This window comes from Anaerocolumna jejuensis DSM 15929, from assembly GCF_900142215.1.
Lineage (GTDB): Bacteria > Bacillota > Clostridia > Lachnospirales > Lachnospiraceae > Anaerocolumna > Anaerocolumna jejuensis.
This window is the reverse complement of the sequence record NZ_FRAC01000024.1, coordinates 57,672-102,582: the sequence shown is the minus strand read 5'-3', so window position 1 is coordinate 102,582 and position 44,911 is coordinate 57,672. Positions and strand designations below refer to the sequence as shown.

Sequence of the window (44,911 nt, the reverse complement as noted above, 5' to 3'; positions counted from 1 at the left end):
TCACGCATATGACTTTCGATATCTGTAGTGGTCATGCCTTTGGCATACATAGATATAATCTTTTCCTCCATGTCCTGGGTAACCGTATTTTGATACTTCTTAATAACCTGGGGTTCAAAATCCCCATTTCGGTCACGTGGAATTGCCACCTCCATATCACTATAAGAGGTATGTATGGTTTTGGAAGAATGTCCGTTTCTGCTATTATCGGTATCCTTATTCCGATAATCATACTTTGAATAGCCTAATTCTTCATCCAGTTCCTCGTCCAGAACACCTTCCAGCAGTACAGACATCATATCCCGCATAACGGAGTTGACATCAGTACCATTCTTGACTTGAACATCATTGTTTTTTAGATATTCCTTCATCAATTCTCTCATAGCCTGTTTCTGTGGTGATTCGTCTCGCGTTCTCTTTGACATTATAAAACCTCCAAACTGTTGTAATCATCTTACATCAGTTTGAAGGTTTACACAATCTTTAGGATACTCCCGATCGCGATTCCCCTACACGCATCAAAGCTCCCAGACAAAAGTTTAATAATGCTCCGGACCATCCCAGGCATCCCTCACTCAAGCTTAAACTTGATACAATTCATCGTTGCTTTATATTTCACTTACAAAAAGCCGTTACACAACTTAAGTCATGTTACGGCTATTTTCATTTCTCATTTCAATTGTGTACAAATCGTTTACTACGACCTTCCACAGCCTCTAACCCCTTGTATATATCAACTAATACTTACTTTTTATAGAAAAGATATCCCAGCCATTTCCTCGTCCTAATTCATAACTTTCAAAACAAATATATACTTTACCCTTGCTTAAATAAAATTTATAATCCTTTAATTTGCAAGACCTAATATAATCATAGGCTTTCTTGTCAAAATCGCTATTAGAAGTAAGATATTTTTTTGCGGCAGCTAATATATTATTTTTAATCGTTGTTGGATTTCCCGAGGCTACATCTTTTAATTCGAGCTTATCTCCACTTTTTAAATCAAAAGTATATCCAAAATCAGTTTGATTATAAACTCCGCCTGCATACCAGCCATTTTTCATATGCAAGCTAATAATCGAATTATCGTTATATGTCACGTTACAGTTTGTCTTATAATAATATTGTTCATCTTCGCTGTAAAAACCATTATTATCAATTGCTGCTTCTGCATATTCCTTTAGAGTTTCAGCATTTTCATTCTGCATATATGCTTTACTTTCTTTTTTTAATACATCGTTAATTTTCTTTGCAGCACCTGTTTCTCCCTTAATAACAGGGTATTGAAAAAAGACAATTCCTCTTACCTTGCCATTATTATCTTTATAAGTTACCTTGTCTTTTTTCATCGTATACTCTGCTTTTGTTACTGATGCGGCAAAAGCATTCAGACTTGTATCTACTAACAGGATTGATATAATAATTAAAAAGCATGTTAAAAGTTTGAATTTATTATTTCTCATATGAAAGCCCTCTCTACTAAATAGGTAAGCACTGCAATGATTACTAATACAAAACAAATTAATCACTATATATAACATAATTCATTGACATCGTCCAGTACACGATTACTCTAATAATAATTTTATCATATTCTCCTACTATACACAACCCAAAAATGGCATCATCCTTCGTGGGAGCACAAGCAAAACGGATGACCTGCAGGATCTAAAAGTGTAATCCACTGGGGACCAAAGTCTGGCTGCCAATATTGAGTCTGTGGCTTCGTCGCTCCTAATGACACCGCAAATTGTACAGCAGCCTCTATATCCTGCACAGCAAAATCGAGATGCACCATTTTCATTTGTTCTTCACTTGTACCCGGCCATATAGGCGGCGTATAGTCTTCGTCAAACTGACATGAAATACTGATTACACTACCTGGAATAGAGACTGCTACAAAATATTCTATTTCATATACAATTTTTCCGCCTAATAGTGACATATAAAATTTAGCAAGTTCAGCTGGGCTCTTGCAATCTAATACTACGCTTTGTAACTTTATTAATGGTGACATTGTTTTTACTCCTTTATGTATAATAAATATTTCACTTCTTTGATTGATGAAAGAATCATCTAATCAAATTAGTAAAGTGATGCTTATAAATAAGCTTAACATTCTAATACTTATGCGTCACCCTTAAACATTTTTATGAACTAAAAATGCTCCAACCAGCCTTCCCTTTATATGTGGATATTAAAATTTTCGAAGAAAAACATTCCATTACCTTGATTAAGTTTACCTGCTTCATATAATTCAGTAAATCCTTTATCTATTTCAAGGATTAAGTCAGTACTTATATTGAGCTTATGATGTGCTGGTAATGCCCTTTTTATTGCTAATTCTTTAATTTTCTTTACAGAATTCATGAATTCATAAGGATTTGTGGATGGGTAAAACGCATCTAAAGTACCTTCATATATTAAATCACCCGTAAATAAATAGCCTCTGCTTTCTTCATATAAACATATATGGCCAGGTGAGTGCCCAGGTGTATGTATCACCCTGACATTTCTATCTCCTAAATTTATAATATCGTTTTCATGTAGTAAAAAAGCTGCTTCACCTTGAAAAATGCGATACTCTTCCATGTCAAAATACTCTGGAAATTCACACGGTTCTTTTAGTAAATTCATTTTTACGCTGCTTAATGGAATGGGAAACTTTATTTTTAACCAGTCTTTTTCAGCTTCAAAAACACCTATATCATTGAAATACTTATGACCACCTATATGATCCCAATGAACATGTGTCGTTATTACTTTTACTGGTAAATCTGTAAGCTTATCAACCACCTTTTTGATATTCCCAACACCAAGTCCTGTATCTATCAGCAAACTATTTTTTGTTCCATTGAGTAGGTAACAATGAGTTTCTTCCCAGTGCTTATATTCACTGATTGCATATGTATCATCATCTATTTTTTCAATAGTAAACCAGTCATTCATTTTTTCACGCTTTCTGCAGATAATATTTCTTATATTACTTTACAATGCTCTAATGCTATTGTCCAACCTGTGTCGCCTTTACATTATAAGTTAAGATTTATATATTTCTGATTTCTTAATAAACTATAGGGATGTGTTATATTTCGTGTTATCTAAATTATTTGAATATTTATGTGCAGAGATAAGATATTGAGCTCCTGATGGAACTAATAGTAATCTACCCTATCAAGGAAAATATATCTTAACCATGTCACTGACCTGATTCAGCCACATTTGTCTCTCATCCATTGTGCTATCCGCTATTATCCGGAACATTTTCCTGTCAAATACGGTAACCCCGCAAAAAGCAAAGATACAATCTTTCCAGATTCGCTGCAAAGGATCTCCGAAGACTTCATTTTCACGTTCTTCCTGCGTATTGGATGTGTTGAATACCAATCCTGCTTTTGCTTTTAAAAGTCCTATCGGCAGTCCGCCGCCGCTATCGCCCACCGGGAATGTATAAGCTATATTTTCTCTCATCACACGGTCAACCCATCCTTTTAAAATAGCGGGTGGCTGCCCCCACCAATCAGGGTGAATAACAATAATTCCGTCTGCTTCTTTTATTTCCTGCTGATGCTGGAGAACCAAGGCATCTTTGGAAATGCCGCTGACAAGTTCCTCATCCGACAATATGGGATCAAATCTTTCCTGGCACAAATCATGGAACATAATGGTATGCCCATTGCTTTTTAGTGTACTGACTACCGTTTCAGAAATGGCGCTATTAAAGCTTTTCTCATATGGATGTCCTAAAATAACCGATATTTTCATTGTCCTTCTCCTTTACTTATGCTGTATAGCTGCTAAAATAAATTTTGACCTTGGGGTAAACTCCATCATTTCCTTTTGTATCCCAATAGGAGCTGTTTGTTCTATTAACAGAATTCTTGTCCATGCCGGTAACCTCTTCAAATATTTTTGAAATTATGCCTCTCACAAGTTGGCCTCAAAGTATTCAATTAAATCTAATACTAATTTGCTTTTTATTTCTTTACTTTTCAAATCCTTAAGGATTCCCCTGACATCAATATTTGAAAAATCTATACTAATGCACGATCCATATGTATCCATATTACTAAAAAGCATTTCACCAAAAGTTTCGATATACTTTACTCCAGTTTCTTTCAGAAGTTGTTCTGATAATAAAAATAAATATTCCGGTGCCCCCCAGGAACTCCGAGATTCTTTTCCAATTTCCTGAATCAAGTCCTTTAATAGCATATGAGGTACTCTAATGTTATTATTAAGACATATAAATATTGAAACTTTATCCCTGAATTCATGATTGCAATCTTTTATTTCTGCACCTTTACAGCCACTCTCTGAAAAACATATTCTTGAAAAGTCATTCACAGAGCTATATCCTTCGATAAATCTTATTAAGGATGCGGCTTCTTCGGGGATATAATAGGTATCTTTAACTTCATCTAAGATCATTAAAAAATTATCTCTATAATTCTCATTATTAAATTCTTCAGACAATGACTCACCTCTTCCAGAAAAGTGAAAAACCAATAAACCAGCAGTTAAGAATCGGATTAACTCTGCCTGTGCTCAACAAATTGGTGTTTATAATTTTTCTGTTTTCTCCTTTAATCTGTTCAGAAAAGACATTTCCAAATCAAGAAATTTCCATTCTTTATCATCTTTATATAATAGAATATAGTTATCTATTACAAATAGCAATTCTCTTTTATCCCCTCCCGCTAATATGTATTTTCTGGCTATTTCGAGACATTCCCCTTCATATTTATCACCACCCAATTTTCCCTTTCCAAATGAGCCGCCTGTTTCTATTAACATTCCATCATATAATGATATGTGTCTTTCAAAATCTTCCAGATAATTCATAACTTCACTCCATTATTATTAAATATTGCAATCGGATTCCATCCTTTATTTAAGCTTCTTTCCTAAGTACCATTTTAAAAATAAATTAATATCATTAATGGAATCAATTATTCTCCATTCATATTCTTTATTTTCTCTTAACTCCTTTAATATAATAGGATTCACAATATGCTTTTCCAACCTGCCATGTATTCGTGCAATATATGAAAATCCAAGAATAGCATTTACCCTGACGTTAACATTTTCGTATTTAGATCACTATTACACTTAATCCATTATCGTTTATATAGAAGTTTTATATCACCATCGACAAAACCTACACCTACACCTTGGTAAGTTTTTAATTTTTCTGCATATTGACCTTTTTCTAAATATTCCTTAATTATACTGCTGATATTCACAAGAATATCTTCCCAGTCCGCTTTCTGTTCCCATCTCAAGGGCGTTTCCCGTGTATCAAACGTTTCATCACATGCCCAATCATCATCCTCTGTATCAAAGCTGGCTGTACCTACCAATTCTAAAGACCAAACATCATTTTCTTCTTCGTAGAGGTTAAAATTAATCGCCATTATATTCGATGGTAATTCTTGACTTAATATATTTCCAATCCATCTTTCAAACTTATTATACATGCTAATATTCCTCTCCCAATTTCAATTACGTTACATTTTGCATATCTAAGAATTCTATTTGCGTAAAATTCCAGATTATTCAATAACTACTCATTCTATGCGTTTTATGGACTTTAGGCTGGATAGTGCGATTTCTTCAAAAGTTTGCTTATCCTTTTGGGCTGCAAACGCTCTTTTAGGGATTAGCGTATACATACGTGGGACTTGAATTAAATAATAAAAATCGTTGCTTTCCCATAGCTCAGAGTAAATATCCCATTTTAATTCCGATTCAATACTTGGAGTTATCCACTTAATGCTGTCTTTTGAAAATACCATTATGTATTCTTCGTGATATTTTTCTGTATACTTAAACTTAAAAACAGGCATAAGAAAATATAAATAACTGCCGATTGCCGTAGCAATCAGTACGATTCCCAATATTATAATGCTAAATACGCTGAAAGAAGAAAGAAAAATGCAGCTTATTGAGAACAGCAAAAACAGCGTGGCTAAAATGGGATCATATTTACGTATCGTTTTATTTAAAATCAAATATTGCCTTTCCGCTTTTACATATTCGCTTTGTGTATATTTAAATACCAATTGTAATGTTTTCAAATTACGTCTCCGTCCAATCTCTTTATGTACCTTTACTATACTTCCAATTTCTTATTTGAACTAACTGTGATATATGCATATTTATAAAGTGGCATCTTAAAATCACTTGTATTCCAAAGCTTTTTAAATTCAGAGATTGATACTCTGCGGTTATAGCTCATATCCTTTACATTAATCAGCTCTTTAAGAGATTCTGCAATATAAAAATATTCGTCATCGAATCCAACAACAGGTACATAATGTAAATAACTTTTATCTTTATATACTTTAATAAATACTATAACAGGGGTATCCTTACTAACCTCTCTTTTTAACTCTGTTATATTTCCAATACGGATGGTGGCTTTAAAGCCTTGTTGTTTCAATAATCTTACAACACCTTTTGGATAAACATATCCATTATTCATTTTATTTGGCATTATTTTGTAAATGTCTTCCCCATTAGCTTGAATTCCATAATGTCGCATGAGATATGCAGTTGAATATGCAGAACATTCAAAGTTTTTTTGAATATCGATATAATTTTTGCTTGTGATAATATGCGTTAATGGATAATTCGTTTTTGAAATGGTGGGAATTGGCACTCCCATAAGAATACAATTTATCATAGTTGCTATTACCAGCCAATTTATAATGGAACAAGTAATCGAGCCTATTATAATCATATTTACCTCTCAACTCTTACTATTGTTGTTCATATACCTTATTAACCGCAATTGACAGCAACTAAGAGACAGTCCTATTTAATGAAGCAATTTTGTATTAAGATAAACTTCCTGCCTTTTTTAAGAGCATGAATATATTTTTCTGAAATGGAAGTTTCGTTTTCATTTACTTCCTGCTAACATTTCCAGCATATCCTTTATCTGAGAAAGAGTTCCTTCCATTAAATTCATACATACACTTCTGCCTTTTTCACCCGTCATCGCACTAACATGACATTCATGAACTAACCCGTCTATCAACAACATCTTTTCACTTGCGGATTTACATAATATCCAGTTGTCCGTAAAAGCGTTAAATATTTCTGTAGCGCGTCCTCCAGGTACATTATTCGCGTTACAACTGCGCCGGTATTCACGATAGGTGTAATAATATCCGCATGGGCAGGCTATCAACGCAGTGTAACTGACGGCTTTATGCACCGCACCGCAGTAATGGCAGATTATTTCGCCTCTATCTAAACCTTCGCGGGTATCTCTTGCCTGCTTGCACCGAGCATAAAACGTATAACCGATTTCATTAAGCAAATGTTCATCAAGAAGGCCTTTCGCCTCGTCTTGATATAGTCTGACCAACTTATTTCGCGATACTTTTTCAGCCCATTTACATTTGTTAAATTTTGAAGAATCAATATTTTCAGTTAGCTCCGTAAGTTCCTTTTTCTCACGAGCCAAACGAGATTTTGTCCTGTCAATTTGATTTGCTTTTTTGGCAGCTGTTAGTAAGGCATATCTTTCTTCATATCCATCTTCATATTTTGTTTTGCATTTTTCAAGCAGGACATTGAAAGATTCCTCATCTTTTACAGTTACGCCTAAAGCATTGAAAGAATCGTCGCCGATTGTAACAGATAGCAATTCAACACGGTAATTTCGGCAATAACCGTATGTCCAACCGAAAGTTTTATCAAAACGCGGGCAGTTATTATACACTTTATAGCTGGACGCCATTTCGTTGTCGAAAAGAAAAAAAAGTTCTCGGATTCTTTCTGGTAAAAACTCGATTAATTCCTCATAAGCAGGCTTTACATTCTTTGGAAATTTTTCTGTCCATTTCATAAAGGCGTCATCCTTCCACATCACAAGATATTACATAGACGAAGTAAAATCTTATTTTACCACTCATTTATATTCGGTCTGGGGATTCTCCACCATTGTTCGAAATCTGTTGTATATTGTGATAATACAATGCCTATATCTTCGGGAAATTTGTAATCTATCAGCTTAAAAAAACAATCTACAAATTCATCCCCATCCTTCAAATTCTGGGAAGCTGCAAATGTTCTTCCGAGATTTACAAGATGTTCTGTATCCATCGAAATGGCTTTTACAAATTCTTCAAGTCTTCGGTTGCTTGGAAATAATATATTCTTTTGCTGTAATACCATACGATATATACTGTAGATTACTTCATTAGTGGAATGAAGCTGCATATAACCATCTACGGGACAACTTTTCAAAAAGTAATAATAATTCAACCAGAAATCAGAATAGAAAGACAGCATTTTCTCTTCTTTTTCATTCTCTTGAAATACAGGGATTTTAGCAACAATATCTGGAATTTCCGAGTCCTTTGTAAACAGTACCTGTGCTTTCACAAATGCATTTCTGGCAGGCTCACTTCCTTTTTCGGCTGCATCCTTTAAAAACTGCTTCGTCATATATTTTACGTCGATATAACCGCTGTCATATGTACACAGATCATCGATTGTTTCCGCCGTAGCATTACGAGCTTTTCTTTCCGCATATTTATCGTCAGAAATAACAACCATTGCATCTAAGTCGGAATCTTCCCTTTCACATCCTTTTGCTACGGAGCCTCCAAAGATAAGTGCAATCACTTCTTCTTTCGCTGCAAAATAATCCTTCATATTTTCTATTGATTTTATATGATGCTGATACATTTGTTTCCTCCATTTCGTCATGAAAAATTTTCATACACAAATTCAATTCAAGGAGTATTTATGCCTTTTTCATTAGTGGCATTCCATACTCATCCATACCGTTATCCACAAATCCAATATCTGACCAAAACTTATGTCCACGTTCATTTGCCACGTTCAATTCAAAGTACAAGGCTTCATCTGCCTGCGCATACTGTGATAACTTTTTAAAGCAATCATGCCCTGTACCTTTTCCTCTGTATTCTGGGAATACCCAAAAGTCCAAAATAAAACATTTTCCATCTTCGCTTTTATATATGATATATTGTGCACAGCCAATACGTATGCCTTCCCGAATAAAATATAGAAGATGAGCTTTATCCGGAAACCTATCCATATACTTCTCAATAGTCCCTCTGTAATCGTTACTGCGAAAATGTTCCCTGAGTTCATCCGTATCATGTTCATCAAAAATATCTCTGTTTAGATACGCCCAATGCAGTTCCCAAAAAGTGTTAATGTCTGCATGTCCAATTTCAGTAATGCTTATCATCTAATTTCACCTCTTCTAACCATTTTTCCAGCCAAAGATATTGATCATCAAGAAACTGATAGTTTATGTATTAAGCCTTATAACTCAATTCAATTAACTTTTGAAGTTTCAAACTTAATTGACTTTTTAGTTCTCCGTATTTATCTTCATTAAACTGGTATTTGTCATCACTCCAATATTTTTCTGGATATAACCACATCGGATGCTTTCTTCTCTCTTCTTCCCATTCATAACGGGGGTAAACATGTGCATGTAGAAATTGGTCGCTATTTCCCAATATATCATAATTAATCCTTATAGGTTTGCATACGTCAGTAATAGCATCTCCTATTAAACTCATATCTAATAAAAATGCTTTTCTTTGTTCAATGTTTAAATCGTTTAAACTGAATACTTTTGGATAAGCTAACAAAATACAATATCCAGGAAGAAACTGTGGATCAGCTATAACTGCAAATCCACTTTTCATTTTAGCTATAACTGTCGGATTCTCTCCTTTTAAAGCCGAACCGATTCGATCCTTTTTCCAATCCTCCATACTAATTTACCTCCTAATCCATTAAATCCTTATCCAAAAATCCCAAACTTCTTTTTCTTATAAAATGGTTCTACGTTCTCGACAGCTCCTTTTCCAAAACTGCTTGATAAGGGAACAAAATCAAGATATTTGCCATTCGAAAAAGGAACTCCAGCATTGGCTATGCCACTGAAAACTTCATTTTTATCACCAGAAAAATCAACAACAATAAGATAACTTTGCTCATTATCTTTAACCATTAATCTCAGGTATGCGGCATTAACATTCTTGTTGGTTTTAAGATATTTACAGATTTCATCAACCATCTTTTGAGGATACTCTGCCGGCTCTCCAAGCATAACCTTTGTATCCTTCTCTGCTGCCTGTTCTTTTATCACTGTATTTTGGGGTGAGCCTTTTGCTACACTTTCAATAACATTACACATATCTTTCGTCAAAGTAATATTTACTCCATAGGGATTAATAGATATGCCATCAGACTTATCAACAAAATATTTGATGTCATCAAAGGTCACAATATTACCACTAAACTTTTGCTCTTTGTCAAATCTTCTGAATTCATTCCAGTCAGTAAAAAAAGGATAGAAGCTTTTATCTTCTGAATTCGTTATTAATGGGAATTGCATCATGCTATTTTCCTTTATAATACATTCTCCGTTATCTGCATTTGTTTTTTCCATATTCATTTTACTTGCATCTAAAGGCATAAGATATTTCACATGATATATTTCCTTGAACATATTTGCTTCCATATCACGTGTAACTCTTTTTGTATTCAGCCCCTGAAAGAAATGGTTAGCGGCGCAGACTAATGCCGGATTCATTATTGGCCTGTTTATTTCAGGAACATCTGAAAAATCAGGTTTATCAATAATATCAAACAAGCTTATAACCAAATGAGTCTGACCGTTGTCAATCACAATCATTTCAAAACCACTTCGATACAAATCACCAAACATTAACATTCTTTGTTCTTCATTGTTTTCGACAGGCTTAACAATTATTTGTTGCTGCATCATATAATCCTGATATTCATCGTAGTATTTTTTCTCAGTAAATAGGTAGCATGCTGGCTTACCATTTTCAAAGTCAAGATAGTAATTATTTGTAAACGGAATATAGGAAACCCACAATAATTCTTCCGTTTTAATACGTTCAATTATTTCACTATATACCTGTTTATCCTTAGTTGCTTCAAACTTTTTAATGATCTGTTGTATTGTTTCCATAATCACAATTCCTTTTCCTTATTATATTGAGTTCCATAGACAATAATTCAAATAAACACAATGGGAAGCTGCTTTAACGCCTCAGTTTGATCATAATTTTATGTTAAATGCATGAAAATTGTTTCCAGCGTTTCCGGATTCCAAGGTGCTGGTTTTTCATCAATTTTTATAAAGCCATATTTTTCATATAGGTTAACATGATCACTTACAAGATAGACCTTGTCAAATCCTACTCCTTTAGCATATGCTAACGCGAAATTAATCAATTTTTCACTGAAACGATGTCCACGATACGGTTCTCCTACAAACATATAGCCTATATATGGCGTATAGGGCACTTTGGGAATGCAGTCCGTCTTAGCAAGCGTACAATAGCCGGCAATCTGATTGTCAACTAAAGCAATAAAAACTCGTTCCCAATCTCTAAAATCACTGGTTCTCATTTGCCTTGCAAGATTTTTTCCTGCACCCCAAGAACAATTATCAGCGTAATTTATAACAGCTTCCCACATATCATCTTCATTTACTAATGGTTTTATTGTCATTCAGTCACCTATTATTATATAATAAATCAAAACTACAAATTCCCGTTAAATGCTTTGTATTACATTTTTCAATTTTTATAGGGGTATCTAAAATAACCCAAGGAAGCCATAGAACCGGTTCTTTACCTTCAATTTGTTCATTGGTATAGTCGGATAAAGTTTTTGCTTCTTTCTTTTTCTTTCTACTATTTTTGCAAAAATCACTGTTAGCGTCAGAACAAACTTCCCGTTTTTATGATACATGCAAAAACTCCTTTTGCTCGCAATGATAGCTTTTAAATTATAATCAGTTTGTCCTCAGTTTTAAGAATTTCTGTCAAGCCCTCGTCCCAATTAGCAGATGATCTGCCCGATTTGTATCAGATTTTTCGTTCCATACAGATTGAATCCGGCATATCCGCATACTGTCCATAATTTGGTATAATTTTATATCCTGCCTTTTGGTACATATAACAGGCGGCTTCTAACGGCTTCCCGGTTTCTAAAATACACCACCGGTATCCTTTAATTTTTGCCTTTGCCTCTAATCTCCGTACCAATTCTGCACCCAATCCCATCTTTCGCTGGGATGCATCTACATAGATTCGTTTTAATTCTGCATGTTCTTCGTCATACATTTTAAAGGCACCACAAGCAATCGGTTCGCCTTCCCGATATGCCAAAATCACGTCATGGATGCTATCTCTTTTATTATATTGTTCATACTGATTTCTCTGAAATCTGCCCCCAACGATTTCATCAAGAGCATTATCCAGTCTGCTGCAAAGCATTGCAAAATCCGGATCTTCCCCATCCGTAGCCTTAAACTTCAATTCAGATAGATTAAGTAACTCTGTTTTTACTTTTTTGCTGAATTTATGAATAACAGTATCATATGCCTCATCAATCATTTGGAATAACATGTCCATATCGAAGAAAGCATCCAGATTAATGGTATTCCAATATGGCTGCTGAACCGGTGGACAATGATATCCGCGTACTATAATTTCCGGATAAAGCTGCCGATAAAGATTTGCTTTATCCGGCTCGCATTTTAACGTTATCTTATAGAACTTTTCTTCCGGATTGAATTGTGCAAATATTTTTCCCATGACCTTATAACAGATTGGATATTCTCCAAATGGTCTTGCCTCGTATGAGCCGGAGTGCTTTAAGCAGTATTTTTTTATGGCTGAAATTACTTTAGAATTATTCTCCATGGTTTTTCTCCTATGCCAAAGTGAAATTCGAGATAATGAATGCTTTCGTTTATATAATACTTTTTCATATGATGGATGACAATTGTAAATTGACTGCTAAATAAACATAATGATCTCAAAGAGCATTATAATATAATGGGAAGTTGCATTAACATCTCCGTTTTCTCATTTAGTGTACTGTCTATTTTATAAGTCCCATACATCTTTTGATTTCTTCGGTTGTTTCGATATAAGGAATTTCCTTAAGAAGGTTTTTTTCATCAATATTTTCATAATATTTCTTAATAACTGTTTTAACCAGTTCAAGAGAAATTACATCTCGCTCTCTTGGCGTAAACTGACCAAAAGGTGTAGTAAATTGAACTTTTTCTACAAGATGCTCCTTATCCTTGTTTATAATCGAGTATGTGCGAAAGTCATTATTTTGAAGATTTATGCGCATCTCCATAATAAATTGATTATCTACTCCATAAAACTGCAAAAAACCATCATGTGATTTTAATATAAGATAATCTTCCCTACCTTCTTCAATTAATACTATGAAAGTACTGATGTCTTTATATAATATATTTTTGATGCTTTCCCCAGAGGATATTTCCATATTTATAACACGATGAACTTTTTCTGTTGGAAAACTACCATTAGCAGCCCAAAATACATTTTCCGGCTCTCCCTTTTCATGCACAGCAGAATTGCCTCGCTGCGCTTCAATCATTCCAAATACCTTATCTCGAATTGCTTCACTAAAGAAACCCATACCGTTATCACCATCCCGATTAGAACCTTTATAATAAAACGTGATATGCAGATTGAAGCGGTGGATGGTATCACTTCTTGCGCCACGGGTCACCGCTGTTTTGCATCCCTCCTCAGTGCGGACATCCGCAATATCAGAAAGGCGCACCAAAAAACTCCCCCATTGTTTTAATTCGTCTACAGGAGCGAATTATCATCTCTCAATATATACTCACAATAATACCTTTGTGCTTGTCTGCCATTGTACGGTAAAATTGTCTTAATTCCTGAAATGCTATTGACAATTCCTCCCTCAAAGAATCTTTTTCACCCTTCATCCAAATCGTAGGATAAATTCCACTCTTGGCAAAAACTTCTGGAGAAAATGTGGTAAGTGTGTTATCTATATCAAATTTATCTAAAGCAGATAATATTTCATGCACCCGTATAGGATAGATATATGAAATAAAGTCAGAATTCTTATCATCTGAGAACATAGAGGTTCCGACAATCGCCTCGCTTAGCAAACCATTCTCAATGGGGGTACTTGCTGAGACACCTGTTAGAAGAAAATGGAGTCCATCCCACATCTTATCCATATCATAAATTTCAATATTTTCTTCTTCCGCTAAGATTTCAACTTCTTCAAACAACTCTTCATCGGTTTTTGTCTTTAATTTATCTATCAATTCCTTATCCGCTTCCATATAGCAAGCTATCATTCCCATCTGTTATCTTCCTTTCACCAAACATAAATAATATGTATTTCTTATTTTCTTGACAATGACTGCTTAATAAATATAATAGGAAGTTCATTTGGTAATTTTACTATCCCAATGTGATAAACGACGTGTCCATAACTATCTTATAATCTTGCTTCCGTCAGTATCAGATGGTCGTTTGCTTTTCAGCAAATAACAGTATGTACGATCATGAGAAATCGCAATATATTTAGAATCACAATTAAATATCAACTTTTCCTCTTTTATTAGTCTATATTGCCAATTTTCCATATTATCTGGCTTAACAAAACCAGAGATTATTTCATCATAACTTTTAGAAATGAGTTGGAAAACTAACTCTTTAAAATATGGCTTAAACTCATCAATATTAATAAAATATTCAACTTCCCTAAATAACGGAAATAACTTTCTCTTTTCAGCTTCACCAGCATTCCAATAAGACCACCAATAATTGTAAAATTGATATTTTCCATTTACTTCTATCGTTAGCATTGTACGTCTGAATTTATCAAATTCTAAATTGTGGTTATCCAATTCTCTGTCGAAATGTTTCTTAAAGACATTTTGAACTTTTTCAAGCAACTCGAAATCAATTTCATTAATATATTGTTTGTAATTCGCACATTCCAATGCAAATCTGATTTTCCCTCTTAAAAGCTCATTATCTTCGGTTCTGAATAGTAATATTTTTTGTTCTGGATTTCTATTTATTATTTTAGCCTTAATAATTTCCTCTCTAACTTGTTCACGAGCAAAAGAAGAGGATATTGCATTTTCATCCAAATATTTATAAATATCATTACAACCTGTGGCAAGTTCACTTATCAAATTAATAGCGCCATAAAAAGTTTCAGGGCTTCTTACGATATCGTTTCTTTTGCCATCTGCAGTTATATCTGCACGAGATACTATATTTCTTACGACTCGCATCCATTCTTCGTATTTTTCCTGAATTATTGTTTTATTTTCCAATAAATATTCTGTTTGCGCATAAAACAATACTTTATGAGTGTATGAAGTGTTGTACCCGAGCAAAATTTGATAAAGCAAATTAGATTCAGGATTATGCCTCCACATTTCAATATTTAAAGGTGGTAAACTTCTAGATTCAAATAATTCACAATACAATTCATATGAATCATAAATATACTTAAAAGTCTCTTGGTCGATATAGTTAATCAGTTCTCTATCAGTATTATTATCATTTAGCTTTCTTATAACATCAATACGTTCCAAACCTCTTAATAACTGACCTGTTGATAATTTCGCCATAACAATAGCTGTCATAAAATTCATATGTGCATTGTCTACAGAATTGTTTTTCTTGAAATTGTTCCACAAGAATTGTGTCCATGCTCCATCTATTTTATAGGAAAATTTTTTAATTTCTTCTCGAGTTTCTTCCCACTTTTCTTTTAAGGCTTTATCTTGAATTTCCGCTTTTAAATTTTCAAAAGGTGTTAATAATCTACCACGAGCATTCATTTTTATATACAAGTCGTCTGACAATCCAAAATTCTCAAGAACCAAAAGATGAAAAATAACATTTTTCCTATTTACCAAGGCATCCCAAATATTATCCATATCTCTAAAAACTGAATGAATAATATCTATGGTCCTCATCATTGCCCTTATTGTGGTATCATATTTCCAAGATATAAAAAACCATTTTGAGTCCAGAATTTGTTTGCTTATGGAAGTATTTAAATCATCTACAGAAATGCAATTATCTAACAATGCTTCGCAAAAACGTCTAGAAGATAATCTAGTTTCATAAGAAAACTTTTTTAGAATATCTCGAGTTTGATCGTCATTGACATCTTTTACAAAAGCATACCAATGAAGAAGAAACAAGGTAGTTAGCCTTTGTTGACCATCTAAAGGCAAAAATACATCTCCTTCTACATTTCCATATATGAAGTCCAGATTGATGGGTCTACTGCTTATAATATTCACTTTTAATGCCTTAAGGAAATTTTCACATATTATTACATTTTTCTCTCTCCCTTGGGCATAATCCCTTTGAATAATTGGTACTTTTACGTTATATTTTTCTATTAGTTCGTAAAACGAATATATGTCATTATTCATTATTTATTCACCTCTAAATAGTTTGTTAAAACACGCACTAAATCTAATTCATATTTTTCACGATCATCCTGTGTCCAAAATGAGATTTTTGGAGGGTAATCGCTAAAGTATTTTAGAAAAACATTTTTTGTACATATAGGAACGAATCCACCGGTCTTATCAAGTTCAATAATACATTTACGTTTTAAAGGAAACACTGCATTTTTATAGCCTTTATTTGTCTTTTCATCCAATAAAGCTAAGTTTGAGATTCCATCAACGTTCTCAAATTCACTCATATATTGATTAAAATGAACTGTAACTTTGTCAAATAAAGATGTAAATTCATCTTCGTTTGCATATGTTTCGTTAACGAGCATACCATCCAATTGTTTTATTAGTTTTATACTTTCTTTTTGCTCTTTATCAATGTAACTCTTCACATCTGAAAGCCACTCCTTCCTGTTTATCATTGGAATGGTGCTTGAATCTTTAAGCGAAGCGATATGTTCAATATTCCATTTATTCAATTTAAAATCATCAAATGGGAAATAAGAAGAATCGTGTTCATTTTGTAACATTGTTAGGATATTGTATAATAACAAAACACTCCGTGTACTTTTATTTTCATAATCCAAGTCGAACAAGTTTTCATTTTTGTAATGATTTCTTATCATTGCATCAATATATGAAACAAATTCGCTTTTTCTTAATGCAGATGACTTATTATATAATTCCTTTACTTTTGCAATTTTAGCCGTCAAAATAAAACCAATTTTATGATATAACTCTCGTTCACTGAACCATTCATTAAATCTTTGATAATATGACTGAATTTCCTCCCAATACTTTTTCATGTCATCTTCTGTTTTTCCAGCTAATTTAGCATTAAAAAACCTAAATGTTGAATAAGGGTCTGTATCATTGGAGTCATTCATTAAATCAAAAATGTATTCTATTCTGTTGTCATCTTTTTGCGCATCGCTCAAAAAATACCACAATTTATTGTTTTGTAGGGATATTTCAATGCTATCCCATTCGTTTGCAATTTCTATTTGACGGAGCCTCATACTATCCGCATTACTAGAACCAAAATTCGAACTATTCAAAAATAACGCTTTAATAAGTTCAGCATTGGTAAGACTGATTTTACCAATATTAAGTCTTGTAAATACCGTGATCGGATTATCCTCTGTTGTTTCATACCAAATAACTTTTGTGTGGAATTTTAATTTTGACCGATAGTTATTTTTATCGAATGAAGAATCTTCTTCCTTTTCATAGAACCACTTTTCGATAGTTGTATAGGCTTCGTGCATGTAAAAGAAATCAATGCAACTATCATTTTCATTTTCAGGATTTTGCAAAAAGATTTTAGAATCCTGTCTTGTCTGATAGTCAATATAGAATAATTTGTCACGCTTTTTCTCAATAAAATCTTGATTCAGATAATATAACACTAAATATACCGTTGTTAATCTTTGCTGTCCATCAATAACTTCATATTCATTTTCGCTTCTGTTTTTAACAACAATCGGTTGCAGGCAATACCATGTTTTATCTTCGGTATCATTGATTTCTCTGGGTATAAATTCATGGATATCATTTAATAAATCTCTAACTTCCTGCACTGTCCATCTATAACCACGTTGATATGCAGGTATATAAAAGGAGTGTAATGACAACTCATTAAGAGTTTTTAATCTTATGCCGTTCATATTATTATTCCTTCCTTATATTAAAATGCTATATTTATTATAATTTTTAACTTCCCATTATTGCTATTACTTAATGGCTTGTCAGTTTAAATATAATGGGAAGTAAGCTATTGTTAACAATTGCGAAGTAAGCTAACTATAACATTGGAATTTAGTAAAACGAGTATACACATTCTTCCTGTCCTATTTCATACTTAAATTCTATAATTTCAGCTGGTTTCATTTCTTCAATATAAGCCAAAGCTCTTAATGCCATCCCATGTCCGACAAATATTACTTTCTCGTACTCTGCATATTTATCAGCAACTCTTCTCATTCTTTTTCTCATATCCTCAACTGTTTCCCATAGTTTGCATGTTCCTATTGGGTAAACACCTTTGTAGATTACAAATTCATCATTCAGACGAAAAGCTTCTTCTGATGTAGTATATTTATTAGACAAATCTGGAATCCATTCGTGTAAATCAAGTTCTACCCTGACATCAATTCCTGTATTCTTAGAAATAATCTGAGCTGTTTGTAAAGCCCTTGTGTAAGGGGACGAAATAATAACTTCAGCAGTTTTCAATCTATTATCCTTTGCAGTTTCTTCTGCTTGTATTATGCCTTTCTCAGATAATGGCGCTAAATCTCTCCCAAAACCCCAAAAATGATGTTCCATTAATTCACTATAGTCAGCTTCGCCATGTCTTATTAAGTAATAAGTTGCCATTATAGTACCTCCGTAAATTCTTATTTATCATTCGTTCACTATCTAAACCAACAGCGAATCACTTTTAATTAAACTATCATCTGCCAATAAATATAATGCGCAGATAAAACTACACGAGAAAATTGTAATTTGTCGATTTCTACATAATAAGAGTTATCTTTTGATTTCTCTAATCATTGAATACTCTTTAAGTAAAGTCCCGTCTTTTAATTGAATTGCATTGGGTTTCATTCCCGTTTTTCTAAATCCCATTTTCTCATACAATGCTCGTGCACGACTATTACCTTCTACAAATTCGATTTCTATTTGTATTAAATTTTTGTGTTCCTCTGCAATATGTATTAACTGTTGGAAAAATTTTGTTCCAATACCTTGATTCCAAAATTTACTTAATAGTGCAATTGCAACACTGGCTCGGTGTCTTGTTTTTATTCCAGTACTCCATGAAATCTGACAGTTACCAGCAACTTCTCCATCGACCAAACATACAAGCATAGCCTCGTTATCGGATTCGTTCATTCTATCAAACAAAGCTTTTTCATATTCTGCAGTATATTTACTATACTCCTCAGGATAGCGCAAAATAAAGTCCGTTTCACCTGCTGAAATATAAAGATAATCTAGCATTCCTTGAATATCCTCATCTTTCGGACTACGAATCAACGCATTTCTGCCATCTTTTAGTTTGAATTCAATTTCTTTAATAATCATAGTTTGTCCACCTCATTTTCTGTTGCTCTCTTCTGTTACTTCATAAATATAATGAGAAGTTCACTAGCTTCTCATTTTGCTTATTTTAAACACCCAGTATTTTGTTCGATACTTTTCTGAGAGCAGAACATATAGCGTTACCCATTTATTGGGTTGACCCACCATACCCACATTGAAATAAGTCTCAGCGAAAGATTCACTAAGAATATATTTACTCTCGATGTCTTTTTTGCTGTCTAATAATGCCCATGCTTTTTCGCAATTAGGATGATTCGCCGCACCAAGAACCGAAAGCCCATACATAATCATCTGTAAACCTATGTGTACATGATCAATCGGATAAAACGTCCCCGCCATATCTTCGATAATTACCTTTCCGGGAGCGTCAGAATGGAACGCAACATAGTGGTTTATATAAAATTTTATTAATAGCTCAAATTGCGGCAGAATAATTCCTACCTTTTTCAGCTCTGCCGCGAGTAAAAGATATGTGGTAGTTTGTCTATAGCAACCCATATCCAGCAACTTAGAGTCGTTTGTTTTTTTTGTTTTGTCCAGACATCGAACTGTGCCATCTTGCCGTATAGTAGAAAAAACCAATGGTATTTGTTCTTGCACCCACGGATGCTCGTAATATCCAAGCGATACCAAATTTCTCAACAATAATATTTTCGCACACTTCATACTCAAATTCATATTTTTGATGATACGTTCCATATATTCATCAATAGGTACATCAACGTGTGTTAAACCAAATTCCGCGAGTGCCAAGAAAGCGTTGATATCCTCCCACTTTTTATTACATTTGAATTTATCCATGACTAAATTAAGCCTTTTTGAGCTTAATAAATTTTCATAAGCCTTTTTCACTTCAAGATCATCTTTTGACATACCAAGAAGCTCGGTCATTACACGGTATTTTATTTCTGGGGTATCATCTTAAAGAAGCCAATTGATTACATTAATCATTGATTTTTCCTTTATAAGCTATTGCGTCTATTTGTATTTGAAGACCGTCTACACCGCCTTTGTTCGCAAATTCGGTGGAAATGGTTTTCCTTGCCGGATATTTGCCAATAAAGCGTTGTTTGAACACCTTCTCCATGATTGGTATATTCCACGGGTCTTTCATCAACACATCCACTTTTACAACCGATTCCAAGGATAAGCCGACTATTTCTAAACGGCGGCACATATCGTCGAGTGCGCCGTTCACCTGTGCCTCAATGGATTGCCCTACATTTCCCTCACAGAAAGACAGGAAAATAAAATCACCTGCTTCAACAATACCGGAGTACGCCCATTCCTCATTTACCTCATACCTCATAATTTCTGACATAGCAAAACCTCTCCTTATTATAAAATAATCTGTTTTCACTTTATTAAATATAGTTATAACACTCTGTAGAACCAACTTCGTATAATTGCTATAACATGAATATCAGTCATATACATAATGGGAATTAAATAAGAAAGTCCAATCTACCTTTTAGACAATGCCTTCATCTCTATAAAATCATCAGCAAATTGATTACCGCATCTGGTTAATTCGCCCATAACCCGTTGAATGCCATAATCACTTTCATACCAATTATCTTTCGTAATGCCATATCCAGGGATAGGAGAAATAAGAAAGTTGGTATCAGGAAACGCTAGCTGATAAAACATGAGGCTCCGTCTGGCATGAAAAGCTTTGCAAATAAGAATCGCTTTATTAATGCAAAGTTTATTTTCTTCTGCAACCTGCCGGGCAAAGAGTGCGTTTTCCTTTGTATATGATGACCTGTTTTCTCCATAGATGGCAGAGGAAGGTACATCATTTTTAAGAAGTACATCCGTAAAAAAATCAAACTCTGTTTCATATGATTTATTGTAAATCTCTGCTTTTGATCTTGGACCTGGAAACTTCCCGGTTTTTATACTTACACCACCGGAAATTAAAACTACAGGAGCATATTTCTGTTTCCATAATTCTGCTGCCTTTTCCCCTAATTCCGGATGTGAACCACCCACAATCATAATAGCATCTGATTTTTCTAATTTATTCTCAACAAAAATGAAATTCCCTATATCATCAAACATACTTTTAAACATGTATTTACCTCAAAGTATCAAATATACCCCAAGCTCATAATATCCATCCGGCATTTAGTCGTTATGTTCTGAAATAATGAGATGGGGTGTTTCTTAACTTTCTGATTACCTTTAACCTTTCATTAAATAGCATCAATATGCCTGAAAGTTCCAATCAGCTTTTTAGGCAATATATTTCTTCAATATCATCTTCATCCCCGCAGGTTTCGCCCGTTGAAACCAATCCAAACTTCTCATATATATGCTTACCCCTGCTATTATTCGGAGCGGTGCTAAGATATATTTCTTTACACTTAAAATGACTAAACATAAAATCTACAATAACTTTTAGTGCTTCCGCACCATACCCCAATCCCTGGTAACGTTGAGCAATCATAAAACGGCAAAGTTCATAAGCTTCCATTTCTTTACTATATCCAAACATAGTAAAGCCGATAAGCGTATCATCCTTTGCAATTCCTTTTATTATCCATCCCTTTTCATAGACGGACTGGGCTATAGAAAATGCATTTGGCGCCACAAACTCTGCGCCTTCTTTTCCAGGGTGTAAACAACATATTTCCTCCCAGTTATCCGCTGTTATATCAATCAGCTTTATATTATCCATATTGCATACATCCCTTCTGCAGATTAAAAATAATTAATTCGTTCATTTAAATCTTCCAGAATCTTTTTATGAAACAGTTTCTCGTTTCCCGCTATTACGATAATTATTACTTTTTGCACTCTATCCAAACCCAGTAACTAATATCATTTCGTTATTCAACAAATTCCCCGTTAGCTAAAGCAACCTTTAAAGAGTAAGCAGCACTTCAAGGGGTTCCTGTCTCGTAGTGAACAAATAAGAAAGTTTGGCACATCTTATGCTATTTATTTTTCAGCCTAATTGGAATAAACGTTTCCATTTGAGCCCAGCCCTGAGCCTTAATGATTTCAGCAGGTGTAATTATATGCCCCATGGCATAATGATTCGGACGGATATCCAATTCCAGGATTTCCGAGTCTTCAATATATTTCAGAGCTTCGTTATACAATCTTCCGTTGGTTTCTTCATCCCCATCCTTGTAGGCATAGGTTAAGTAATAACCTCCATCAAAATCAATCACTTCGTTTCCGCCGTCATCCATGTCATCACTTAAAGCCCACATCCAGACCATTCCCTGCTGTTCTTCATCATAATACAAAAAATCCCGTGGCAGAAAACTGTCTCTGTCCGATGGCCGGATTGCTGAAAAATACCTGTCGAATCTCCCCAAGGTACCTTCCGGAGAAAAGTCAAAATTTTTATCTGCGCCGGATGACGCCGCTTTAAATGAAGGTAAAGATGTTATTCTAAATTCCATTGTAAATCCTCCTTAATTAAAATAATCTGATTCCAAACCTCTTACTCTGCCGTCATACCCTTAACATAATAGGAAGTCACTCAACTTCCCGGATTCCTTAATCTTTAAAGTTAAATTCCCCATCAAATTTCTAATCTAAGCAACAGTTAACTAATTTCAATTATTAGTTCCCTAATTTAAATGGCTTGCAATTTAATCTGTTTACTTTTTAATCTGTCTACTTAATTGATTTAGCTCGTCTACTTCTCTTCAAAATAGAACGGGTTTTTTATTATTTCCTTGTCAAATGCTTTTATTGCCATTCTATACATTGCCTTTGCATGTATCCGGTCATGCCAAAGAAAGCGCCTTAGAACTTTTCTCAAGGACCACATTTCATTATAGCTTCCTTCAATCACCTTATTATCCAGATAACCCGGCAGCCTTTCAACTTCCTTCAGTGCATGTATTCTATTTTGTAAAATATCTTCTTTGTTTTCTATCAGGGCACCTATTTCACCAACATAGTAGCTGGTTACGTTATTCGTATGTACATACATTTCAGCGGCAGTCCTTGGAACAGAACCATAAAAAGTTTTTCTCGCACTTAATACGCTATAATTCTTATTTGGTATTGAATTATAAAGTTCATTAAAATCTTTTGCTGACTTTATAACAAGCTGTTTCAAATTTTCATATTCTTCCCTTGTAAGCGGCACTTTCTCTGTTTCGAATATGATATCGGAATCGGCATCACAGATATTTAAATCACTTACCTTTTCCTGCACGAGGAAAGGCTCATATTTTTCTTCTAAGCTTGCCTTACTATCTGTTCTCCACTTTAGATATTGCTTTATTTCCATTTCAAATTTACTCATTGCTTCTTCTTTTGATTTCCCGCGGGTAAATGCTCCGCAAAAATTTTCCGCATACAGCAAGAAACCATCTTGATTATATTCCATTACTACCCTTATCTGCTCTGCCAATGGTACCTCCAGCTTACTTTCTCTGTATTCCCTAATGTTACTTTTTTCTGTTAGTATACTCCAATTATAACCATATTTCCAGAAAATTCTGCTAAAACAAAGAACCAGCTTAAAGCTGGTTCTCCTGGGGGATGTTTTCTTCGAGATTTTCACAGATTTTTGTAAGTATCCGCCGGAATATTTCCATATCTTCCTCTGAAATATCCTTTCTTAAGATACTTTCAAATTGATTGAACATTTCGTGAATTGCTGACGCTTTTTCTCTGCCCTTTTCCGTCAGGCAAATGATGACGGAACGCCTGCTTTCCGGGTTCATTTCCCGTTTCAGCAGACCCATTTTTTCCAGATTATCGATGTTTCGTGACATCGTGGTGGTATCCATGTGGCAGCGGCTGGAAAGCTCTTTCTGGTTTAAGCGGTCTTCTTTTAAAAGAGTATTTAAGATTCCGGCCTGCCCCTGTCCGGGTGTCAGCCCATTGGACGAGAGCACTGGTGAAAGCAGCTGTTTTCTTGCCCTTTCCCCACGGATAAAAAGTTCCCTTATATTACTTTTCATTGTGTTTACTCCTTTTCTGATAATACCTGTTTAATCCAGTTCAAATTGTCCTGTGTAAAGTTTATAGTAACGGCCCTTTTGTGTCAACAGTTCTTCGTGGTCGCCCCGCTCAATTACCTTTCCCTTTTCCAGAACCAGAATTGCCTTGGAGTTGCGGACGGTGGAAAGTCTGTGGGCAATGACAAATACCGTACGGTTTTCCATTAAGGTATCCATGCCCTTTTCAATTAATTTCTCCGTCCGGGTGTCAATGGAGCTTGTGGCTTCATCCATTACCAATACGGGTGGCTGGGAAATGGCTGCTCTGGCAATGGCCAATAGCTGCCTTTGCCCCTGGGATAAATTAGCCCCGTCACTTTCCAAAAGAGTGTCATAGCCATTTGGCAGCCTTTTAATAAAGGAGTGGGCATTGGCCAGCTTGGCAGCCTTCACGATATCTTCCTCACTTGCCTGAAGCCTTCCGTAACGGATATTGTCGGCTATGGTTCCCGTAAACAAATGGGTATCCTGAATGATAAGGGAAATAGAGCGCCTTAAGTCCGCCTTTTTGATATCCCTGATATCCAGTCCGTCATAGGTAATCTGTCCTTCCGAAATTTCATAAAAGCGGTTGATCAGATTGATAATAGTGGTCTTTCCTGCACCGGTGGAGCCTACGAATGCAATCTTCTGACCGGGTTTTGCAAAGAGATTGATACCATTTAAGATAGTATGTTCTTTTGTGTAACCAAATACGACATTCTGGAAACGTACATCTCCTTTTAAGGGCACATAGGTAAAGCCGTCCATTTCCCCCGGAACCTTCCAGGCAAAATCCCCTGTATAGGTATCGCTTTCATGAAGATTGCCATCGGCATCTTTCCTGACTTTTCTTAAAGTAATTACCCCTTCGTCTATTTCATGCTCTTCCTCCATCATGGTAAATATCTTCTCCGCACTGGCCAAAGCTACCATCAGGAAATTTATCTGTATGGTAAACTGGTTCATGGGCATTGCACTTTGTCTGACATAGACCAGGTAAGAAGCCAGCGTACCGATATCTGTCAGTCCTGCCAGGGCAAATAAACCTCCGACACAGGCAGAAAGCGCATAATTAATATAGGACAGGGATACAATGGTGGGAATGGTCTTCGCCGTATAGGTAAAGGCTTTGGTGGAAGCTTCTCTCAGCTTTTCATTCAGCTCATTGAATTTCCGAAAGTCCTGTGCTTCATGATTAAAGATTTTCTCCACCTTCTGCCCTGCCACCATCTCCTCCACATAACCATTAATGGCTCCCAGATTTTTTTGCTGGGCTGTAAAGTACTTTTTGCTCAATTTCCCGTTATGCCGGATGTACAAAAGCATAAGCGCCAGGAATATAATTACGATAATGGACAGCTGCCAGCTTAAAATAAGGAGCATGATAACTGTGCCCACCGAGGTTATAAAGCTTTGAATCAACAGGGTAAAGCTGTTATTCAGGGCTTCTGAAATGGTATCCACATCATTTGTAAAATGACTCATCAAATCCCCATGGGTATGGGTATCAAAATAGTTCAGCGGAAGCTGCTCCGTATGCTCGAACAAATCGCTTCTGATTTCCGATACTACCTTCTGAGAAATATGAACCATAATCTTATTATAGAAAAAGCATGCCAAGACTCCGGCTCCGTAAATAATCCCCATAATAACGATCATTTTTATCAATCCCGGTATATCTCCCGGAATGATATAATCATTTACCACTGCTTTTAATAAATAGGTACCTGCAATGCCGGAAGCGGAACTGATGCATACAAATACTGTAATAAAAAACAGGGACAGCTTATGGCGCCCTAAATAGCGAAGCAATTGCAGCAGAGTCTTTTTCGCATTTTTCGGTTTTGCATGGGACATTGTTTTGGCCATTATAAATTACCTCCTTGCTGTTGGGAATAATAAATATCCTGGTAAATTTCATTTTCCTCCAGCAGGGTCTTATGGATGCCGATGGCATTTATTTTGCCGTCATCCAGAATCAGTATCTGGTCCGCATCCATAATGGAGGTAATCCGCTGGGCAACTATGATTTTTGTCATGCCCGGCAGTTCCTTTGCCAGCCCTTCCTTAATCTTAGCTTCCGTTGCCGTATCCACGGCACTGGTGGAATCATCCAGAATCAGTACTTTGGGCGCTTTCAGAATGGCTCTGGCAATACACAGGCGCTGCTTCTGTCCGCCGGATACGTTAACACCACCCTGCCCCAGCTCCGTATCATATCCCTTATCCAGCCGGTCAATGAATTCATCCACACAGGCAATATGGCAGGCACTCTCTATTTCTTCCATGGTGGCATCTTCTTTGCCCCATAAGAGATTTTCCTTTACCGTACCGGAAAACAGGGTGTTCTTCTGCAGCACCATGGCGATGGAGTCCCTTAAATGCCTTTGGGTGTATTCATAAATCGGATGTCCGTCAATGGAGATATTTCCGGAGGTCACATCGTAGAGCCTTGGAATCAGCTGGACCAGCGTGCTCTTGGAAGAGCCGGTGGGCCCGAGAATCCCGATGGTCTGCCCGGATTCTATAGAAAAGGATATATCCGAGAGCACATACTCTCTGGCAGCTTCCTTATATTTAAAATACACATGGTCAAAGGAGATGCTGCCGCTTTTCATTTCAAGCTCCTTTGCAGGATTATTACTAATGCTCGAACCATTAGTAATAGCCACGTCATCAGCGACAGCCAGACCGTCAGTAACACTCCTGTCACCGGTTATGGCCCTGTCATCGGTTATGTCCGGCTCCTCCTCCAGTACTTCCGAGATTCTCTTCCAGGAGGTCAGGGAACGCGTAAAGAGCAGGAACACATTGGAAAACATCATCAGGGAATTCAGCACCTGCAGAACATAGCTTAAAAAACTGGTAAGGCTTCCCACCTTCATATCCCCAATTGCCACAAGATTTCCGCCAAACCAGAGAATGCTTAAAATCGTACCATACATAACGAATTGGAAAGCCGGCATGTTGAGCACCGCCAGGGAGAATGCTTTTTCAGAAGTGTTTTTCAGATTCTGGTTTACTTCTTCAAATTTGGTTATTTCATAATCTTCTCTGACATAGGCCTTTACCACCCGGATTGCCGCCAGATTTTCCTGAATAATACGGTTTACATAGTCAACGGCACTTTGCATCCTGGCATACAGCGGACGGACATTTTTTACAATGAAAAATAATACGATGCCAAGAATCGGCGCCGCAATTAAAAAGACCACTGCAAGAGCCCCATTGATCCGAAAGGACAGGAAAATAGCAATAAACATCATCACCGGTGAGCGGAATCCCGGCCTCATACCGTTAGTGATGGAATTCTGAATGGTCGTAACATCGCTGGTAAGTCTTGTAACAAGGGATGGAGTACTGAATTTATCCGTATTGGAAAAAGAAAAGGTCTGCATTTTCTGAAATTCTGCCGCCCTGATCGATGCTCCGATGCCATTTCCGCAGGCCGCGGTAAACCTGGCATATAAATTTCCCAGAAATAATGAGATAACAGCACAGACTACCATTTGAAGACCCTTCAGCAAAATATAGGATCTATCCCGATTTGCTATACCCACATCAATGATGTCAGCCATAATCATGGGAATAATCAGTTCAAATACCGTCTCCGCTTCAATACAAATAATGGCCAGAATCAGCTCTTTTTTATAGCCTCTGGCATAGACTAAAAATTTCTTCATATTTACCCCCGTGCATATCGCAAGCCTGCCTGCGATACTGCTTAAATAGAAATTTAATAAATACATATTTCGCACTAACAGTCATGTCTTCCCAACGCGCCGCTAGATTGGGCCGAGGATTTCGCAGGCACAATCTTGTGAGTGAATTATGTCTTTCAATAATTCTTATTAAGCATTTCTAATAGTTGTCTTTGCAATTGTTGCATATGCATTTATTGTAATCGCAACTATTTTAATCCTATCACTTCGGGAAGTCAAGTGTAAAAACAGAGAAAATCTTCCTTTTGCCATCCAGGTAAATAGAAAAGACCACAGCACAACCTAAGTCATGCTATGGCCATTTTTAAATTTCTATACCAAACTTACTCTTCAGACAGCTACAAGGCAATCTCTAAATAATATACCTACCCACGGCATTCTCAACGAAATACTGCGCTCAAAAATACTGCGTCTCAATGCCAGCCGTAAAACCGGATTAAAAGGTTTCCCTGATGCTGTTAATGGTCCTGTAAATATAATCAAAGCAATCCTTGTCAAAGGGAGAACGAAGTCCGCATTGCTTTATTATCTCAGGGAATGTCAAGGTCCCTGCTTTCTGTAAAAAGGAGATATAACGGGTCCAGGCGCTGTCCATATCCTCCAGAGATTCCGCAAAGAACTGGAATGCAAGAGTCTGGGCCAGGGAATAGATTACCATGGTATTCTGCCACATACATCCCCAGCTCTCAAAGGGAACATCCGAATAATCAATATAAGGATTGTATTTCCTGTACATTTCTTCATACACCTTGTTCCGCTCTTCTGCCGTCATATCCGGATTATCATAGACCAGATGCTGGAATAATTCGAATCCTATTTCACTTCAACTCCCAAAAAATGTGCCAGGGCTGCTGCCTGATAGGTATCTACAATAGCTCCTGCCAGCTCTTTGTAACTATCGGACAGGATTATCCCATCAATGCGGCTTTCCCTGAAATCCATTCCCTTTAGCGGAGTCTTAAAAAAATCACAATTATTTAAGGTCACATCACGAAGCTCCAACTCCTTTAGAATGCATTCAGCAAAGGAAGCGCTGCTGAAATCAGAGGAAGTTATGATTACCTTCTGTAATTTAGAATGCTCCAGATTGGAATAGCTGAAATTCACATCATTAAAAAGCACATGCTTGATGGTCGAATTCTGAAATTTACTCCCAACACCCTTACAGGAGAGAAACTCCACCTGGTTAAAATAACCGTTTTCAAAGGTGCAGTTGGATATATCACAATACTTAAAATATACATTTGTAAAACCAGATTTGTTAAAGTTGCAATTCAACAGCTTGCAGTTATTGAATTCAACACAGCTGTAATCGATTCCTGACAGGTCTTCGCCGGATATGTAATCCGAGGAAAACAACAGCCTTTCTGCTGCCAGTTCCTGGGCCTGCAGCTCTATTATTTGATTAACGATTGGTCCTGCTTCTCTTAGATTAGCTGTTTGGGGTTGATTTATCTTCATTTTCTTTTTCTCCTAATCCTTTAATTAAAAACTATGATTTAAAATTTTCTTCCAAATCAAGTCTATAAGTGTACTGCTCATATACAATATCCGTCAGGCGCTTCTGAAAGGTGCCCTCTTTTTCAATATAAAAGCCAAGCTTTTTTAGAACTGCATTGGAACCCGCATTTTCCCTGGCAACATCCGCTGTAAATTTTCGCCCGCCATTCTTATATCCAAAATCAATTAATGCTTTAATCATTTCTGCTGCATAGCCCTGGCGCCAGTATTTTTTATGTACGCAATAGCCTAAATCCCAATGCTTTTGGTCATCGCCGGGAACTGCACTGCAGGTACCGATATAATCCCCGTTTTCTTTCGAGACAGCAATAAACGGATACCACCCCTCCTGCTTTTCAATTCCCTTTGCAAAATTCAGTTCCGCTTCATCTGCTTTTTCACGGGGAGGGTCGGATAAATATTTTCCCATCTCATCATCCAGCCAGATGCTGAGGCAGAACGGTCCGTCTTCCTCCTGTGTACTTCTGATAATTAAACGCTCTGTTACGATATCCTTTGTTGTCATTGCAAAAACCTCTTATACATAATATTTTATAATGCCGTAATTACAAACGCTTTGAAACCAAAGATTATAGTTGGTTTTGTATTCAGCTCTCTCTATATGGTTTTATAATAAAATCGGAATGTGTTTTATTATACACTACAATATTTACTATAATACCCTTAATAACATTATAAATTATATTATAAAATTTTCAATTAAAAATCAGGAACACATATCACAGACGATACAGAACCGAACTTATTTTGTTTAAATCCACCGGGCGGTATCTGAAAAATATGCTAGACACAGGTGGCACTATCAAGCTGAAAGCATGGAAAGCGAAAACCGCCGTCCTTGTTCAAAAAAAGACCGTCTATATTCTGAAATGCACCTGCTGAAACAAGAAGTACAGGAAGCAGAGGTGGTCAGAAAGTACATGGAACAGGCAATAAGCCGGAGCCTACAAAAGCACAGACCAAGCAGCAAGATATGAAGTTGTGATTGCGACGGATAAATGGTACAATGGCGGTACAGTAGAAAATAGAAAAACCGGAAGTTATAGTGACGAAAGAAAGGGCATAATAATGGCAAAAATTGAAGATTTATTAAAGGCTGAAATTGGTGCAGTTTGTATAGGCTGGCAAAGGATTGAAGAAACATTAGGATTTAGTATACATAAGGATTTAAAGGATTTCTACTCAAGAATCTTATGCAGAAAAATAAATGGTGAGGTTGATTTTGTAGAGGCGGAATTTCTCGAAAAAACAGGCAACGAAAGAAACGATACTTGGATTTCATTCAATGAGTGTGAAGGAAAAGTAGAATATAGCCTTTCCCCAGTAAAATCTTTAGAAACTGCTAATGAAGAGATAGAGTATGCTTTTAAAGAATGGACTGGCGGTAATGATTTTGGACATAGAGCAATGATTGGACAATTCTATTTTAACATAGGAGAAATTTTGATTTTATTTAACAATGATACGGGAAAAATAGAATGGATTGATTGTGAATATGGGTACTTTGATGTTTATGAGGAAAATCCTAATGGCATATTAGCGAACTGTATACAGGACTTTTTGGAAAAGTTATGTTAGCAAAAAACCATATTCCCATTTGATACTCAAAAGCTCATTAAAATAAAAATTCTCGAAAGTAAAGTCTGTTGCAAAGCTGCATCAGACTTTATTTTTCTGTCTTGGCAAATACTCAGTACTATAATAATCATAGTCAGTACTGAGTATTTTAGAAAGGAAAATTATTATACAACAGCTGAACTGATACGGGTATTGGCTACTCCGGACAGGGACATTCCACCGAGAACCACTACAACAAGCACATCCATTTCCAGTCCGCTTCCGTTTGATGATTGAACAATCACAACTTATTATCCAATCCGGATTATTTTATCTGCAATATCAGCAATATTTTGATCATGTGTAATCAGAAGAATGATTTTACCTGGTTTTATTTCCATCAGGCATTCCTTTAAAATAGTTACACTTTCTTTGTCAAAAGCTGCTGTTGGTTCATCCAAAATAAGGACTGGTGCATCCTTTACGAGTGCTCTTATAAAAGAAATTTTTGCTTTTTCTCCACCGGACAATGTAATATAATCAGCTGCTATATCACTTTCAAAACCAGCTGGCAAGCTTACTATCTTGTTATACAGGTTAAACCGTTTACACCAATAAATAACTGTATCTCTTAAGTCTTCCTGATTATTTAATCCATATGTCAAATTCTCATATATACTCCCTGTAACCATTGTAACCGCCTGATTGGAATATGCCATATGCCATTCTCTCAGATAATACATATCCAATTCATTAATATTATAAGAATTAATAAAGATTTCTCCCTGATAGCCACTATAAAGATTGGCTATCATATTAAGAAAAGTCGACTTTCCACTCCCGTTACTTCCATAAATACAGTAAATATTCCCTTTATTCATTGTACAGGACAGGTTTTTTATCAGGGTTTTCTGATGTTCAAATTTGAAGTCCAGATTTCGAATATCGATAGACTCAATTCCGTCTATCCTGATGGTACCATTATGTTCCGCAGCAACTTCATTCATTTGTTCCATACGTGTAACGGATACTAATGTCTGCTGATATGATTTACTAAATTCGATAAAATAATGAACCGCAGTTAGTACCAGATTAAAATAGGTACTTAATATAGTAAAATTCCCTATGGTCATTTCTTTGTTTATTACTTTTATGCCGCCAAAAAAGATGATAATAATATTTGCTAATACCAGTATTCCTGCTGCCAGATTGGAAAACAAATAATTTAAACGAAAATTGTTCATTACGGTATTAAATACATCTTTAAATCTCTTTATAAGGTTCTCATCAAACGTATGGAACAATGAATTTAATTTAATATACTTTATAAGTTTAAATTGTTCTGTCATTACTGAAAAATACTGATTTCTTTTTTCAACTAAAATAAAATTAGATTGGTATAAGGGCTGACGGAAGGCCTTATAGATAATAATATAGGCTATCATGATTCCAATAAATAATAAAGTTATAACAGGACTGATTTGAAAGATCATGATAAAGCCAAATAAAACAGTCAGGATATTGGTTATGAAGTTAACACAATTTCGAACAAAGAAATTAATAATACAATTACTGTCTTCATTAATTCTTGTACTTAAATAAACGGAATCTGCATTTTCAAAAAAAGAAAGAGGTGCTTTCTTTATATTTTTATAAATGCGAAAGCTTAAATCAAAAGCAATTTTACCGTTTAGTTTTGTATTTGATAAATCAACAAAGTATTGAACTGCCAAATTGACTATATTCATAACAGCTATTATAGCCACATATTGATAAACTCTGCTTCTATGGCTGTCAGATACCAATACATCGATTAATCTTCCGGTTACAAAAGGCATCAGAATGGAAATACCCCATACCACAATGCTTGTACTAATAAATATTGTAAATAAGGATGCATATTTTTTCAAATAGCATCCTATTAGTCTTACTATTCTATCCAATTTGAATTGCACAGCCCCCATTAGGATCCTTTTCAGTGCAGTCACCATTTATATCTATGGCACATACACCCGGATTAGGAACATTAATCAAGCAGTTTATAAGTTTGGGATCTAAATTTTTCTTAATCATCACATTATTCCAACTATTAAAAAGTACCAGAAATTCCATTAGTTATCTCATCCTTTCTTCAATTATACTATGTGCGCAAGCTTGCAGATATTCTTCCAGGACATATTTTGTATGATTACAATTTTCTACTCCAAGCAATCTTCTGTTGGGGCAGCCACCCATACAAACAGGCAGCAGTTTACACTCAATACAACGTTCATCCTTGGTAGGATCATATAATAAATAATCCGAATAAAGTTTAAAGTTATCAACAATGCCTACCATTGGAAGCTTCCCGATTTGTTTTTCCTGTATTCCTATATCATTCCAGCATTTATACAGGTTTCCATCAGCACCCACCACAAAGGAATTCATGGCATCCGCACCGCAGTAGTTTGTGAATCTCTTCGGATACAGCTTTTTGATATCCAATTTATTTTCTTTCATAAAATCATAATATGCCTGTGAAAATCCCTCCGGTGTCAGACATTTACAGGCGACATACCCATCATTCAATGCTTCAACATGCCCCAGATAAACATTAACTTTGTCAGCCAGAGCATTATCCTTTAATACCTGAAAAACTTCACTGATTCTATCCTGATTATCAATATCTGTGTTAATACGTATTGATACAGACGGAAGGACCTCTATATTTTCTTTTAAATTATTTAGAATCTTTTGAAAGGTACCCTGTCCTCCCACTAAAGGTCTTCGCTTGTTATGTACATCTTCAGGCCCGTCCAATGTTATCTGCATGCCCTGGATATTTAACTTATCCTTTAATTCCAATGCTATGGCGGGGGTTAACAGGTATCCGTTCGTAACCATATACGCAAAATAGGTGATTTGATTTTCTTCACAGATTTTTTGGATTCGTTCTGATAAGCTCCGTATCACATCAATCATTAATAAAGGTTCACCGCCATACCAGGTAACTGATAAAACCTTTAAACCCTGTGCCTGATCTTTAATCAACTGAATAATATTATCCTGTACATCCTGATTCATTTTCGTATTTTCAATACTATTTTTTTCATAGCAATAAGTACACCGAAAATTACAGTCCGCTGTTACAGCAATGGTTAATCCAAGTACTGAACGATTAAAACGGTTTTGGAAAAGCTGCAGTTCTAATAATTTCAATTCATCCATTTCATCCTCTATGATATACCCTCCCATTTTTAGGTCATCAATGAACTTCTCATCCTTGATAGGTATATTATCGCTGATAAAATCATTATATTGTTTATAATGTTCATGATCCATTAATGCCAAGGAATTGGTCAACGCATTATATGCCAATTTCTTCTCTTCCTGTTCCGGAAAATCATAAAAGAAATTGTATTTTGATTGCTTCATTTACAGTAATCTCCCATCATTTAATATCCGTTTACACCGCAAGCATTCATTGGATATAACAGATTAGCACCGCAACTTAATTTGGGACATGCAAAGTCATAAGGTCATGAGCTTAAAGCAGCTGTTACAAATAACTGATTGCTTTTAATTAAGAAATCCATCTGTCCCCCTTTCTAATAAATTTTATATAATGGCACTATTAATTTAGTACCTTTATAAATTCATGATAAAATTCAAGTCTTTTACAAAGATTACCACATCAAAACCTGAAAGACCATTACTTTTTGATTCTGATCCATATAGCCTTGCATTTACTTATATAATACATTAAATTACAAAATTTTTCTATATTTTTAATAAAACTGCTTCAGAAAACTGTTTTAGTACTATCAAACTTTATTTCCACTTTATTTCGCCTAAGAGGAAATTCCCTTCTCACATCCTTCTCGTAAGTTCTTTTCCTACATCCCCTTGACAAATACTCAGTACTGAGTATAATAATTATAGTCAGCACTGAGTATTTTAGAAAGGAAAATTATTATGATCCCACTTTATATTCTTGGACTTCTATTGCGCTTTGGCCCCCAGCATGGATATCAGATCAAAAAGCTTATGGAGGAGCAGCTGGAGGATTTTACTCAAATCAAGCTGCCTACAGTCTATTATCACCTTGAAAAAATGGAGAATGAGGGCCTGATTACCGCTTATCGTGACAAGCAGGGAGCCCGTCCCGAAAAAACGGTGTATCAAATAACTGACTCCGGCGGAGATAAATTCAAGGTGCTGCTTATGCAGACCCTGGATATTAAATACCGCCCTCATTTTGAGATGGATGCAGCATTTTATTTTTCCGACCATCTGGATAACAAAGAATTGTCAGAGGGCCTTAAAGGGCATATTGGGAATTTGAAAAAATCCCTGTCCATCATTACGCAGCACCGTGACGAAACAATGAAATATATTCCCGATGAGTACAAAACTTCTGCCTGTATTATCTTTGACCACCATATCTTACATTACCAGGCTGAGCTTGCCTGGGCAGAACAATCCATGAACAGAATAAAGGAGGCCGATTATGGTGAAAACAAGAGTAATTGAGACTAATGAAGGAATTCAAAGCGAAGTAACCGTAGAAATGTTTGATGTCTTTGCCCGCTGTATGCGTGACAAAGGCTGGAATGGTGTGGACGGCATGATTGCCTCCGGAATTAAAGGCGGTGATGTACTGGAGATTGGCCCCGGTCCAGGCTATGTGGGGCTGGAGCTGGCAAGGAAGCTTCACCCAGACTCTCTGACGGGATGCGAAATCAGCCCTGCCATGCTCCGTTTCGCAAGGAAAAATGCTGCCGATTATGGTATAGCAGCCCGGTACGTGCAGGGAAACTGCATGGAGATGCCCTTTGAAGACGAAAGCTTTGACAGTGTAATCTCCAATGGTTCCCTGCACGAATGGGAAAATCCAATCCGTGCCTTTAACGAGATTTTCCGTGTTCTCCGTACCGGAGGACGGTATTGCATCACCGATTTGCGCAGGGATGTTCATCCCATCAAAAAGACTATGGTCTATTATTCCACCTCTCCAAAGGAAATGCGCCCCGGCTTTCTCACCTCCCTGAACGCTGCCTATACCCTGTCTGAAATGACTGAGCTGCTGCGTAATTCCGCACTATGCAATGCTTCCGTAACGAGAGATTTTTTTGGCCTTTGTATTGCCGGAGAAAAATAATCAGATAATATATCCATATCCCCAGTCCGGATTAGGATATTCCATACCGGCATCCCTTCTGGCAAGATAGGTAAGAACAAATCTTAGCAGCTGGGTGTTAATATCCGGCATTATGCTAAGAATAACCCCGCCTTCCATTATAGCTGCCAGAATACCCGCCGTAAAAGCCACTGCCAATCCGCTGCCGGATAAGGGATAGAAACCACCCTCAAGGGTCGGTACGATAATATTTTCACCGGGTGCCGCAATATCGGGCTTTGGCAGGTTATTGGACGTGAAGCCTCTGCCGGCACTTGCTGCCAGAGTATTGGTAACCGCATTGTAAGAAGTAACGGTGATTACCTGCGCTGCATTGCCCGGAATCGATATGGTGGTGTTTGGATTAGAATTCAGAAAATAGGTATTGCCTGTAAGGAAATTTCGAATGGGTAGCCAGATATGGAAATTGGAAATTAATCCCACTCCTTCTTCCATCCGAAAACGCCAAACACCTTCTTCCGTATTCCTGAACCGGAACAGTAGCAGTTTTTTGACCGAATAAGTCTCATTCATAAACAAATCAACATACAGTGTTGTTTCTTTGTATGTAACCACTGTATTATGGCTTGGAGGCAGGGATGCGTCAATGTGAAGGACGGTTTCTCCAGACGGTGACAGAAGGAAAACATTCATAGTACTATGGATATTCGTCCATAATTCCATTGAAAAATCAGGATTATCTCCGCCAACATTTAATTCTGCCGTGGTATAATTTTCATCCGAGGCTTTTATGCCATAATAATGGAGCTCCTGATCCCCTTCATTCCCCACTGCTGCCGCAATACCCACGCCGGTGTTTTTTCCGCAATCCTCCAAATACCTGCTCATGATATCCTGCCCGTCATGGGCTCCCTGGGAGGAGCTCAGTCCAATACAGATAGCAATAGGTATATTAAACCGTTCTGCAACCTGCAGCAAATACTTTACTCCCAGCATAATATCGTTCTGCTGATAGCAAATAGCTGTCTCTGGAATACCATAGAATTCCGTTAAATATGTTTTAGCCGGCTTCAGCTTCACAACAGCCAGTTCCGCATTAATGGCAATGCCGGAAAAGGCGGAAGCTTCCGGGTTACCTCCGGCTGCTATGGCAGCCATAGCTGTTCCTTCTCCTACCTCATCCTTACTTGGCAGCACTTCCAGAGGATTTTCTTCTTTCAGGGCCTCATCAATATCCTCGCTGGTATATTCTGTTCCGTATAAAAATCCAACGGGTGCCTTTTCCCGGATGTCGATTGTCTGGTCCCAGATAGCTCTTATTTTTGTAGTATTATTGGCTTTTAAAAAGATTGGATTTGTATAATCAATGCCAGTATCCACGATACCGATTAATATGCCGTTTCCTTTAATATCCTCCAATCCGAACTTCTGGACAGTATAAGCATAATCAATTATTTCATGACGGTAGGTAGTGATCCCATAACATTTCGGCATGGCTGAGTAACCATAAATCTGCATTGTCTCAGGTGTAATATCCTCTGTTGGTATATGAATCACCGAAAACTGCTCGTTTATTTTCTGCACAGGAAATCCAAGATTTTTCTTTTCTTCCTCACTCATTCTGGTAAAATCCACAATCAGATCTGCATAAGCTTCACTTGTTATAACATTCTGTGTTCCATTATCCATCAATATTTGCTGTCCTCGCAGGGTTAGTAATATCTATGCTATACTCAAATTGTTTATTCTTCCTACCGGCAGGACCTCTGTGAAGAAAAATAAAAAAGGGGCTTCATTTTTGCAACAACCCCTTTTTATTCCCTTATTATTTCTATCCAACAAAATTCATTAATTCACAATTGAACTTATCCTTCTCATCGTAAAAAAGCCCATGCCCGCTGTTTTCAAAGGTTATAAGCTTAGAGCCCTTAATTCCCTTATGCTGAGCAACTCCCAAAGGATATTTGCATACCTCGTCATGGATACCATGCATGATAAGTGTCGGTACGTTTACATACTGCATATCGTCAAATAAAGTCTCATAAAGCCAGGCACATGCCACATAAACGGTAGCCCAGCTTGCTGCCTCCAAGCCCAGAGAAAGGAACCAGTGGGAGAAAGGCATTGTAATAGGCTTGTAGAAGAACATTTTTCCAAAATCCTCAAGCATTTTAGGGCGGTCCTTGTACGTATTGTTAATAATCTGAAGCACATCCTCTTCCTTTAATCCATAAGGAAAATTCGGCCTTTCTATAAGACTGGGAGCAGCTGCCGCACAGAGGACTAATTTGGACACACCGCAGCCTCTGTGCCTTGCCATATAGCGAATTGCCACAGCCCCGGCAGTTGAATGTCCAAGTAATGTGAGGTTCTTTAAATTCATGGTTTCAATAACACAGCGGATATCATCCGCCGAGGTATCATAATCGTAGCCGTACACCGGTTTATCCGACTTTCCGAAGCCTCTGACATCCATGCCGATACAGCGGTATCCTTTTTGTATCAGTTCGTTATACTGGTATTCAAACAAATGGTGATTTGCAGGCCATCCATGCATAAATAAAATAGGTTTCTCCCCCTGGGGATTTATATCATTGATATAAATTCTAACACCGGGTTCTACGGTAATGTAATATTCCATATGTGCACCATTATTACTATTTTACTATCAGAATATTCCAGTATTAGGAATTTGCCACAAATTATTATTCAGGTGCCATAAATTAATCTCAGTTATCGTCCATGTATAATTTTATACTCCAGGTATACATTTTATAAATTGATATTTACTTATGACACCCGAATCATTATCAGTATTAGCCCGACAAATGCCCTGCTTCCAATACCTAAGGCAGTTTGCACAAAATAGAAAGCTTCCTGCGCCTATGGAAATGTATTAGAAGTCCTTTTCTCTGAAGCTTTTGTGCTATATCATCAAACAGATTGTCTGAGTTCACTAAGTGCACTCAAGCTTTGCGAGTTATCTGTTTGATGATATGTCCAGCACAAAAGCTTCAGAGAATTAGGACTTCTTATACATTGGAATGAAGCAGGAAGCTTTCTATTTTGTGCAAACTGCCGTCCCCTTGCGAAAAACTTCCATTTGCCAGTTTAATCCATTATCAGAATTCAGAAGGACATAAAATCTCTCATAGTACTCATAATCCCCTTGGGATTTAATATCCCATAGCCCCAGTCTTCATTGGGATAATCCCTGTCCTTTTCCCTTATTGCGCTTAGCTGGTAAATATGCCTTACATGTGGAGTATTTAAAAAAGCTGCCCTGCCTTCTACAACTCCCCATTGGAGCATATGGGCCGTTATACCCGCCGTATAAGCAGCCGCAATACTGCTGCCGCTGGCGGCTGCATAGGTGTAATCCGGGAAGGGAGCGAGCACGTTAATCCCCGGCGCTGTAATGTCCGGCTTTAGGAACTGGTCGACATTTAAGCCTCTGCTGCTGTAAAAATCCAGTTTCCCGGTATTTATGTCATAGCTCGTGACCGTCAGCAGACCTGTAGAATTAGCCGGCCCCACTATGGTAGTGTAAATATTGGGGTTTAAAAAATAAGTGCCTTCCTCTAAAAAGTTATGAAGAGTGAGCCAAAAGTGAAATTCTCTCGGCAAATCCCCCATGGAACCAAATACCATGAATGTCCAGTTTCCTTCTGCGGGATTACGGAACCGGAATATGATGGACTGATTGTGGTTGGATGGAATGCCCAGCATACTGTCCACTACCACTAACGTATTGTCCCGTCTTTCTACCATGGTCTGTCCGTCCACCGGCGGAATACGGACAAGGAATTCCCCGGAGGGCATATATACATCAATCCAGAAGAAATTGGGCGGCTGTCCCCAAAACTGCATCATAAATCCAGGATTCTTTTCTCCCACATGGAGCTCTACATAATCCATTGTGACATTGTCCGCAATATTTCCGTAATAATGGTTTCTGCGGTTTGCTTCATTTCCTGCGGCTGTGACAAACACAAAACCTGGCTTTTCACCCAGAGAGGCGTAGAAGCGGCTGCTGATACGCAGTCCGGCATGGTCTGCCATATTATTTCCAACTCCCAGGCAAATGACTATGGGCCTGTTAAGTAAGCCTGCCACACGGTTTAGGTATTCAACACCTGCCATAATGTCATTTTCCTGATAACAGGGAACTTCATCGGGAATAATAAATATTTCCTTTAAATACTGCTTTGCCGGCTTTAATTTCACTATAACAAGCTCAGCCTCCGGCGCAATCCCCTGAAAATGATTTGCCTCATCCTGGCTGCCGCAGGCAATACCAGCCATCATGGTCCCATGCCCGATATTATCCGTTACGGGTACGACGGACAGTGGGTCCGGGCTTTGCAGTGCGGCATTAATTTGTTCCCTGCTATATTCCGTGCCATAATAGAGCCCTTCCGGATACCCCTGGCTATTTATAGTCTGATCCCAAATAGATACAATTCTGGTAGTGTTATCTTTCCCTATAAAGGCAGGATGCCGGTAGTCTATTCCCGTATCCACAAATCCTAACAGCACACCGTTACCAACATATCCGTTAAAGCTATCAGGGTTTGAATCGGGTAATTGCTCCCACCCGGTCTCAGCCTTCATAAGCCCATAGCATCCGGGAATGGAGTAATATCCGAATTTATTGATACTGTCCAGAGTCATTCTATCCATCGGAATGTACGCAAAAGCAATATCGTTATTGATATGGTTAACAAAGTCCCCGGAAAATTTACGGGCTGCCTCTGTATTGCTCCAATCCTCCAATATTATATCGGCATAATCCTCACTGGTAATCTTATATCTGTCAGCCTCATCCATGGCGGTTTACTCCAAAAAGTAATTACTTATCTATATGATAATTATAAAAAAGTATTCCATAGCGCAGCCGTTATTTACCGTTGATTATGGATGGATGACGTTGTTCCTTACATAATTAAGAGAACATCCTACATTCAAGCCCTCTGTTACTTTAACCATCTTACGGGTATCCCCAATCAGTATGGCACCTACCAGCTTGTTATTATGAAAGTAATATTTTTCGTAATTACCGTCTTCTAAATTACTGTATTCCAGGGTCTGGTATTCAAGCTCCGGATTTTTACCATTGTCCCCGCCGGCAAACAGTGCCGTTTTCATACCTTCAAAGCTCAGGGCAGGCGTTTCCGGTTCATATTCCACAGTATCACCCGCCGCATTGGCCCCTGCTGTTTTTCCCATCTGGACTGCCTGAGACCAGACCGCATAATTAGCACCCCTATACTCCGCACAGTCACCGCAGGCATAAATACCTTCCGCATTGGTTTCCATTTTCTCATTTACTGCAATGGCCTTCTGAACGGTAATTCCGCTTTCCCTGGCAAGCTCTACATTGCCTCTGATGCCGCAGGATATAATTACCAGGTCAGCTTCATAGACTTCACCATCCCTTAAAGCAACTCCGGTTACTTTTTCCTCTCCCGTTATTTCAGTAATGGAGGCATTTACGCGAAATTTGACACCGGCTTTTTTTATCAGCTCTCCCAATACTTCTCCGGCCTTGTCATCCAGTTGTCTTACCATTAGCTTGTCCGCCACCTCAAGTACGGTTACCTCGCATAATTTACTAAGCTCCCAGGCAGCTTCCAGCCCCAGGACACCTCCGCCGATTACAACGGCTTTCCTGGCACTGCTTCCTAATGCCCTTGCTTTCTTTACATCCTCCAGATTACGTATGGCAATTACCTCCGGCTTATCACTGCCCTTAATCGGCGGAACAAAACATTCTGCTCCAAGTGCATAGATGCATTTATCGTAAGCAATCCTTCTGCCATCCTTTAACTCAATGGTCTTGTTACTGGTATCAAGCTTTGTTACTTCCGAATTCAATAGATTGGTTATGTGATTCTCCTCATACCATTCCGGCTGATGCATCAGGATTTCCTGTGCCGAAATAAGGGAGCTTAAGCTCTTTGTCAGCATCGGCCTGTTATAGCTGTACTCTGCTTCTCTGGAAATCATAAGGATGGAGCAGGTGTCATTTCTCTCCCGTATGGCTTCGGCAGCACTGATTCCTGCCGCACCATTTCCCAGTATAACAAAGGTTTCTTCCGTATCCTTACTGAACCGGATATCTTCTTCATCATAGGGAATAAAATATTCCCTGCCCACTCCGCATACGGGACAGGTGTCAAGCTCTGAATCAAAAATCTCACCGCAAACAATACATTTTACCAGTTTTCTTTTTCCCTTCGGCATCTTTCTTACTTCCTCCTGTTTTTCCTTGTATTGTACATGGTTATCATATCCTGATATCCCAATTTCTATCATTATATTCCTTAAAATGTGCCCGGTCAATGGTAAGAAAAAGGCTGCGGCACCGGTGCCTGCCAATCAGTCAGGCAGCCTGTGCCACAGCCTATTAATGCTGTTTAATCCATTTTATTCATCACTTAAATCATACTCATATTGGGTTTTCTGCCCGTTCTGTCCACTCTGACCGGAAACCTCCAGATAGAAAGCCGCAAAGGCAGTCTGCATATAAGGTGTTACCCATAACAGACCAATATACGCAGTGAAAACACTTAATAGGATCCATCCAATAAAACTAATTTCAAGGCAGAAAAACCTCCATTTATACCCTTTCATCATTTCCTTGGATTTTCCGATGGCTTCCAGAATACCAACTTCAGGATCTTCTGCCATAATAAAGGGAGCCATTATATAACGATAGCTTGCTATAATTCCGGGAATTAAAAATAATATGGACCACAATGAGACAAATAATCCCATCATAAAATACAATCCGAATATCTTAAATATTTTGTTAAATCTTGAAAAAATATTGTCGAATTTAAATTCATTTCCTCTAACAAGGTTCAGAGTAAAATAATTAAAGCCGATAGTTAAAGTATAGGACACAAAAAGTGCCACAATTATCATAACCAGATAAAACAATATTCCTGTTGTTGAAAAATTGGGCTCTCCGTAGGTATACGAATTCAGATTCGACAAGCCGCTGGCAAATAAAATTAAAATGGCAATAACCACCAATACTACACTGATTGCCTGTACGGCAAATGCAGTACCCACTGCAATTCCCCAGTTTCCTTTCAAGGCTTCTCTGGCCTTTGCTCTGTAATCACTTGCTGTTAACATAAAATCCTCCCTATTATAAGTAGTGTGCTATCCTTATGATTCGGCTGGAACATTTATGCCGTATTATAAGAATTCGCATAGAACATTAACATTATAACATAAATGAAAATAAAGTCAATTTATGTAATAATATAGTTTAATGGGATAATATCCTACAATAGTCCTATTTCTAACAGGGAGTTATTTCCTATTACTTAATCAGACTGTTTATATCATCGGCTTCCTTCCTGTCCCTGCTATAAAAATGCCATACGACCAGAGAATAGATTCCTGCAAAACAAAGGCTCATGAGAAGAAACGCCTGCCAGTCCCGAAAGGAAAACCAGTTGAAGAAATAAGAGGCCGCCAGGAAAACCGGATATAATACAAGGCCTTCCGTAACAGCAAAGGTAAGGTAATTCTTAAAAGGCATCTTAAGGAATAAAAGATTGATAGCTTCCACGATGACCAGATACAAAATCAGCTGCAGATAGAATATATTGCTGCTGTCCTCATATCCGCATATTAAATTAAATGCAGAGCGAAACAAAGCTGCATACATAAAGCTCAAAGCAGTACTTGTGATGAAAATCTTACGGTTATGATTCATGTCAGACCTCCTCTTATTAATAGCTTTTCTTTTAACACCTGAATATAGTTTCTGGATACAATAACCTTCTCGTTATTCTTTAATGTGGCTTCCAGCCTGTGATTTACCATGGGCTTTACCTTCACAAGGCAGGAACTGTTGAGAATGCAGTTTTTACTGATACGGACAAAAGGTGTCGTTCTTAATTTATCCTCCAGCTCACTAAGACTTTCCTTTGCCTCATAAATTTTGTCCTTGGTATAGGCAAAGGTCTTACCATCTGCCGAGTCAAAATAAAAAATCTTCTCCAATGGTATATGATAGCTTTCATTTCCCTTAAAAAGCTCCATCGAAAAGGAATATTGACGTATCAGCTCTATCAGCTGCTTCAGCCTTTCGTCCAGATAACTGCAATTAATGATGATCTCATCCTCTGTACAGGCCATGTTCTGATTTATTGTTACTTTCATTTACACCCCCCTTTTTCATGTTCGCGCATGTCTGAAAACTCATTGTACTGTTCTGGCCGCCCCACTTTACGGAAAACAAGGCACAAGCCGTTTTCAAACACGCTCCAGTGATGTCCAGGGAACTGCCAGCTTCCTGAAAGTTCTCTGTCTTACTTGATTATATCCCATATCAGCCCTAAAACAATAGGAAAGCCTTAAGATACCCTGACTGAAGGTCAAGATACCTTAACAACGAATATAGCAGGCTGGAAGACCAGAAAGCCTTACCAATTAAATTGGCAGTTAAAAAGGCCGAAAGCGAAAAAAGGGAGAAGCTCCATGGAGCTTCTCCCAGCTGTTTCTATTATCCGTTCATTATAATGCTTTTTCCCCGCGTTCCTTGGTGCGGATT

At 37.0% G+C, this 44,911-nt stretch carries 51 protein-coding genes (1 of these 51 running past the window's edge); 3 read left to right on the top strand and 48 right to left on the bottom strand.

All coding sequences use genetic code 11. The annotated features are described in order from the left end of the window. The 37 genes from BUB77_RS21210 to BUB77_RS21035 all read right to left on the bottom strand — a co-directional run. The coding region (locus BUB77_RS21210; protein WP_170866708.1) for a transposase at window positions 1-425 on the bottom strand (425 nt) is incomplete at its 3' end. A gap of 312 nt (window positions 426-737) precedes the next feature. Further along, window positions 738-1,463, bottom strand: a complete 726-nt coding sequence (locus tag BUB77_RS21205; protein ID WP_073278937.1) for a PdaC/SigV domain-containing protein — start codon at window positions 1,461-1,463, stop codon at window positions 738-740. A gap of 161 nt (window positions 1,464-1,624) precedes the next feature. Next, the gene (locus BUB77_RS21200; protein ID WP_073278936.1) at window positions 1,625-2,017 is read right to left on the bottom strand and encodes a VOC family protein; all 393 of its coding nucleotides are present in this window, start codon (window positions 2,015-2,017) and stop codon (window positions 1,625-1,627) included. Window positions 2,018-2,184: 167 nt separating this feature from the next. Further along, window positions 2,185-2,949, bottom strand: a complete 765-nt coding sequence (locus BUB77_RS21195) for an MBL fold metallo-hydrolase (protein WP_073278934.1) — start codon at window positions 2,947-2,949, stop codon at window positions 2,185-2,187. 225 nt (window positions 2,950-3,174) lie between these two features. Further along, window positions 3,175-3,765, bottom strand: coding sequence for an NAD(P)H-dependent oxidoreductase (locus tag BUB77_RS21190; RefSeq protein ID WP_073278932.1), 591 nt, complete (start codon window positions 3,763-3,765; stop codon window positions 3,175-3,177). A 16-nt stretch (window positions 3,766-3,781) separates the two neighbouring features. Then, a complete protein-coding gene (locus tag BUB77_RS30050; protein ID WP_170866707.1) occupies window positions 3,782-3,931 on the bottom strand; it encodes a hypothetical protein in 150 nt (49 codons plus the stop codon). Next, the gene (locus BUB77_RS21185; RefSeq protein ID WP_073278930.1) at window positions 3,928-4,476 is read right to left on the bottom strand and encodes a hypothetical protein; all 549 of its coding nucleotides are present in this window, start codon (window positions 4,474-4,476) and stop codon (window positions 3,928-3,930) included. The genes BUB77_RS30050 and BUB77_RS21185 overlap by 4 nt, the downstream gene beginning before the upstream one ends. A gap of 87 nt (window positions 4,477-4,563) precedes the next feature. Next, window positions 4,564-4,845, bottom strand: a complete 282-nt coding sequence (locus tag BUB77_RS21180) for a hypothetical protein (protein WP_073278928.1) — start codon at window positions 4,843-4,845, stop codon at window positions 4,564-4,566. Between the two features lie 275 nt (window positions 4,846-5,120). Then, window positions 5,121-5,480, bottom strand: a complete 360-nt coding sequence (locus BUB77_RS21175) for a hypothetical protein (RefSeq protein ID WP_073278926.1) — start codon at window positions 5,478-5,480, stop codon at window positions 5,121-5,123. Window positions 5,481-5,570: 90 nt separating this feature from the next. Beyond that, window positions 5,571-6,080, bottom strand: a complete 510-nt coding sequence (locus BUB77_RS21170; RefSeq protein ID WP_073278925.1) for a YcxB family protein — start codon at window positions 6,078-6,080, stop codon at window positions 5,571-5,573. A 35-nt stretch (window positions 6,081-6,115) separates the two neighbouring features. After that, the gene (locus BUB77_RS21165) at window positions 6,116-6,745 is read right to left on the bottom strand and encodes a C39 family peptidase (RefSeq protein WP_073278923.1); all 630 of its coding nucleotides are present in this window, start codon (window positions 6,743-6,745) and stop codon (window positions 6,116-6,118) included. A gap of 162 nt (window positions 6,746-6,907) precedes the next feature. Then, window positions 6,908-7,861, bottom strand: coding sequence for a hypothetical protein (locus BUB77_RS21160; RefSeq protein ID WP_073278922.1), 954 nt, complete (start codon window positions 7,859-7,861; stop codon window positions 6,908-6,910). Window positions 7,862-7,917: 56 nt separating this feature from the next. Further along, on the bottom strand, window positions 7,918-8,706 hold the full coding sequence (locus tag BUB77_RS21155; protein ID WP_073278921.1) for a nucleotidyltransferase domain-containing protein: 789 nt from the start codon (window positions 8,704-8,706) through the stop codon (window positions 7,918-7,920). 58 nt (window positions 8,707-8,764) lie between these two features. Continuing rightward, window positions 8,765-9,238, bottom strand: coding sequence for a GNAT family N-acetyltransferase (locus tag BUB77_RS21150; protein WP_073278919.1), 474 nt, complete (start codon window positions 9,236-9,238; stop codon window positions 8,765-8,767). Between the two features lie 70 nt (window positions 9,239-9,308). Further along, the gene (locus BUB77_RS21145) at window positions 9,309-9,776 is read right to left on the bottom strand and encodes an HIT family protein (RefSeq protein ID WP_073278917.1); all 468 of its coding nucleotides are present in this window, start codon (window positions 9,774-9,776) and stop codon (window positions 9,309-9,311) included. Window positions 9,777-9,805: 29 nt separating this feature from the next. Further along, window positions 9,806-11,005, bottom strand: coding sequence for an enhanced serine sensitivity protein SseB (locus BUB77_RS21140; RefSeq protein ID WP_073278916.1), 1,200 nt, complete (start codon window positions 11,003-11,005; stop codon window positions 9,806-9,808). A gap of 98 nt (window positions 11,006-11,103) precedes the next feature. Continuing rightward, window positions 11,104-11,550, bottom strand: a complete 447-nt coding sequence (locus BUB77_RS21135; RefSeq protein ID WP_073278914.1) for a GNAT family N-acetyltransferase — start codon at window positions 11,548-11,550, stop codon at window positions 11,104-11,106. 87 nt (window positions 11,551-11,637) lie between these two features. Continuing rightward, entirely contained in the window at window positions 11,638-11,793 is a 156-nt protein-coding gene (locus BUB77_RS30045; RefSeq protein ID WP_170866706.1) for a hypothetical protein, read from the bottom strand. A 116-nt stretch (window positions 11,794-11,909) separates the two neighbouring features. Continuing rightward, complete coding sequence (locus tag BUB77_RS30535; protein ID WP_084124547.1) at window positions 11,910-12,749, bottom strand: GNAT family N-acetyltransferase; 840 nt, start codon at window positions 12,747-12,749, stop codon at window positions 11,910-11,912. 181 nt (window positions 12,750-12,930) lie between these two features. Continuing rightward, window positions 12,931-13,656 (bottom strand): hypothetical protein, encoded by a 726-nt coding sequence (locus BUB77_RS21120; protein WP_139241270.1) that lies wholly within the window; start codon window positions 13,654-13,656, stop codon window positions 12,931-12,933. A gap of 49 nt (window positions 13,657-13,705) precedes the next feature. Further along, window positions 13,706-14,212 (bottom strand): YfbM family protein, encoded by a 507-nt coding sequence (locus BUB77_RS21115; RefSeq protein ID WP_073278910.1) that lies wholly within the window; start codon window positions 14,210-14,212, stop codon window positions 13,706-13,708. Between the two features lie 132 nt (window positions 14,213-14,344). After that, window positions 14,345-16,318 (bottom strand): DUF262 domain-containing protein, encoded by a 1,974-nt coding sequence (locus BUB77_RS21110; RefSeq protein WP_073278909.1) that lies wholly within the window; start codon window positions 16,316-16,318, stop codon window positions 14,345-14,347. Next, the gene (locus tag BUB77_RS21105; RefSeq protein WP_073278907.1) at window positions 16,318-18,015 is read right to left on the bottom strand and encodes a DUF262 domain-containing protein; all 1,698 of its coding nucleotides are present in this window, start codon (window positions 18,013-18,015) and stop codon (window positions 16,318-16,320) included. The genes BUB77_RS21110 and BUB77_RS21105 overlap by 1 nt, the downstream gene beginning before the upstream one ends. A gap of 151 nt (window positions 18,016-18,166) precedes the next feature. After that, entirely contained in the window at window positions 18,167-18,727 is a 561-nt protein-coding gene (locus BUB77_RS21100) for a histidine phosphatase family protein (RefSeq protein WP_073278905.1), read from the bottom strand. Window positions 18,728-18,880: 153 nt separating this feature from the next. Further along, complete coding sequence (locus BUB77_RS21095; RefSeq protein WP_073278903.1) at window positions 18,881-19,438, bottom strand: GNAT family N-acetyltransferase; 558 nt, start codon at window positions 19,436-19,438, stop codon at window positions 18,881-18,883. A gap of 63 nt (window positions 19,439-19,501) precedes the next feature. Next, window positions 19,502-20,329, bottom strand: a complete 828-nt coding sequence (locus BUB77_RS21090; RefSeq protein ID WP_139241269.1) for a hypothetical protein — start codon at window positions 20,327-20,329, stop codon at window positions 19,502-19,504. 70 nt (window positions 20,330-20,399) lie between these two features. Then, window positions 20,400-20,777, bottom strand: coding sequence for a RidA family protein (locus BUB77_RS21085; RefSeq protein ID WP_073278900.1), 378 nt, complete (start codon window positions 20,775-20,777; stop codon window positions 20,400-20,402). Between the two features lie 143 nt (window positions 20,778-20,920). Further along, window positions 20,921-21,532: a YdcF family protein gene (locus BUB77_RS21080; protein ID WP_073278898.1), complete on the bottom strand. Its 612-nt coding sequence runs from the start codon at window positions 21,530-21,532 to the stop codon at window positions 20,921-20,923. Between the two features lie 154 nt (window positions 21,533-21,686). Next, window positions 21,687-22,139, bottom strand: a complete 453-nt coding sequence (locus tag BUB77_RS21075; protein WP_073278897.1) for a GNAT family N-acetyltransferase — start codon at window positions 22,137-22,139, stop codon at window positions 21,687-21,689. Window positions 22,140-22,398: 259 nt separating this feature from the next. Next, entirely contained in the window at window positions 22,399-22,875 is a 477-nt protein-coding gene (locus tag BUB77_RS21070) for a hypothetical protein (protein ID WP_073278896.1), read from the bottom strand. A 239-nt stretch (window positions 22,876-23,114) separates the two neighbouring features. Then, window positions 23,115-23,840: a hypothetical protein gene (locus tag BUB77_RS21065; RefSeq protein WP_242962559.1), complete on the bottom strand. Its 726-nt coding sequence runs from the start codon at window positions 23,838-23,840 to the stop codon at window positions 23,115-23,117. A gap of 109 nt (window positions 23,841-23,949) precedes the next feature. After that, window positions 23,950-24,396 carry a MarR family winged helix-turn-helix transcriptional regulator gene (locus BUB77_RS21060; protein WP_073278894.1) on the bottom strand — a complete coding sequence of 149 codons (447 nt, stop codon included), beginning with the start codon at window positions 24,394-24,396 and terminating at the stop codon, window positions 23,950-23,952. 30 nt (window positions 24,397-24,426) lie between these two features. Further along, complete coding sequence (locus BUB77_RS21055; RefSeq protein ID WP_073278893.1) at window positions 24,427-26,286, bottom strand: ABC transporter ATP-binding protein; 1,860 nt, start codon at window positions 26,284-26,286, stop codon at window positions 24,427-24,429. Next, window positions 26,286-28,100: an ABC transporter ATP-binding protein gene (locus tag BUB77_RS21050; protein WP_073278952.1), complete on the bottom strand. Its 1,815-nt coding sequence runs from the start codon at window positions 28,098-28,100 to the stop codon at window positions 26,286-26,288. The genes BUB77_RS21055 and BUB77_RS21050 overlap by 1 nt, the downstream gene beginning before the upstream one ends. A 475-nt stretch (window positions 28,101-28,575) precedes the next feature. Continuing rightward, window positions 28,576-28,911: a M3 family oligoendopeptidase gene (locus tag BUB77_RS21045; protein ID WP_139241267.1), complete on the bottom strand. Its 336-nt coding sequence runs from the start codon at window positions 28,909-28,911 to the stop codon at window positions 28,576-28,578. Between the two features lie 41 nt (window positions 28,912-28,952). Next, on the bottom strand, window positions 28,953-29,600 hold the full coding sequence (locus BUB77_RS21040) for a pentapeptide repeat-containing protein (protein ID WP_073278890.1): 648 nt from the start codon (window positions 29,598-29,600) through the stop codon (window positions 28,953-28,955). A gap of 31 nt (window positions 29,601-29,631) precedes the next feature. Next, window positions 29,632-30,165: a GNAT family N-acetyltransferase gene (locus tag BUB77_RS21035; RefSeq protein WP_073278888.1), complete on the bottom strand. Its 534-nt coding sequence runs from the start codon at window positions 30,163-30,165 to the stop codon at window positions 29,632-29,634. A gap of 476 nt (window positions 30,166-30,641) precedes the next feature. On the opposite strand from BUB77_RS21035, the gene BUB77_RS21030 reads away from it, so the two are divergent. Beyond that, entirely contained in the window at window positions 30,642-31,238 is a 597-nt protein-coding gene (locus BUB77_RS21030) for a hypothetical protein (RefSeq protein WP_084124545.1), read from the top strand. 290 nt (window positions 31,239-31,528) lie between these two features. Here BUB77_RS21030 and BUB77_RS21025 read toward each other — a convergent pair whose 3' ends face one another. The 3 genes from BUB77_RS21025 to BUB77_RS21020 are packed head-to-tail and all read right to left on the bottom strand — an operon-like array spanning window position 31,529 to window position 34,631. Beyond that, complete coding sequence (locus BUB77_RS21025; protein ID WP_073278886.1) at window positions 31,529-33,127, bottom strand: ABC transporter transmembrane domain-containing protein; 1,599 nt, start codon at window positions 33,125-33,127, stop codon at window positions 31,529-31,531. Between the two features lie 25 nt (window positions 33,128-33,152). Then, a complete protein-coding gene (locus BUB77_RS30040) occupies window positions 33,153-33,329 on the bottom strand; it encodes a hypothetical protein (protein ID WP_170866705.1) in 177 nt (58 codons plus the stop codon). Between the two features lie 3 nt (window positions 33,330-33,332). Beyond that, window positions 33,333-34,631 (bottom strand): radical SAM/SPASM domain-containing protein, encoded by a 1,299-nt coding sequence (locus tag BUB77_RS21020; RefSeq protein ID WP_073278884.1) that lies wholly within the window; start codon window positions 34,629-34,631, stop codon window positions 33,333-33,335. Window positions 34,632-35,171: 540 nt separating this feature from the next. On the opposite strand from BUB77_RS21020, the gene BUB77_RS21015 reads away from it, so the two are divergent. Continuing rightward, on the top strand, window positions 35,172-35,729 hold the full coding sequence (locus tag BUB77_RS21015; RefSeq protein ID WP_084124541.1) for a helix-turn-helix transcriptional regulator: 558 nt from the start codon (window positions 35,172-35,174) through the stop codon (window positions 35,727-35,729). Then, entirely contained in the window at window positions 35,707-36,357 is a 651-nt protein-coding gene (locus BUB77_RS21010; protein ID WP_073278882.1) for a class I SAM-dependent methyltransferase, read from the top strand. The genes BUB77_RS21015 and BUB77_RS21010 overlap by 23 nt, the downstream gene beginning before the upstream one ends. Here the strand turns inward: BUB77_RS21010 and BUB77_RS21005 are convergent, their stop codons facing one another. The 8 genes from BUB77_RS21005 to BUB77_RS20970 all read right to left on the bottom strand — a co-directional run. After that, window positions 36,358-38,025: a S8 family peptidase gene (locus tag BUB77_RS21005; RefSeq protein ID WP_073278880.1), complete on the bottom strand. Its 1,668-nt coding sequence runs from the start codon at window positions 38,023-38,025 to the stop codon at window positions 36,358-36,360. A gap of 142 nt (window positions 38,026-38,167) precedes the next feature. Continuing rightward, a complete protein-coding gene (locus tag BUB77_RS21000; RefSeq protein ID WP_073278878.1) occupies window positions 38,168-38,977 on the bottom strand; it encodes an alpha/beta fold hydrolase in 810 nt (269 codons plus the stop codon). Between the two features lie 488 nt (window positions 38,978-39,465). Next, the gene (locus BUB77_RS20995) at window positions 39,466-41,166 is read right to left on the bottom strand and encodes a S8 family peptidase (protein WP_073278877.1); all 1,701 of its coding nucleotides are present in this window, start codon (window positions 41,164-41,166) and stop codon (window positions 39,466-39,468) included. A gap of 84 nt (window positions 41,167-41,250) precedes the next feature. After that, window positions 41,251-42,582 carry an FAD-dependent oxidoreductase gene (locus BUB77_RS20990; RefSeq protein ID WP_073278950.1) on the bottom strand — a complete coding sequence of 444 codons (1,332 nt, stop codon included), beginning with the start codon at window positions 42,580-42,582 and terminating at the stop codon, window positions 41,251-41,253. Between the two features lie 183 nt (window positions 42,583-42,765). Continuing rightward, complete coding sequence (locus BUB77_RS20985) at window positions 42,766-43,482, bottom strand: DUF975 family protein (RefSeq protein WP_073278875.1); 717 nt, start codon at window positions 43,480-43,482, stop codon at window positions 42,766-42,768. 190 nt (window positions 43,483-43,672) lie between these two features. Further along, a complete protein-coding gene (locus BUB77_RS20980; RefSeq protein WP_073278874.1) occupies window positions 43,673-44,071 on the bottom strand; it encodes a DUF3021 family protein in 399 nt (132 codons plus the stop codon). Next, window positions 44,068-44,520, bottom strand: coding sequence for a LytTR family DNA-binding domain-containing protein (locus BUB77_RS20975; protein WP_073278872.1), 453 nt, complete (start codon window positions 44,518-44,520; stop codon window positions 44,068-44,070). Before BUB77_RS20975 ends, BUB77_RS20980 begins: the two co-directional genes overlap by 4 nt. A 354-nt stretch (window positions 44,521-44,874) precedes the next feature. Then, window positions 44,875-44,911 carry the 3' end of a P-II family nitrogen regulator gene (locus BUB77_RS20970; RefSeq protein WP_073278871.1) on the bottom strand. It continues 302 nt past the right edge of the window, so 37 of the gene's 339 nt are visible here — the last part of the coding sequence; its start codon lies beyond the right edge, outside the window — the gene reads right to left on this strand; the stop codon is at window positions 44,875-44,877.

What these genes read in the sequence shown, in the direction of transcription:
- BUB77_RS21205 (WP_073278937.1), bottom strand. Translation starts at nt 1,463, where the DNA reads ATGAGAAATAATAAATTCAAACTTTTAACATGCTTTTTAATTATTATA.
- BUB77_RS21200 (WP_073278936.1), bottom strand. Translation starts at nt 2,017, where the DNA reads ATGTCACCATTAATAAAGTTACAAAGCGTAGTATTAGATTGCAAGAGC.
- BUB77_RS21195 (WP_073278934.1), bottom strand. Translation starts at nt 2,949, where the DNA reads ATGAATGACTGGTTTACTATTGAAAAAATAGATGATGATACATATGCA.
- BUB77_RS21190 (WP_073278932.1), bottom strand. Translation starts at nt 3,765, where the DNA reads ATGAAAATATCGGTTATTTTAGGACATCCATATGAGAAAAGCTTTAAT.
- BUB77_RS21180 (WP_073278928.1), bottom strand. Translation starts at nt 4,845, where the DNA reads ATGAATTATCTGGAAGATTTTGAAAGACACATATCATTATATGATGGA.
- BUB77_RS21175 (WP_073278926.1), bottom strand. Translation starts at nt 5,480, where the DNA reads ATGTATAATAAGTTTGAAAGATGGATTGGAAATATATTAAGTCAAGAA.
- BUB77_RS21165 (WP_073278923.1), bottom strand. Translation starts at nt 6,745, where the DNA reads ATGATTATAATAGGCTCGATTACTTGTTCCATTATAAATTGGCTGGTA.
- BUB77_RS21160 (WP_073278922.1), bottom strand. Translation starts at nt 7,861, where the DNA reads ATGAAATGGACAGAAAAATTTCCAAAGAATGTAAAGCCTGCTTATGAG.
- BUB77_RS21155 (WP_073278921.1), bottom strand. Translation starts at nt 8,706, where the DNA reads ATGTATCAGCATCATATAAAATCAATAGAAAATATGAAGGATTATTTT.
- BUB77_RS21150 (WP_073278919.1), bottom strand. Translation starts at nt 9,238, where the DNA reads ATGATAAGCATTACTGAAATTGGACATGCAGACATTAACACTTTTTGG.
- BUB77_RS21145 (WP_073278917.1), bottom strand. Translation starts at nt 9,776, where the DNA reads ATGGAGGATTGGAAAAAGGATCGAATCGGTTCGGCTTTAAAAGGAGAG.
- BUB77_RS21140 (WP_073278916.1), bottom strand. Translation starts at nt 11,005, where the DNA reads ATGGAAACAATACAACAGATCATTAAAAAGTTTGAAGCAACTAAGGAT.
- BUB77_RS21135 (WP_073278914.1), bottom strand. Translation starts at nt 11,550, where the DNA reads ATGACAATAAAACCATTAGTAAATGAAGATGATATGTGGGAAGCTGTT.
- BUB77_RS30045 (WP_170866706.1), bottom strand. Translation starts at nt 11,793, where the DNA reads ATGTATCATAAAAACGGGAAGTTTGTTCTGACGCTAACAGTGATTTTT.
- BUB77_RS30535 (WP_084124547.1), bottom strand. Translation starts at nt 12,749, where the DNA reads ATGGAGAATAATTCTAAAGTAATTTCAGCCATAAAAAAATACTGCTTA.
- BUB77_RS21115 (WP_073278910.1), bottom strand. Translation starts at nt 14,212, where the DNA reads ATGGGAATGATAGCTTGCTATATGGAAGCGGATAAGGAATTGATAGAT.
- BUB77_RS21110 (WP_073278909.1), bottom strand. Translation starts at nt 16,318, where the DNA reads ATGAATAATGACATATATTCGTTTTACGAACTAATAGAAAAATATAAC.
- BUB77_RS21105 (WP_073278907.1), bottom strand. Translation starts at nt 18,015, where the DNA reads ATGAACGGCATAAGATTAAAAACTCTTAATGAGTTGTCATTACACTCC.
- BUB77_RS21100 (WP_073278905.1), bottom strand. Translation starts at nt 18,727, where the DNA reads ATGGCAACTTATTACTTAATAAGACATGGCGAAGCTGACTATAGTGAA.
- BUB77_RS21095 (WP_073278903.1), bottom strand. Translation starts at nt 19,438, where the DNA reads ATGATTATTAAAGAAATTGAATTCAAACTAAAAGATGGCAGAAATGCG.
- BUB77_RS21090 (WP_139241269.1), bottom strand. Translation starts at nt 20,329, where the DNA reads ATGTCAAAAGATGATCTTGAAGTGAAAAAGGCTTATGAAAATTTATTA.
- BUB77_RS21085 (WP_073278900.1), bottom strand. Translation starts at nt 20,777, where the DNA reads ATGTCAGAAATTATGAGGTATGAGGTAAATGAGGAATGGGCGTACTCC.
- BUB77_RS21080 (WP_073278898.1), bottom strand. Translation starts at nt 21,532, where the DNA reads ATGTTTAAAAGTATGTTTGATGATATAGGGAATTTCATTTTTGTTGAG.
- BUB77_RS21075 (WP_073278897.1), bottom strand. Translation starts at nt 22,139, where the DNA reads ATGGATAATATAAAGCTGATTGATATAACAGCGGATAACTGGGAGGAA.
- BUB77_RS21070 (WP_073278896.1), bottom strand. Translation starts at nt 22,875, where the DNA reads ATGGAATTTAGAATAACATCTTTACCTTCATTTAAAGCGGCGTCATCC.
- BUB77_RS21060 (WP_073278894.1), bottom strand. Translation starts at nt 24,396, where the DNA reads ATGAAAAGTAATATAAGGGAACTTTTTATCCGTGGGGAAAGGGCAAGA.
- BUB77_RS21055 (WP_073278893.1), bottom strand. Translation starts at nt 26,286, where the DNA reads ATGGCCAAAACAATGTCCCATGCAAAACCGAAAAATGCGAAAAAGACT.
- BUB77_RS21050 (WP_073278952.1), bottom strand. Translation starts at nt 28,100, where the DNA reads ATGAAGAAATTTTTAGTCTATGCCAGAGGCTATAAAAAAGAGCTGATT.
- BUB77_RS21045 (WP_139241267.1), bottom strand. Translation starts at nt 28,911, where the DNA reads ATGACGGCAGAAGAGCGGAACAAGGTGTATGAAGAAATGTACAGGAAA.
- BUB77_RS21040 (WP_073278890.1), bottom strand. Translation starts at nt 29,600, where the DNA reads ATGAAGATAAATCAACCCCAAACAGCTAATCTAAGAGAAGCAGGACCA.
- BUB77_RS21035 (WP_073278888.1), bottom strand. Translation starts at nt 30,165, where the DNA reads ATGACAACAAAGGATATCGTAACAGAGCGTTTAATTATCAGAAGTACA.
- BUB77_RS30040 (WP_170866705.1), bottom strand. Translation starts at nt 33,329, where the DNA reads ATGGAATTTCTGGTACTTTTTAATAGTTGGAATAATGTGATGATTAAG.
- BUB77_RS21020 (WP_073278884.1), bottom strand. Translation starts at nt 34,631, where the DNA reads ATGAAGCAATCAAAATACAATTTCTTTTATGATTTTCCGGAACAGGAA.
- BUB77_RS21015 (WP_084124541.1), top strand. Translation starts at nt 35,172, where the DNA reads ATGATCCCACTTTATATTCTTGGACTTCTATTGCGCTTTGGCCCCCAG.
- BUB77_RS21010 (WP_073278882.1), top strand. Translation starts at nt 35,707, where the DNA reads ATGGTGAAAACAAGAGTAATTGAGACTAATGAAGGAATTCAAAGCGAA.
- BUB77_RS21005 (WP_073278880.1), bottom strand. Translation starts at nt 38,025, where the DNA reads ATGGATAATGGAACACAGAATGTTATAACAAGTGAAGCTTATGCAGAT.
- BUB77_RS21000 (WP_073278878.1), bottom strand. Translation starts at nt 38,977, where the DNA reads ATGGAATATTACATTACCGTAGAACCCGGTGTTAGAATTTATATCAAT.
- BUB77_RS20995 (WP_073278877.1), bottom strand. Translation starts at nt 41,166, where the DNA reads ATGGATGAGGCTGACAGATATAAGATTACCAGTGAGGATTATGCCGAT.
- BUB77_RS20990 (WP_073278950.1), bottom strand. Translation starts at nt 42,582, where the DNA reads ATGCCGAAGGGAAAAAGAAAACTGGTAAAATGTATTGTTTGCGGTGAG.
- BUB77_RS20985 (WP_073278875.1), bottom strand. Translation starts at nt 43,482, where the DNA reads ATGTTAACAGCAAGTGATTACAGAGCAAAGGCCAGAGAAGCCTTGAAA.
- BUB77_RS20980 (WP_073278874.1), bottom strand. Translation starts at nt 44,071, where the DNA reads ATGAATCATAACCGTAAGATTTTCATCACAAGTACTGCTTTGAGCTTT.
- BUB77_RS20975 (WP_073278872.1), bottom strand. Translation starts at nt 44,520, where the DNA reads ATGAAAGTAACAATAAATCAGAACATGGCCTGTACAGAGGATGAGATC.